46 protein-coding genes and 3 pseudogenes (2 of these 49 only partly in view) are annotated in these 56,159 nt (G+C 69.5%); 28 read left to right on the top strand and 21 right to left on the bottom strand.

What is annotated here, in order from left to right; all coding sequences use genetic code 11:
- From G582_RS0108695 to G582_RS0108680, 4 genes are all read left to right on the top strand, one after another.
- On the top strand, positions 1-507 hold the 3' portion of the coding sequence (locus G582_RS0108695; protein WP_028839503.1) for a ubiquinone biosynthesis accessory factor UbiJ. Its footprint begins 132 nt before the window's first position; the window shows 507 of its 639 coding nt (coding positions 133-639); its start codon lies off the left edge, out of view; its stop codon occupies positions 505-507.
- Positions 504-2,165 carry a ubiquinone biosynthesis regulatory protein kinase UbiB gene (ubiB, locus tag G582_RS0108690; protein ID WP_028839502.1) on the top strand — a complete coding sequence of 554 codons (1,662 nt, stop codon included), beginning with the start codon at positions 504-506 and terminating at the stop codon, positions 2,163-2,165. The genes G582_RS0108695 and ubiB overlap by 4 nt, the downstream gene beginning before the upstream one ends.
- 99 nt (positions 2,166-2,264) lie before the next feature.
- Positions 2,265-3,194 carry a cation diffusion facilitator family transporter gene (locus G582_RS0108685; RefSeq protein WP_028839501.1) on the top strand — a complete coding sequence of 310 codons (930 nt, stop codon included), beginning with the start codon at positions 2,265-2,267 and terminating at the stop codon, positions 3,192-3,194.
- A gap of 76 nt (positions 3,195-3,270) precedes the next feature.
- Positions 3,271-4,605: a ferredoxin reductase family protein gene (locus G582_RS0108680; protein WP_028839500.1), complete on the top strand. Its 1,335-nt coding sequence runs from the start codon at positions 3,271-3,273 to the stop codon at positions 4,603-4,605.
- Positions 4,606-4,686: 81 nt separating this feature from the next.
- Here G582_RS0108680 and G582_RS18450 read toward each other — a convergent pair.
- Positions 4,687-4,893, bottom strand: a pseudogene (locus G582_RS18450) (ATP-binding cassette domain-containing protein); the annotation flags it as partial.
- Between the two features lie 156 nt (positions 4,894-5,049).
- Here G582_RS18450 and G582_RS0108675 point away from each other — a divergent pair.
- Positions 5,050-5,757 (top strand): pseudouridine synthase, encoded by a 708-nt coding sequence (locus G582_RS0108675; protein WP_028839499.1) that lies wholly within the window; start codon positions 5,050-5,052, stop codon positions 5,755-5,757.
- A gap of 3 nt (positions 5,758-5,760) precedes the next feature.
- On the opposite strand, the gene G582_RS0108670 is transcribed toward G582_RS0108675, so the two are convergent.
- Positions 5,761-6,276 carry a DUF2059 domain-containing protein gene (locus G582_RS0108670; protein ID WP_028839498.1) on the bottom strand — a complete coding sequence of 172 codons (516 nt, stop codon included), beginning with the start codon at positions 6,274-6,276 and terminating at the stop codon, positions 5,761-5,763.
- Positions 6,277-6,398: 122 nt separating this feature from the next.
- Between G582_RS0108670 and arfB the strand changes: the two genes are divergently transcribed.
- The 8 genes from arfB (at position 6,399) to G582_RS0108630 (ending at position 15,962) form a co-directional block, all read left to right on the top strand.
- A complete protein-coding gene (arfB, locus tag G582_RS0108665) occupies positions 6,399-6,812 on the top strand; it encodes an alternative ribosome rescue aminoacyl-tRNA hydrolase ArfB (RefSeq protein WP_028839497.1) in 414 nt (137 codons plus the stop codon).
- A 50-nt stretch (positions 6,813-6,862) separates the two neighbouring features.
- Entirely contained in the window at positions 6,863-7,453 is a 591-nt protein-coding gene (locus tag G582_RS16100; RefSeq protein WP_051247069.1) for a lysophospholipid acyltransferase family protein, read from the top strand.
- Positions 7,454-7,710: 257 nt separating this feature from the next.
- A complete protein-coding gene (locus G582_RS0108655; RefSeq protein ID WP_028839496.1) occupies positions 7,711-8,706 on the top strand; it encodes a tetratricopeptide repeat protein in 996 nt (331 codons plus the stop codon).
- Positions 8,707-8,750: 44 nt separating this feature from the next.
- Entirely contained in the window at positions 8,751-9,812 is a 1,062-nt protein-coding gene (locus G582_RS0108650) for a HEAT repeat domain-containing protein (RefSeq protein ID WP_028839495.1), read from the top strand.
- Complete coding sequence (locus G582_RS0108645) at positions 9,809-11,290, top strand: glycosyltransferase family 2 protein (protein WP_211219329.1); 1,482 nt, start codon at positions 9,809-9,811, stop codon at positions 11,288-11,290. Before G582_RS0108650 ends, G582_RS0108645 begins: the two co-directional genes overlap by 4 nt.
- A 30-nt stretch (positions 11,291-11,320) precedes the next feature.
- Positions 11,321-12,607, top strand: coding sequence for a YaiO family outer membrane beta-barrel protein (locus tag G582_RS0108640; protein WP_028839493.1), 1,287 nt, complete (start codon positions 11,321-11,323; stop codon positions 12,605-12,607).
- Positions 12,607-14,997: an LTA synthase family protein gene (locus G582_RS0108635; RefSeq protein ID WP_028839492.1), complete on the top strand. Its 2,391-nt coding sequence runs from the start codon at positions 12,607-12,609 to the stop codon at positions 14,995-14,997. Before G582_RS0108640 ends, G582_RS0108635 begins: the two co-directional genes overlap by 1 nt.
- A complete protein-coding gene (locus tag G582_RS0108630; protein WP_156880377.1) occupies positions 14,994-15,962 on the top strand; it encodes a hypothetical protein in 969 nt (322 codons plus the stop codon). Before G582_RS0108635 ends, G582_RS0108630 begins: the two co-directional genes overlap by 4 nt.
- 60 nt (positions 15,963-16,022) lie before the next feature.
- Here the strand turns inward: G582_RS0108630 and G582_RS0108625 are convergent, their stop codons facing one another.
- The 3 genes from G582_RS0108625 to G582_RS0108615 form a co-directional block, all read right to left on the bottom strand.
- Positions 16,023-19,079, bottom strand: coding sequence for a TonB-dependent receptor (locus tag G582_RS0108625; RefSeq protein WP_028839490.1), 3,057 nt, complete (start codon positions 19,077-19,079; stop codon positions 16,023-16,025).
- A gap of 233 nt (positions 19,080-19,312) precedes the next feature.
- The gene (locus G582_RS0108620) at positions 19,313-20,362 is read right to left on the bottom strand and encodes a FecR family protein (RefSeq protein ID WP_028839489.1); all 1,050 of its coding nucleotides are present in this window, start codon (positions 20,360-20,362) and stop codon (positions 19,313-19,315) included.
- 3 nt (positions 20,363-20,365) lie between these two features.
- The gene (locus tag G582_RS0108615; protein ID WP_028839488.1) at positions 20,366-20,935 is read right to left on the bottom strand and encodes an RNA polymerase sigma factor; all 570 of its coding nucleotides are present in this window, start codon (positions 20,933-20,935) and stop codon (positions 20,366-20,368) included.
- 61 nt (positions 20,936-20,996) lie between these two features.
- Here G582_RS0108615 and G582_RS18675 point away from each other — a divergent pair.
- Positions 20,997-21,554: pseudogene (locus G582_RS18675) on the top strand (cyanophycinase); the annotation flags it as partial.
- Between the two features lie 411 nt (positions 21,555-21,965).
- Complete coding sequence (locus G582_RS18670) at positions 21,966-22,976, top strand: isoaspartyl peptidase/L-asparaginase family protein (protein WP_425476545.1); 1,011 nt, start codon at positions 21,966-21,968, stop codon at positions 22,974-22,976.
- Between the two features lie 104 nt (positions 22,977-23,080).
- On the opposite strand, the gene G582_RS0108605 is transcribed toward G582_RS18670, so the two are convergent.
- The gene (locus tag G582_RS0108605) at positions 23,081-24,049 is read right to left on the bottom strand and encodes a LysR family transcriptional regulator (RefSeq protein ID WP_028839486.1); all 969 of its coding nucleotides are present in this window, start codon (positions 24,047-24,049) and stop codon (positions 23,081-23,083) included.
- 110 nt (positions 24,050-24,159) lie between these two features.
- Between G582_RS0108605 and aceB the strand changes: the two genes are divergently transcribed.
- From aceB to G582_RS16095, 4 genes are all read left to right on the top strand, one after another.
- Complete coding sequence (gene aceB, locus G582_RS0108600; RefSeq protein WP_028839485.1) at positions 24,160-25,776, top strand: malate synthase A; 1,617 nt, start codon at positions 24,160-24,162, stop codon at positions 25,774-25,776.
- A gap of 49 nt (positions 25,777-25,825) precedes the next feature.
- Positions 25,826-27,127: an isocitrate lyase gene (aceA, locus tag G582_RS0108595; RefSeq protein WP_028839484.1), complete on the top strand. Its 1,302-nt coding sequence runs from the start codon at positions 25,826-25,828 to the stop codon at positions 27,125-27,127.
- Between the two features lie 171 nt (positions 27,128-27,298).
- On the top strand, positions 27,299-28,288 hold the full coding sequence (locus tag G582_RS0108590; RefSeq protein WP_051247059.1) for a GGDEF domain-containing protein: 990 nt from the start codon (positions 27,299-27,301) through the stop codon (positions 28,286-28,288).
- 7 nt (positions 28,289-28,295) lie between these two features.
- Positions 28,296-30,806, top strand: a complete 2,511-nt coding sequence (locus G582_RS16095) for a putative peptide modification system cyclase (RefSeq protein WP_051247057.1) — start codon at positions 28,296-28,298, stop codon at positions 30,804-30,806.
- Between the two features lie 222 nt (positions 30,807-31,028).
- On the opposite strand, the gene G582_RS16090 is transcribed toward G582_RS16095, so the two are convergent.
- On the bottom strand, positions 31,029-31,331 hold the full coding sequence (locus G582_RS16090; RefSeq protein ID WP_038053522.1) for an NHLP-related RiPP peptide: 303 nt from the start codon (positions 31,329-31,331) through the stop codon (positions 31,029-31,031).
- Between the two features lie 101 nt (positions 31,332-31,432).
- On the opposite strand from G582_RS16090, the gene G582_RS0108575 reads away from it, so the two are divergent.
- Positions 31,433-32,650: a putative peptide maturation dehydrogenase gene (locus G582_RS0108575; protein WP_028839482.1), complete on the top strand. Its 1,218-nt coding sequence runs from the start codon at positions 31,433-31,435 to the stop codon at positions 32,648-32,650.
- A gap of 9 nt (positions 32,651-32,659) precedes the next feature.
- Here the strand turns inward: G582_RS0108575 and G582_RS0108570 are convergent, their stop codons facing one another.
- Together G582_RS0108570 and ubiK are read right to left on the bottom strand one after the other, a co-directional pair.
- Positions 32,660-34,177 (bottom strand): YifB family Mg chelatase-like AAA ATPase, encoded by a 1,518-nt coding sequence (locus tag G582_RS0108570; protein ID WP_028839481.1) that lies wholly within the window; start codon positions 34,175-34,177, stop codon positions 32,660-32,662.
- Between the two features lie 11 nt (positions 34,178-34,188).
- Positions 34,189-34,455, bottom strand: a complete 267-nt coding sequence (ubiK, locus tag G582_RS16085; protein ID WP_038053519.1) for a ubiquinone biosynthesis accessory factor UbiK — start codon at positions 34,453-34,455, stop codon at positions 34,189-34,191.
- 175 nt (positions 34,456-34,630) lie between these two features.
- On the opposite strand from ubiK, the gene G582_RS0108560 reads away from it, so the two are divergent.
- Positions 34,631-34,969 carry a P-II family nitrogen regulator gene (locus tag G582_RS0108560; protein WP_038053540.1) on the top strand — a complete coding sequence of 113 codons (339 nt, stop codon included), beginning with the start codon at positions 34,631-34,633 and terminating at the stop codon, positions 34,967-34,969.
- Between the two features lie 6 nt (positions 34,970-34,975).
- Here the strand turns inward: G582_RS0108560 and G582_RS0108555 are convergent, their stop codons facing one another.
- Together G582_RS0108555 and speE are read right to left on the bottom strand one after the other, a co-directional pair.
- Positions 34,976-36,895, bottom strand: coding sequence for a tetratricopeptide repeat-containing diguanylate cyclase (locus G582_RS0108555; protein WP_038053516.1), 1,920 nt, complete (start codon positions 36,893-36,895; stop codon positions 34,976-34,978).
- A gap of 95 nt (positions 36,896-36,990) precedes the next feature.
- Positions 36,991-37,845, bottom strand: a complete 855-nt coding sequence (gene speE, locus G582_RS0108550; RefSeq protein WP_028839478.1) for a polyamine aminopropyltransferase — start codon at positions 37,843-37,845, stop codon at positions 36,991-36,993.
- Between the two features lie 168 nt (positions 37,846-38,013).
- Between speE and speA the strand changes: the two genes are divergently transcribed.
- Positions 38,014-39,900 carry an arginine decarboxylase gene (gene speA / locus G582_RS0108545; protein WP_028839477.1) on the top strand — a complete coding sequence of 629 codons (1,887 nt, stop codon included), beginning with the start codon at positions 38,014-38,016 and terminating at the stop codon, positions 39,898-39,900.
- The gene (locus tag G582_RS0108540; protein WP_028839476.1) at positions 39,897-41,027 is read left to right on the top strand and encodes an acyltransferase family protein; all 1,131 of its coding nucleotides are present in this window, start codon (positions 39,897-39,899) and stop codon (positions 41,025-41,027) included. Before speA ends, G582_RS0108540 begins: the two co-directional genes overlap by 4 nt.
- On the opposite strand, the gene G582_RS0108535 is transcribed toward G582_RS0108540, so the two are convergent.
- From G582_RS0108535 to radC, 6 genes are all read right to left on the bottom strand, one after another.
- A complete protein-coding gene (locus G582_RS0108535; RefSeq protein WP_028839475.1) occupies positions 41,024-41,671 on the bottom strand; it encodes an ATPase in 648 nt (215 codons plus the stop codon). The two genes, G582_RS0108540 and G582_RS0108535, sit on opposite strands and share 4 nt — an antisense overlap.
- A 1-nt stretch (position 41,672) precedes the next feature.
- A complete protein-coding gene (locus tag G582_RS17235) occupies positions 41,673-42,026 on the bottom strand; it encodes a type II toxin-antitoxin system prevent-host-death family antitoxin (protein ID WP_051247055.1) in 354 nt (117 codons plus the stop codon).
- A 73-nt stretch (positions 42,027-42,099) separates the two neighbouring features.
- Positions 42,100-42,849, bottom strand: a complete 750-nt coding sequence (locus tag G582_RS0108525) for an SDR family NAD(P)-dependent oxidoreductase (protein ID WP_028839474.1) — start codon at positions 42,847-42,849, stop codon at positions 42,100-42,102.
- Between the two features lie 40 nt (positions 42,850-42,889).
- Positions 42,890-43,636 (bottom strand): SPOR domain-containing protein, encoded by a 747-nt coding sequence (locus tag G582_RS0108520; RefSeq protein WP_028839473.1) that lies wholly within the window; start codon positions 43,634-43,636, stop codon positions 42,890-42,892.
- The gene (gene argS / locus G582_RS0108515) at positions 43,636-45,324 is read right to left on the bottom strand and encodes an arginine--tRNA ligase (protein ID WP_028839472.1); all 1,689 of its coding nucleotides are present in this window, start codon (positions 45,322-45,324) and stop codon (positions 43,636-43,638) included. The genes G582_RS0108520 and argS overlap by 1 nt, the downstream gene beginning before the upstream one ends.
- A 51-nt stretch (positions 45,325-45,375) precedes the next feature.
- On the bottom strand, positions 45,376-46,050 hold the full coding sequence (radC, locus tag G582_RS0108510) for a RadC family protein (RefSeq protein WP_038053513.1): 675 nt from the start codon (positions 46,048-46,050) through the stop codon (positions 45,376-45,378).
- A gap of 95 nt (positions 46,051-46,145) precedes the next feature.
- Between radC and coaBC the strand changes: the two are divergent.
- The 3 genes and pseudogenes from coaBC to G582_RS0108495 all read left to right on the top strand — a co-directional run bounded on the left by coaBC (position 46,146) and on the right by G582_RS0108495 (position 50,208).
- Positions 46,146-47,371, top strand: a pseudogene (coaBC, locus tag G582_RS16075) (bifunctional phosphopantothenoylcysteine decarboxylase/phosphopantothenate--cysteine ligase CoaBC).
- Positions 47,368-47,829: a dUTP diphosphatase gene (dut, locus tag G582_RS0108500; RefSeq protein WP_028839470.1), complete on the top strand. Its 462-nt coding sequence runs from the start codon at positions 47,368-47,370 to the stop codon at positions 47,827-47,829. The pseudogene coaBC and the gene dut overlap by 4 nt, the downstream one beginning before the upstream one ends.
- Positions 47,830-47,841: 12 nt before the next feature.
- A complete protein-coding gene (locus tag G582_RS0108495) occupies positions 47,842-50,208 on the top strand; it encodes a phosphomannomutase/phosphoglucomutase (RefSeq protein WP_083961108.1) in 2,367 nt (788 codons plus the stop codon).
- 10 nt (positions 50,209-50,218) lie between these two features.
- Here G582_RS0108495 and G582_RS0108490 read toward each other — a convergent pair whose 3' ends face one another.
- Together G582_RS0108490 and pyrE are read right to left on the bottom strand one after the other, a co-directional pair.
- Entirely contained in the window at positions 50,219-50,914 is a 696-nt protein-coding gene (locus G582_RS0108490) for a hypothetical protein (RefSeq protein WP_028839468.1), read from the bottom strand.
- A gap of 31 nt (positions 50,915-50,945) precedes the next feature.
- Complete coding sequence (gene pyrE / locus G582_RS0108485) at positions 50,946-51,596, bottom strand: orotate phosphoribosyltransferase (RefSeq protein WP_028839467.1); 651 nt, start codon at positions 51,594-51,596, stop codon at positions 50,946-50,948.
- 147 nt (positions 51,597-51,743) lie between these two features.
- On the opposite strand from pyrE, the gene G582_RS0108480 reads away from it, so the two are divergent.
- Together G582_RS0108480 and G582_RS0108475 are read left to right on the top strand one after the other, a co-directional pair.
- Positions 51,744-52,544, top strand: a complete 801-nt coding sequence (locus G582_RS0108480) for an exodeoxyribonuclease III (protein ID WP_028839466.1) — start codon at positions 51,744-51,746, stop codon at positions 52,542-52,544.
- 66 nt (positions 52,545-52,610) lie between these two features.
- Positions 52,611-53,990 (top strand): AmpG family muropeptide MFS transporter, encoded by a 1,380-nt coding sequence (locus tag G582_RS0108475; protein ID WP_028839465.1) that lies wholly within the window; start codon positions 52,611-52,613, stop codon positions 53,988-53,990.
- On the opposite strand, the gene G582_RS0108470 is transcribed toward G582_RS0108475, so the two are convergent.
- Both G582_RS0108470 and G582_RS0108465 read right to left on the bottom strand, forming a co-directional pair.
- Positions 53,978-55,105: an anhydro-N-acetylmuramic acid kinase gene (locus G582_RS0108470; protein ID WP_028839464.1), complete on the bottom strand. Its 1,128-nt coding sequence runs from the start codon at positions 55,103-55,105 to the stop codon at positions 53,978-53,980. The two genes, G582_RS0108475 and G582_RS0108470, sit on opposite strands and share 13 nt — an antisense overlap.
- 31 nt (positions 55,106-55,136) lie before the next feature.
- Positions 55,137-56,159, bottom strand: the 3' portion of a protein-coding gene (locus tag G582_RS0108465) for a M23 family metallopeptidase (protein WP_051247053.1). 414 nt of this gene lie beyond the right edge of the window; 1,023 of the gene's 1,437 nt are visible here — the last part of the coding sequence; the start codon falls outside the window, past its right edge; it ends in the stop codon at positions 55,137-55,139.

Raw genomic sequence — 56,159 nt, 5'->3', positions numbered from 1 at the left:
ATCCTGGCCTCGCCCCCGCTGGCGCTGCAGGTACGGGTGGAAGACCAGGCCCTGCGGGTGGGCCCGCCGGATGCCGATGTCGAGCCCGACCTGGGCGTGCGCGCCACCCTGGGCGGGCTGATCCAGCAGCTTCCGATGTTCCGCAGCAGCAACGCGCCACCGGTGGGCAAGCTGCGCATCGAGGGCGATGCCGAACTGGCGCGCCGGCTGCAGAAGCTGGCGCAGGGCTTCGATCCCGACTGGCAGCTGCCGTTCGTCCAAGTGTTCGGCGAAGTGCTCGGCGTGCAGATTGCCAAGGCCGTGCGCGTGGCACTGCAGCAGGCGCAAATCGCCGGCCGCAACCTTGCCGGCATGGCGGCCGAATACGTCACCGAGGAAAGCCGCGACGTGGTGCCGCGCGCCGAGCTCGATGCTTTCCACGACGACGTGGATGCGCTGCGTGATGATGTCGAGCGGATCGCCGCCAAGATCGTCCGGCTGCACCGCGAGCGGGGCCTGGCCGCATGAGGTCGGCGCTGCGTGCGTGGAAAATCGGCCGGGTGCTGCTGCGCTACCGGCTGGACGACCTGCTGGATGGCACCCCGGCCGAGCGCTGGCTCAAGCTGATGCGGCCGTTCGTGCCGCGCGCCTCGCGCGAAGTGGCCACCCAGTCGCGCGGCGCGCGGCTGCGGTTGGCGCTGCAGGAACTGGGGCCGATTTTCGTCAAGTTCGGGCAGATCCTCTCGACCCGTCGCGACCTGGTGCCGCCGGACATCGCCGAAGAGCTGACCCAGCTGCAGGACCGGGTGGCGCCGTTCGACGGCGTGCAGGCCCGCGCACTGGTGGAAGCGGCGCTGGGTCGCGGCATCACTGATGCCTATGCGGCGTTCGATACCACCCCGCTGGCCTCCGCCAGCATCGCCCAGGTGCATGCGGCCACGTTGCACGACGGCCGCGAGGTGGTGGTCAAGGTGCTGCGGCCGGACATCGCCAGGCTGATCGCCTCCGATATCGCGCTGCTCAAGAACGTGGCCGGCATCGTCGACCGCACTCACCCGAGCGCCGACAAGATCCGCCCGCGGGAGATCGTCGCCGAGATCGAGAACACCCTGGCCGCCGAGCTCGACCTGCAGCGCGAGGCCGGCAACGCCAGCCTGCTGCGGCGCAACTGGCTGGACTCGCCGGACCTGTACGTGCCGGAAGTGATCTGGAGCCACACCGCCGAGCGCGCGATGACCATGGAGCGGGTGCGCGGCATTCCGTCCGACGACATCGCCGCACTGGATGCCGCCGGGATCGACCGCAAGGCGCTGGCGGCGAAGGGTGTGCGGGTGTTCTACCAGCAGGTATTCCGCGACAACTTCTTCCACGCCGATGCCCACGCCGGCAACATCTGGGTGGACTCCGGGCGCAAGGCCGATCCGCGCTTCATCGCGCTGGACTTCGGGATCATGGGCCAGCTTTCCAGCGACGACCAATACTGGCTCGCCGAGAACTTCATGGCCATCTTCAACCGCGATTACCGGCGTATCGCCGAACTGCACGTGCAGGCGGGCTGGATGCCGCCGCATATCCGCATCGACGAGCTGGAAGCGGCGGTGCGCGCGGTCTGCGAGCCGTACTTCACCCGTCCGCTGAGCGAGATTTCGCTGGCGGAAGTGCTGGTGAAATTGTTCCGCACCGCGCAGCGTTACGAACTCACCCTGCAGCCGCAGCTGATCCTGCTGCAGAAGACCCTGCTCAACATCGAGGGCGTGGGCCGCCAGCTGGATCCGAAGATCGACATCTGGGCGGTGGCAAGGCCGGTGCTGGAGGCGATTCTTGCCGAGCGCTACAGCCCGAAGCGGCTGGCCGGCGAGCTGCGCAAGCGGATGCCGGAGCTGGTCACCCGCGCGCCGGAAATGCCGCGCCTGCTGCACGCCTGGCTGCAGCAGCAGGTGCAGGGCGGGCACGAGCTGAGCATGCGTTCGACCGACCTGCGCGAGATCGCGCAGACGCTGGCGGCGATGCAGCGGCGGGTGGTGGCCTCGATCCTCGGCGTCGGCCTGCTGATCGTGGCGGCGGTGCTGTACGCGCTGGAGGCGGGCGGCCCGAAGCTGCTGGCGCTGCCGATCTCGACCTGGATCGCCGGCATCGGCGGGCTGTGGGCGCTGCTGGCGGCGTGGCCGCGCGTGCGCAAGTCCTGACGCCGCAGGCTCCTGCGGCGCGACGGCAGGCGGTGGAATTGTGTAACCCACGCGCGTCTCGCTAGCGTGCCGCGCATATCAATCTGGCAATCCACGGCGATGGGCGCAGGCCACCCGAATTCTCCGCACGGGCATGACGAACACGGGCACAGCCATGTGCCCGCGCAGATCCGCCACGAGCGGCCGCTCTGGATCGCCTTCGGGCTGACCCTGCTGTTCCTGCTGGTGGAAGTGGTGGGCGGGCTGCTGAGCAACAGCCTGGCGCTGCTGTCGGATGCGGCGCACATGATGACCGACGTGCTGGCGCTGGGGATCGCGCTGTTCGCGGTGCGGATGAGCCGGCGTCCGCCGGATGCGAAGCGCACCTATGGCTATGCGCGGATGGAGGCGATCGGCGCGCTGGTCAACGGTGGGCTGCTGTTCGTGGTGGCCGGTTTCATCCTGTGGGAAGCGCTGGGGCGCTTCCGCGAGCCGCAGCCGGTCGCGTCGAACGCGATGCTGGTGGTGGCCGTGGTCGGGCTGCTGGTCAACCTGGCCTCGATGCGGCTGCTGGCCGCGGGCGCGGGCGAAAGCCTCAACGTGCGCGGCGCCTACATGGAAGTGTGGAGCGACATGCTGGGCTCGCTGGGGGTGATCGCGGGCGCGCTGCTGATCCGCTTCACCGGTTGGACCGTGGTCGACCCGGTGATCGCCGTGCTGATTGGCCTGTGGGTGCTGCCGCGCACCTGGCTGTTGCTGCGCGCGGCCGCGCAGGTGCTGATGCAGGGCGTGCCGGCGGGGCTGGACATCGATGAGGTGCGCGACGCCATGCAGGCGCTGCCGGGCGTGGCCACCGTCCACGACCTGCACGTGTGGGCGCTGGGCTCGCGCGAACCGATCCTCACCGCGCACGTGCTGCTAGCGGACGATGCCGGTGATGCAGATGCGCTACGGGCCGAGCTGGCCGGGATGCTGCATTCGCGCTTCGACATCGACCATGTGACCCTGCAGCTGGAAGCACGGCACTGCGGCGGCGGCGACCACCGCTGAGGCGCCGCTGCGGGCGGGCTGGCGGCCAAAGCGTGGCGTAAGGTTGGCATGCCAACCTCGGGGCAGGAGGAAGATCATGAGACACATCCGCTGGACGTTGTGGGTGCTGCTGGCCGGAACCAGCCTGCTGTTCGCGCTGGCGGTGGTGTCCTGGCCGTCGGGCTGGGGCTGGTTCGCCTGGCGCGGGCTGGTGGTGCAGTACACAGGCGTTGTGGCGATCGTGGGGATGGCCGCGGCAATGGTGCTGGCGCTGCGCGGGCGCTGGCTGGAAACGCGGTTGGACGGCCTGGACAAGATGTATCGCCTGCACAAATGGCTGGGCATCGGCGCGCTGGTGGCCGCGGTGCTGCACTGGTGGTGGGCACTGGGCAGCAAGTGGATGGTCGGCTGGGGCTGGGTGGTGCGGCCCCCGCGCGGACCGCGAGCGGCGCCTGCCGATGCGTTGGAAGCCTGGCTGCGCGGCCAGCGCGGTCTGGCCGAGGAAATCGGCGAGTTCGCCTTCTACGGGCTGCTGATCCTGCTGGTGGTGGCGCTGTGGCGGCGCATTCCCTACCACTGGTTCGCACGCACCCACAGGCTGGTCCCGCTGGCATGGCTGGTGCTGGCCTTCCATACCGTGGTGCTGCTGGATGGCGCGTACTGGTGGCAGCCGGTCGGCTGGCTGGTCGCCCTGTCGCTGCTGGTCGGCAGCTGGGCTGCGCTGGTGTCGCTGACCGGGCGGATCGGCGCTGGCCGCAGGTTGCGCGGTACCGTGCAGGCGATGGAGGTGTTCCCGCCGCCGCTGGACATGCTGAAGGTGGAGATCGGCATGCAGCCGGGATGGGCCGGTCATCAGGCCGGCCAGTTCGCGTTCGTCGCCTCACGGCGGCACGAGGGCGCGCACCCCTACACCATTGCCTCCGACTGGCATCCTGAGAACGGCATGATCCGCTTCGTGACCAAGGCGCTGGGCGACCACACCCGCACCCTGCCGCAGGTGCTGCACGTGGGCGATGCGGTCACCGTCGAGGGGCCCTACGGTTGCTTCGATTTCACCGATGGCAAGCGGCGTCAGATCTGGATTGCCGGCGGCATTGGCATCACCCCGTTCCTAGCACGGATGCAGCAGCTGGAGCACGAGCCCGGCCATGCCGAAGTGGACCTGTTTTACGCAACTGACGTGGACGATCGCCCGACCTTGCACCGGCTGGCGGCGCTGGCGCGTTCGGTCGACGTGCGCCTGCACGTGCGGATCAGCCCGCGCGACGGCTTCCTCGATGGCGCGGCGATCCGCGCAGTGGTGCCGCACTGGCGCGAGGCCGGCGTGTGGTTCTGCGGGCCGGCCGGGTTCGGCGCGGCGGTGCACGCCGACCTGATTGCCAGCGGACTGGAGGCGCGCGCCTTCCGCCAGGAGCTGTTCCGGATGCGCTGAAGGGGCAGCGGGTGGCGCGCGGCGGAGCATGTCCATACCGCTGCCCGCGCAGAGCCGCGATCCCGTGCGCGTATCCACTCCGCCAGGGATGTTGAGCAGGGTGGACTTGCCGCAGCCGGAAGGACCCAGCAGGACCACGAACTCGCCGCTGCGGATGTCCAGGTCGACATCGTGCAGAGCGGTGCCCCGCACCTCGCCCACGCGGTAGACCTTGCCCAGCCCGCGCGCCCGGAATACCGGTTCCGTGCTGGCGGGAGGTAGGGAGTCTGCGGGTGTCTCGGGCGCCATGGCCTGCCTCGTTGGGCGCCAGGCCGGACCTGCGGGGCGCGCGATCCGGCTCTAGCGCCAGCAGCCGGTCGCCGGGAAGCCATCGCCTTGCCTCGGGCATGCGGCGCCGGGCGATTGCCGGGACAATGTGCGTCTTCCCGCCGATGACCGCTGCCAATGTCCGATGTCCCCGCGTTGCCCGTGCTCTACATCGACGACGCGCTGGCCGTGGTCTGCAAGCCAGCCGGGCTGATGGTCCACGACAGCGCGCTGGCGCGCGGCGAAACCGACTTCGCGGCCGACCGCCTGCGTGAGCAGTTCGGTAGGCCGATCTTCCTGGTGCATCGTCTTGATCGCGCCACCAGCGGTTGCCTGCTGCTGGCGTTCGATCGCGACACCGCCTCGGCGCTGGGCAAGACGCTGATGTCGCATGCGGTGGAGAAAGACTACTGGGCGGTCTGCCGCGGTTGGCCGGCGGAAGCCGTCTTCACCGTTGACCATCCGCTCGACGGCGGCCCCGGCAAGCCGCAGAAGAAGCCGGCGATCACCGACTTCGAAGTGCTGGCGACCTGCGAGTTGGCGTTGCCCTCGGCGGGATTTCCGACATCGCGCTATGCATGGCTGCGGGCATCGCCGAAGACCGGCCGCTTCCGCCAGATCCGCCGCCACCTCAAGCACGTGTTCCATCACATGATCGGCGACAGCAGCCATGGCGACGGTCGCCACAACCGCAATTTCCGCATGCTCGGCATCCACCGCATGCTGCTGCACGCGCGCCGGCTGGCATTCACCCATCCGCATACCGGCGCGTGCATCGAAGCACTGGCGCCACCGGATGCGGAGTTCGAAAAGGCGCTGGTGCTGTTCGGTGCGCCAGCGCGGTAGGGCTTACTTCGCGGCAGCCGCCTGCTGCTCGATGGCGGCCTTCACTTCCTGCATCGCCGCCTGCATCGCCGGCTGGATCTCCTGCATGGTCAGGCCCATCGCCTGCGGCGATTTCTTCAGGATCGAGGCGCCTTCCGGGCTGGCGTAGAACGCGGTCATCGCCTGCACCTCGCGCTTGCTGAAGACCTGCGTGTAGACCTTGCGCACCACCGGTTCCAGTGCCTCCCACGACAGGTGCTTCTGGATGATGGTGCTGCTGATCGCCATCGCGTCCTGCATCTTGGCGCGCTTGGCTTCGTCGAGCTCGGCGCCGAACGCATCGGTCAACATCTTTTCCTGCGCGGCCTGCATCTGCCGCATCATCCCGGCCATCATCGTTTTCATGTCCATTGCCTGCAGCAGGCGGTCGACGTCGGCGGCGTTGGCGGATTCCGCGGCCGGCGGCTGCGTGGCGGTCTGGGCGAGCGCGGCGGGCGAGAAGGCGAACAGCAGGACAAGCGACAGGCCGATGCGGCGCATGGAGCGATTCCAGGGAAAGAAAGAGGCGGCATGTTCGCAGCCGCGGCCCGGCCCGGCAATGGCACGTCGATGCGGCGCGCGCACGTTGCGGCTTGCAACGGCGCTGCCATTAGAATCGCCGCATGCAGATCGGCCGGCTTGCCATCGACGATGACGAACTGATCGAACGCTTCGTGCGCGCGTCGGGGCCGGGTGGGCAGAACGTCAACAAGGTCGCCACTGCGGTCGAGCTGCGCTTCGACATTGCGCGCTCGCCGTCGCTGCCGGAGCCGGTGCGGGCGCGTCTGCTGGCCAAGCGCGACCGGCGGGTGACCGGCGACGGCGTGCTGGTGCTGTCGGCGCAGCGCTTCCGCACCCAGGAGCGCAACCGCGAGGATGCACGCACGCGGCTGGCCGCGTTCATCGAAAGCGGGCTGCATGCGCCCACCCCGCGCATCGCCACCAAGCCGACCCGCGGCTCCAAGGAGCGGCGCTTGGGTGAAAAACGCGGACGTGCGAGCATCAAGCAGGGGCGCAGCGGGCGGGGTTGGGATTGAACTGGAATCACGGGGACAGCGTGCTGGCGCTGCCGCAACAGGTGCCGCGGATGCCGTGCAATCGCGGCATGGAGTGGCTGGGGCGCAGCGTGCTGCGGCTGGGCGGCTGGCGCATGGCCGGTGCCCTGCCCGACCTGCCGCGGGCGGTGTTGATCGCGGCGCCGCATTCCTCCAACTGGGACGGGGTCTGGGGCATCGCCGCCAAGCTGGCGATGGGGCTGCGGCTGTCGATCCTGGGCAAGCACAGCCTGTTCCGCATCCCGATGCTGGGCCCGCTGCTGCGCTGGCAGGGGGTGATCCCGGTGAACCGCGCCGCCGCGAACGGCGTGGTCGGGCAGGCGATCGATGCGCTCCGGGATTCGCCGTGCATGTGGTACGCGATCGCCCCCGAGGGCACCCGCCGCCAGGTGGAGCAGTGGAAGCCCGGCTTCTGGCGCATCGCCCACGGCTCCGGAGTGCCGGTGATCGTGGCGGCGTTCGACTATCCCAGCCGCACGCTCACCATCGGCCCGGCCTTCGCGCTGAGCGGCGACATGACGGCGGACATCGCCGCGATCCAGCGCTGGTATGCGCCGTTCCGAGGCCGCAACCATGACGTGTTGCAGTCCGCCAACCAGCCGCCGCCTCGCGTCGAAAACTGACGCAGAACGCCAGCTGGTGATGGCGTCGCGATCCGTCGACGCGCGGCATACCCGCGCCGTGTCCGCTTTGGCATGCGAATTGCGTCACATTTCCTACAGCCGCATGATGCGGCCGCTTCGCGATGCCGGCCGCGTGCATTCCCTGCCCGCGCCGACGCTGGAAGCCAAAGGGGGGGCGCTAGGCGTCGACCACGAATCCTGCGTGCAGGGTCGGTGGTGGCATGCATCCCGGATTCCCGTCAATCGGACCAGAGCGCATGTACAAACCCGGCAAACGCATCGTCATCGTGGTCCTCGTACTCGGCCTGGCCGGGTTCGCCTTCGGCGTGTGGGTGTTGCTGCACCCGGCCAGCGTCTTCGTGCAGCCGTGGCGGGCGGTGCGGGCCGAAGCGCCGGTAAAGGGCGTGCTGCTGGGGCCGTATCCGGTGGAGGAAGACTTCGCCGATCTCAAGAAGCGCGGCGTCACCACCATCATCAGCCTGCTCGAGCCGAACGTGCCTTATGAAAAGGTGCTGCTGGAGCGCGAGCGCGCGCTGGCCGAAAGCCATGGGATGACGGTGAAGAACTTCCCGATGGGCAGCATCCTCGGGCAGAAGTTCGGCGAGAATTATTCGAAGAATTCGAAGGCGGCGGCCGAGGCGGCGCTGTCCGCGGACGGCGTTGCCTACATCCACTGCTACCTCGGCCTGCACCGCGCAAGGAACGTGCAGCGCTATCTGGACGAGCATGCGCAGGTGCAGGCGCAGACCTATGCGACCACCGGCGCGGGAGTCAGCGGCGCCGACATGGAGGCGGAGGATCGCGCCACCCGGCTGTTCGGCGAGGATCGCTTCGAGGAGAGCCTGTCCGCGCTTTCCGCGGTGAAGGACAAGGGGCCGCGCATGCTGCGCCTGGAAGGCTGGAGCCTGTACCGCCTGCATCGCAACGATGAGGCGCACGCCGCGTTCGCGCGCGCGCTGGCGCTGTCCCCGAACGACAAGGATGCGCGGATCGGGATGGCCTACAGCGACCTGGCGAGGAAGCGGCTGGAACAGGCGCAGCAGGACTTCCTGGAACTGCGCCGGCTGTATCCGACCGACGGGATGGTGCTGCAGGGTCTTGGCAATGCGTATTTCCGGCAGGCGCGCTGGAAGGAAGCGGAAGCAGTGTTCGTGGAGACGCTGCGGCACGACCCCGGCAACGGCGAGGTCAAGGACATGCTGGAACGAGTGCGGCGCTTCATGGCGCCCGATTCCGCGCCGGCAGACGCCTGAGTGGACAGGAATGAACAGTCCGCGAGCGCGGACGGGAGTTTGAAATGGATACCCTGATGCATGCCGACTCGCAGATCGCCTTCGCGATCTGGGTCGGTCTGGGCGTGACGGTGACGTCGGTCCTGCTGCTGCTGGCGGTGCTGGTGATTCGCCAGCTGGCCCAGCGGCGCGAACGCAACCACCTGCGCGCGGCGACGCTCTGGCGCGGCGTGCTGGTGGACGCCATGCAGGAGCCGCCCACCCGCGTGCCGGCGCTGCCCGCGCGCGACATGACCGGTTTCGTGGAGGCCTGGAACGAACTGCACGATGCGCCCGGCGGCGCCGACGACCGCGGCCTGCTGGCGGTCGCCGAGCAGGTGGACCTTGCGTCGAAATTGGAGCGCATGGTCGAGCACGGCCGCTTCCATGACCGGGTGATGGCCATCATCGCGATCGGCTACCTGCGCAGCGCGTCGAGCTTCGATCGACTGGCAGCGCTGATCGACGATGCCAGCCCGATCGTGTCGATCAGCGCGGCGCGTGCACTGATGCGGATCGATCCGCAGCGCGCGGTGCAGCAGGTGGTGCCGCAGATCGTGTCGCGCCATGACTGGGTCGACGGCGGCATCGCGCAGATGCTCAACGAGGCCGGCCCCGAGGCGGTCAAGAACGAGCTGGGCGCGGCCGCGTTGCGCGCCAACGACGAAGTGGCCCCGCGGCTGGTGCGCTTCCTTGCTGGGGTCAGCCCGGAAGCGGCCGCCCCGGTGATCGCGCGCATCCTGGCCGAACCGCACGACGAACACCTGGTTTCCACCTGCCTGCAGGTACTGGCCGATGCCGGCGACCTCGACAAGGCGCGGCCGCTGCTCGTCCACGAGCGCTGGCATGTGCGCATGCACGCAGCCGCGGCGATCGGCCGTCTGGGCAGTGCCGCCGACGCTCAAGCGCTGGTGCCGCTGCTGTCGGACCCGCAGTGGTGGGTCCGCTATCGCACCGCGCAGGCGTTGCAGCACCTGCTCGCCGGCGAAGGCCGGCTGGCACAGGTGCGCGACGCGCAGGAAGATCGTTATGCACGCGACATCCTCACCCAGGTGATGGCCGAGCGTGCGCTGGGAGAAACGCAATGAACCTGTCCTGGATCACCCCTGAAATCTCGTCCGCGCTGATCGGCATGCAGTGGACCTTCCTGGCCTATTTCATCTGCATCAACGTGGTCTACCTGGCGCTGAACTTCATCGCCATGTTCGCGATCCTGCGCCATGCGCGCGAACACGGCGCCGGCTTCCGGGTCAAGAACTTCGCCGACTACCAGCCGCCGGTCAGCATCCTGGTGCCGGCCCACAACGAAGAGCGCACCATCGTCAGCACGGTGCGTTCGATGCTGCGCCTGAACTACCCGAACTTCGAGGTGGTGGTGGTCAACGACGGTTCCACCGACGCCACCCTGCAGACCGTGGTCGATGCCTTCGGGTTGGTGGAGTTCCCCGAGGCCTACCGCAGCCGGCTCAAGACCGAACCGGTGCGCCGGATCTTCGCCTCGCCGCAGGGCGGGCGGGTGCGGGTGGTGGACAAGGACAACGGCGGCAAGGCCGATGCGCTGAACGCCGGCATCAATACCGCCCGCTACCCGCTGTTCTGCGTGGTCGATGCCGACTGCATCCTGCAGCAGGACAGCCTGGCGCGGGTGGTGCAGCCGTTCCTGGAAGACGCCAGCATGATCGCCACCGGCGGCGTGATCCGCATCGTCAACGGCTGTAAGGTCAAGGACGGCCTGCTGTCGAAGGTGGAGCTGCCGGACAAGGTGCTGCCGCTGGTGCAGACGGTGGAATACCTGCGCGCGTTCCTGTTCGGCCGGCTGGGCTGGTCGCCGATCAACGCGCTGCTGATCATCTCCGGCGCGTTCGGCGTGTTCTACAAGGAGCGGGTGATCGCCGCAGGTGGCTACAAGGGCGACCTGGTCGGCGAGGACATGGAAATGGTGGTGCGCCTGCACAACCGCATGCTTGAGGAAAAGCGCCCGTACAAGATCGCCTTCGTGCCCGACCCGATCTGCTGGACCGAGGTGCCGTCCGACCTGCGTTCGCTGTACAACCAGCGCGTGCGCTGGCAGCAGGGCCTGGCCGAGAGCCTGTTCGGCAACTGGCGGTTGATGTTCCGGCGCAATGGCGGCACCGTCGGCTGGGTGGCCTATCCGTTCATGCTGGTGTTCGAATGCCTGGGCCCGGTGATCGAGGTGTTCGGCTACCTCTCGGTGATCGCGCTGGGGCTGATGGGCATGCTGTCCACGCAGGCCTTCTTCGCCTTCCTGTTCGCCTCTGTCGGGCTGGGCGTGCTGCTGTCGGTCAACGCGATGATGCTGGAGGAGATTTCCTTCCACCTGTACCCGCGCCCGCGCCAGCAGCTCAAGCTGTTCCTGGTGGCGGTGCTGGAGAACTTCGGCTACCGGCAGATGACGTCGCTGTTCCGGGTGGTCGGCCTGGTGCGCTGGGTGGTCAAGCTGCGTCGCCGTTCCAAGTGGGGCCATATGCACCGCAGCGCCGAATGGCAGGAACACGAGCCCCAGCACGCGACCCGCGTCGCCGCCACCGGCCCCGCCGTTTCCTGATCGCAAGCAGATACCGCAAAGGACATGTCCATGAGCCTGCTGTACCCCGCCGTCCTCCATGTCGCGCTGCTGGCCGGCGGCGCCGATCCTGCCCTGTTGCAGGAACCCGCCGCGGCGCAGGACGCGCCAGTGGAAAGCTACGAGGCGCGCCTGGAGCGCGCCCGCGCGCTGGCCACGGCTGGCGACGCCGCCCAGCGCGAACAGGCGCTGGCGATCTACGCGCAGATGCTGCAGGCCTCGCCCGGCAACAGCGACGTGCTGCTGGCGCGTGGCCGCACCCTGGCCTGGGCCGGCCGCCATGCCGAAGCCGAGGCCGACCTGCTGGCGGTGACCGGCGCCAAGCCCGGCTATGCGGACGCCTGGTCGGCACTGGGCGATATGTACCTGTGGAGCGCGCGTCCGCAGCAGGCAGCGGAGGCCTACGGGCACTGGGTGGAGCTGGCGCCGACCAGCGCGCCCGAGCCGCTGATCGCCCGCGGTCGCGCCTATCGCGCCGCCGGCCGGATGGCGGAGGCGCGCGGCGATTTCGACGCCGCAGGTGCGCGCGGCGCGGATCCTGCGCAGGTTGCCAGCCTCAATGACAGCACCATGCCGCTGCTGGCGGTGCCCGATGCGCTGCTGGCCGACGGCTACACCTGGTCGCTGCGCGCCGGCGTCGACCGCACCGAATTCAACGGCGGGCGCGAAGGCTGGAACGACGCCAACCTGACCCTGCGGCGCAAGTTCGCCCGCGGCTCGCTGGGGCTGGAAGTCCTGCATGCCGACCATTTCGGCCGCCGCGACAGCGCCTGGGCGCTTGACAGTTATGTGTCGCTGTGGGCCCGCGCCTACGCCAATGTGCGCTACCAGCATGGCCCGTCCAGCGGTATCCTGCCGCGCCATTCGTGGCGGACCGAGCTGTTCCAGGGCGTGGGCAGCGGCTGGGAGCTGTCCGCCAGCATCGACCACCTGCGCTTCAGCTCCGACACCGAGTTCTACGGCGTCGGCGTGGGTCGCTACGTCGGCAACTGGTACCTGCGCTACAAACTGCAGCACGTGCCCGGGGTGAGCTCGGGCAGTTGGAGCCACCGGGTGGTGGCGCGCAATTACTACCGCGGCAATGCCGACGACTATTTCGAAGTGAGCGGCAGCAGCGGTCGCAGCAGCGACCTCGACCGCAGCGGCGCGCTGGTGCGCAACAACAACGCCTCGCTGGGCTTTTCGTGGACGCACTACTTCCGCCCGGACTGGGGATTCAAGGTCGGTGTTGGTGCCTCGGATGACGCCGACGGCTTCGACGAGCGCCAGCTGTCGCTGTCGCTGTACCGGCGCTGGTAATGGCCCGAACCACGTCTGCGGCCACCCCCTCGGCGAAGGGGCTGGCGGCATCGCGCCTGTGGGGCTGGCTGCCTGCCCTGCTGGTGGCCCAGCTTGGGTTGGCGCTGTGGGCGGCACTGCGGGCCCAGCCTGACGTTGGCGGCAGCTCCACGCTGGTGGCGCTGGCGGTGGGCAACCAGCTGCTGTTCCTGCTGCGCGCACTGCCGCTGCTGTTGCTGCTGGGCTGGCCGCTCGCCAGCCTGCCCGGCCGGCGCGCGGCGCTGCTGGCGGTCGGTGCGCTGTGGGCGCTGTTCCTGCTGCTGCAGGCCGGACTGGAGCAGTACTACCTGGCGGCGCGGGTGCCGCTGGGCGCCGATCTGTTCGGCTACGGCCTGGCCGAGATCCGCACCACGGTGGGCGGCACGGGTGCCGGGATCGGCATGTTCGGCTGGGCGGGGCTGCTGCTGCCGTTGCTGCTGCTCTGGGCGGCGCTGGTCTGGCGCAGCCGGCAGCCGGCGCGGACACCGGCGGGCCTGTTCGCCGGCGTGCTGTTCGCCGGCCTCGCCGCGTGGCTGCTGCCGCTGGCACCGGGCACGCGCGGTCTGGACAGCGAAGACGCGCGCGCGGCGGCCACCAGCAAGGGCGCCTATTTCGTCGCCGACAGCCTGCGTTGGTGGCGTGCCACTTCGGCGGTGCCTGCCACGGCGGTCGCGGCATCGATCGCTGCGGCGGCGTCGGCAGTCGAGCCGGTAACCGATCCGGCCTGGCCTTTCCTGCATCCGGAGACCACGCCCGACGCGCTGGGCCCGTACTTCGGCCCGACCCGCGACGGCCGGCCGCCGAACCTGGTGGTCATCGTGGTCGAAGGCCTCGGGCGTTCGTTCTCCGGGCCGGACGCGCCGCTCGGCAGTTTCACCCCGTTCCTCGACGAGCTGGCGGGCCGCAGCCTGTACTTCGACAATTTCCTGGCCAACCAGGGCCGCACCTTCGGCGTGCTGCCGTCGCTGTTCGGTTCCCTGCCGCTGGCCGAGCAGGGCTTCGCCGCGCTGGGGCCGAACATGCCTGCCCACGCCGGCCTGTTCAACGTGCTGCACCGCCAGGGCTATCGCAGCGCGTTCTACAACGGGACCGACAGCGACTTCGACAACGAGCGCGGCTACCTGCAGCTGCAGGGCGTGGACGACATCGTCGACCTGCGCAATTTCGGCCCCGGCTACCAGCGCAACCCGTTCAGCGACTGGGGCTATCCGGACCGCGAGCTGGTGTCGCGGGTACTGGCCGACAGCGCGCAGCTGCGCCCGCCGTTCGTGCTGGGCGTGCAGACCATCAGCATGCACACCAGCTACAGCTTCCCGGGGCAGGCTGCCTACAAGGCGCGCATCGAGCCGCGCCTGCAGGCGCTGGGCGTGCCGGAGGCGCGGCGCGCGCCGTATCGCGCGCAGGCCGACATCTACAGCGCCATCCTGTACACCGACGACCAGCTGCGGCGCTACTTCGCGTCCGTGAGCAAGGCGCCGTGGTATGCGGACACGATCTTCGTCGTCACCGGCGACCACCGGCTGGCGGAGATCCCGCAGGACACCCACATCGAGCGCTACCACGTACCGCTGCTGATCCATTCGCCGCTGCTGCGCAGGCCGGCGCGGGTGCGCGCGGTGTCCTCGCACCTGGACGTCACGCCTTCGCTGCTGGCGCTGCTGTCGCACACCTACGGCCTGCAGCGGCCGGCGCAGGCCACCTGGACCGGCCGCGGGTTGGACATGGGCGGCGAGTTCCGCAGCCGGCAGGAGATCGCGCTCAAACAGACCAAGACCAGCGCGCCGGATTTCGTGAGCGGGCGCTGGTTCCTGCACGACGGCCGGCTGTTCGAACTGCAGGACGGCATTCGTGCCTCCGAGGTCGACGATGCCGGCTTGCGCGCGCAGGTGACCGCGCGGTTGCAGGCATACCAGACCGCCAACGCCACGTTCGTGGGCAAGCTCGCGCTTTCCCCGGAAGGCGCCATGCCTGCGCTGGTGGCATACCGCGAGGCGCCGGCCGCAGTCGTGCAGCCGGTGGCGGCGGTGGTGGCGCTGCCGGCGGGGTTGGGCCTGGATGCGGTGCGGCTGGAGAACGACGGCAACGGCGTGCGGGTGGCGGCGACCTTCGTCAATGGCGACGCCCACGATTCGCGCGTGTTCGCGCCGCTGGCGGTGCTGGCCGCGGAAGACGGGCGCGAGCTTGGCGAGGGCTACGGCAGCGCGATCCGCCTGCAGCCGCACGAGCGCCGCGAAGTGATGCTGGCGGTGCCTGCAAAGTTGGGGGCCGGGCACTATTACGTTTCGGTGCTGCCATCCGATCCGGACACCGGCAAACCGCTGGGACGCGGCCGCTACCGGCTGCCGCTGGACATTGCGGGGAATGCGCCATGAATGTCTTCCGGCTGGCCATGCAGCTGGCGCTGTGCACGCTGCTGGCGTTGGCCACCGATGCGTGCGCGCAGGCGCCGCGCACGGCCCCGGCGCCACGCGCGGTGTGGACCTGGGAAGGATCGTCGTACGCGATGCTGGAATCGCCGTCAGCAGCGGACGAGGCGCTGGCGTTCCTGCAGCGCAAGCGGGTCAACGTCGTCTACCTGTATGCCGATGCGTTCGAGCGGCGCAACCTGATCGAACAGCAGCCGCAGCTGTACCGGGCCTTCATCCGCCGCGCGCATGTCCGCGGCATCCGCGTGTATGCGCTGCTGGGCTCGTGGTATCTGCACACCGAGCGTTACGTGCTGCCGCGCCACCAGCGCAAGGCGGTGGCGATGCTGCAGCGGGTGCTGGACTACAACGCCGCGGTGGCGCCGGCCGAGCGCTTCGATGGCGTCAACTACGACATCGAGCCGCACCTGCTGGACGAATGGGAAGACGCCACCCGCCCGCGGCTGCTGCATGGCTTCCTCGACATGACCGCGGCGATGATCGAGGCCAGGCGCAAGTCCGGCCAGACGCTGGAAATAGGCCCGGCGATGCCGTTCTGGTGGGATGGCATTGCGCTGGAATGGCGCGGTGTGCGCAAGCCGGTCAGCGAGCACGTGGCCGACCTCACCGATTACGTGGCGCTGATGGACTACCGCAACCGCGCCGAAGGGCGCGACTCCATCCTCTCCCACGCGCAGGCTGAGATGGACTACGCCGACCGCACCGGCAAGCGCGTGGTCATCGGCCTGGAGTTCAACCCCGCCGAGCCGGCCAAGCTGAGCTTCCACGGCATGGGCGAGCCCGCGTTCGAGCGCGAGGCCGGCAAGGTCGAAGCCGCGTACCGCAAGCGGCCGGCGTTCGACGGCTTCGTGTTCCACCACTACCTGGGCTACCGCCGGTTCGTGGGCGAGCTTCCGCCCGCAGCGGACTGAACCCGCAAGAAGAACGCCCCGGCGGTGCCGGGGCGTTGCGTGTGCAGCAGATGGTTGCGATTACAGCGGCTTGCCGCCGAACTTGTAGGTGAGCTGCAGGTAGAAACTGCGGCCCTGGGTGTCGAACCAGGAGATGTCGTAGTACGGATAGCTGGTGTAGGTCGGGTCCACCGGTGGCTTCTTGTCGAACAGGTTGTTGGCGGTCAGCGAGATCTGCATGCGCTCGCTGAACTTGTATTGCAGGTTGGCGTTGTAGCGGTAGGTCGCTTCGACCCACGGACCCGGGTCGCCGTCCTCCCACACTTCGTCGTAGGACCAGCCGTTCGGCAGGCGGCCCAAGCGACGACCCTGCAGCGACGCCGACCATGCCTCGCGCTCCCACGACAGGCGTGCACTGGCCTTGTTGCGTGGGATGTCGTAGCCGCTGTTGACTGCGAACTTGTCCACCACCGCCTGGTCCGGGTAGTCCTGCACGTCGTGGTGGCGCACCCAAGTGTAGTTGCCGCTGAGAGTGAACTTGCCGACGCGAGTGTCGAAGCGCAGGTTGGCGCTGGCATCGACGCCACTGGTGCTCTCGTTGGCGATGTTGATCGGGTTGACGTGGACGCCGTAGATGCTGCCGTTCTGGCTGCGGGTAATGCGCGCCAGCATGTCCTGGCAGGTGGCAGAGTTGATGGCAGCGCCGTTCACCCCGAGCCGGCAGTCGCGCTCCTGTCGCATCACCTCGTTGGCGCTCATGTCGCGCACTTGGTCCTTCATCACGATGTCGAAATAGTCCACCGACAGATCGAACATGTGCGAAGGCGACCACACGAAGCCCGCGGTCCAGGCTGTGCTGGTTTCCGGATTCAGATCGTGGTTGCCGACGCGGCTGCGGATGATGCCTTCGCCGCCGTAGCTGCAATCATCGTAGCTTTCGTCCGGTTCCTCGGTGTCGCACAGATAGTAATCGGTGACCGAGGTTTCATCGTTGCCGGGACCGGTGAACACGTAATGCAGGTCGGGCACGCGGAACGCGGTGCCGTAGGATCCGCGCACCAGCAGGCTCTCCAGCGGCCGCCACTCCATGCCTGCGCTCCAGGTGGGCTTGCCCACGGTGCGGCCGGCGAAACGGTACTGGTCGTAGCGCCCCGCCACGCTCAGGTTCAAGGCGTCCAGCACCGGCATGCGCAGCTCGCTGGCCAGCGCCCAGCGGTTGCGACTGCCATGGCCATCGGAGTCTTTCCAACTGTAGTAGTAGTACTGGGTGGCCAGCGGATCTGGCTTAAGGTCGTAGCTTTGGTGGCCGACCTCGGCGGTGGCGGCGAAGCCTGCCGCTCCGCCCGGCAACTGGAACAGGTCGGCTTGGGTGACGGAGAACGACAGGGTCTGGTTGGCCGACTGCGGGTGGTAGGTGGTGTAGGCGAAAATGCTGTCGTACTCGGCGCGGGTCAGCGGCGTGTACATGCGTTCGTGCGGGGCGTTGAAGATCGGATATGCGGCGCCGCGGAAGATGTACTCGCCCGGCAATTGCGGGCCCAGGAACAGCGCGTTGGCCTTGGATGCCACGATCTGCGGCCAGCTGGTCCGGGCCGTGTACTGCGAATGGCTGAAGGCCGCTTCGTAGTCCCAGTCGTTGCCGAACACGCCCTTGAAGCCGGTGGTGACGGCAAAGGTATTCTGCACGGTGTTGACGGTGCCGTTGCCCAGGCCGCCCATTTCTTCGATGCTGAACTGGCGCTGCCAGTATTCGATCTGATCCGTGGCCTGGTTGTAGAAATAACCCTCTTCATTGCCGTCCGGCATCATCAGCGACCAGCTGCGTGGAGCCCGGAACAGCGAGACCTCGTGGCGACCGGCCTGGATATCGGCGAACCATTCGCTGCCGTTGTCGAAAGTGTAGTTCAGCGAGGCGTAGGTGTTCACGCCCTGGCGCCTGCTGACCATGGTGCGATAGGCGACCGCGCGGTCGCTGCCGCAGTAGTTGCCGTAGTTGCGCCGGTAGGCGTACTGCATCGTGCCTTCGTTGAGGTCTGACAGGCCGTCACAGGTGGCCTTGCCCGGATCGATGTAGTCGTCCCACCAGTCGGTGATCAGGAAGTTGCGCGACGGATAGCCATAGCGGGCGGGATTGGGCGCATCGAAGCTGGAATCCTGCTGCGCGCGCTGGAAGCCCCACAGCGGCTTCTGGTCACGGTATTCCAGGCCCGCCACCGCGTTGAACGCGCCGCGCGAAAAACCGCTGGAGATATTCAGCACATGCGATTCACCACCGCCGTGTTCGTTCCAGCCGTAGCGATAGTCGATGGTGGTGCCGTCGGCCTGCTTCTTGAGCATGAAGTTGACCACGCCGGAGATCGCGTCCGAGCCGTAGATCGCCGAGGCACTACCGGTTAGGACTTCGATGCGATCGATCATGCCCAGCGGGATGCTGGAGATGTCGGTGAAGTTGCTGCGTCCGCCGAACGGCAGCGGGAAGTCGGCGATGCGGCGACCATTGACCAGTACCAGTGTGTGGTTGGGCCCAAGCCCACGCAGGTCCACCTGCTGCGCGCCGGGGGAGAAATCGGCGCCGCCGGCGGACTGCTGGCTCTGCGTCTCGCCGCCGTTCTGGGTCAGCGACTGCATCACCTCCGGCACGCTGGTGAAGCCGCTGGCGCGGATGTCCTGGGCGGTGATCATGGTGACCGGCGCCGGGCCCTCCACCTGTGTGCGCGGGATGCGCGAGCCGGTCACCTGCACGGCCTGCATATTGGTCACTGGTGCGTCGGCCGCGGCCTGTGCGGGCCGCGCCTGCGGCGCCGGGCGGGCGGGCGCCGCAGGCTTGGCCGCGGCGGCGTCCGGCACGATCAGCATCGCGCCGGAGGCATCGCGCTGGGCGCGGAAGCCGCTGCCCTTGAGCAGCGCGTCGAGCGACTGCGGCGACGCCGCCTGCCCGCGCAGGCCGGCGCTGCGCGCGCCCTTGAGCTGGTCGGCGCGGTACACCAGCTGGGTGCCGGTCTGGCGGGCGTACGCATCCAGCGCGCTGGCGAGGTCGCCGGCGGGGATGTCGAGGCGGGCGGTTTGCGCCTGCGCCGCCAGGGCGGCGGAGCAGGCCAGCGACAGCAGCAGGACGCGGAGCGGGCGAGACGGTTTCATGGTGTGGTTTTCCCCCCGGGGCGCCCGGACTGGACGCCGTTACAAATGCATGACGAACGACCGCAGGAAATCCCCCCGGGCCTTTCGGCACTCCTCGCGGCGACTTCCGGCATGCATCGGCCTGCGATCACGATGGCAGGCGCGCACGGCAGGCAATTGGGTCCCGGTCGCGCCTCGCGATACGGGCCGGTCGTGGGGCTGCGTCAGCAACCGCGTTGCCGGCGCGACTTCGCTCAGCGCGAGTGCAGCACGATGCGTTCCGCGTCGGCTTCCGCGCGCACCGGGAAGCCGGCTTCGAGCAGGCGCACGAAGCCTTCAGTGTTGTCCCAGCGGAAGCTGCCGCCGATCCGCAGGGCGCCGGCCTGCGCGTCGGCCAGCACCAGCTTGCGCGCGTTGTAGCGGTTGAACTCCGCCACCACTTCGCTCAGCGGCGCATCGCGGAAGGCCAGCAGGCCGTCGCGCCAATCCAGCAGCCGCTGCGCATCGGCCAGCGGCAGGCTGCGCACCAGCAGGCCGTTGCCGCGCACCAGCGCCACGCTGCCGGCCGGCAGCACCACCGAGGGCGTGGCGCCGGCGGCGGTCGGCGGTGCGTCCAGCCGCACCGTGCCCTCGGTCACCACCACCCGCAGCGCGGCCACGTCGCGGCGCACCGAGAAGCGCGTGCCCACCGCCACCGCGCGATAGCCGTCAGCGGCCACCGCGAACGGCCGGCGCGGGTCTTTGGCCACTTCGAAGATCGCCTCGCCCGAGGTCAGGGCCACGTCGCGCGCGCGCGCCGAGAGCCGCACCTCGATGCCGGTGGCGCTGGCCAGCGTGGCACGCGAGCCGTCGGCCAGCGGCAGGGTGCGCACCTCGCCCATGGCGGTGCGGTAGGCGGCGGTATCGACGCGGGCCTGGCTGCGCCAGCCCCAGGCCAGCGCCAGCGCGCAGCCGGCCAGGGTGGCCGCCATCGCGAAGCGGGCCAGGCGCCGCTGCCGCGCCGGCCGCGCCGCCGCGGGGCGCTGCGCCATTGCCTGCAGCATCTGTTCGCGGCGGCCCGCGGGCGTGGCTTGCCAGTGGCCGCGCGCGGGCGCGGCGCTGTCCTGCCAGCCGGCGCCCAGCGCCTGCAGCCGCCCGCTTTCCTGCCAGGCCGCCTGCAGCCGCAGGAACGCCACCCGGTGGCCGATGTCTGCCTCCAGCCAGCACTGCAGCGCGGCCTCGTCGTCCGCGTTCCAGCGGTCGCCGTCGCGGCGCGCCAGCCAGCCCGCCGCCGCCTGCTCGATCGCCATGCTGTAGCCGCGCATCGTTCAGTCCGCCTGCCGCCGCGCCGCGGCGTTCGCCGCCCCGGGCTCCGCGCGCGACTGCAGCTCGCCGGTATACAGCGCGTCGGCGAGCAGGCGCATGCCCTTGGCGATGTGCTTTTCCACGGTTTTCTCGCTGATGCCCAAGCGCGATGCCACGTCCTTTTGCGACAACTCCTCCACCCGCCGCAGCCACACCACCTCCCGGCAGCGGTCGGGCAGCCGGTCGAAGGCGTCGGCCAGCCGGCGCAGGGCCTGCCGGCCGCCGCACCAGCGTTCCGGCGAGACCTCATCCACCAAGACGAGCGAGGGCTCGAAATCACCCATCGGCTCGATCGACACCACCTTGCCGCGGCGCAGCCGGTCGGTCATCAGGTGGCGCGCGCTGGCGAACAGGAACGCCCGCGGCTGGGTGGGGCGCGACTTCGCGCCTGCCTCGTAGATGCGCGCGTAGAGCTCCTGGCGCAGGTCGGGCAGCTCGTCGCGGTGCGGCCAGTGCCGCTGCAGGAAGCGCATCAGCGCCTCCTCGTGGACGAGGACTTCGTGGACGAACCAGCGGTCGAGCTCGGTCTGCATCCGCCTACCATAGCGAAAGCCGCTGCCCGCGAGCGGGGGAAAACCGGTGTACGTTCGTCTAATGACGTATCTGCGAATGAAGGGGAAGTGGATGATGAAGCGACGTGCCGGCTGGTCGATGATGCTTGCCGCGGTGCTGGCCGTGGCCCCAATCCTGCCGGCGCTGGCCGCCGACTTCGGCCACTACGTGCTGGGGGACCTGCAGGCGAGGACGCCGGGCAAGGTGCAGCCGGGCCTGCTGCTCATGGGCGGCGGCGACCGCAATTTCGACGCCATGCACTGGTTCATGAAGAAGGCCGGCAACGGCCACATCGTGGTCCTGCGCGCGTCGCAGGGCGGCGAGATCGGCGAGGAATTCTTCAACGAGGTCGGCGGGATCAAGTCGGTCGAAACCTTCGTGTTCAAGGACCGCGAGGCCGCCACCGACCCGAAGATCCTGGCCGCGCTCAAGCGCGCCGACGGCATCTTCCTGGCGGGCGGCGACCAGTCCCGCTACGTCCGCTACTGGCGCGGCACCCCGGTGGGCGCTGCGCTGGATGCGCACGTGAAGGCGGGCAAGCCGCTGGGCGGCACCAGCGCCGGCCTGGCCATGCTCGGCGAATACCTGTACGGGGCGATGGACGGCGGCAGCCAGACCAGCCCGCGCGCGCTGGCCGACCCGCTGGGCGACGGCAACACCATCGAGACGGACTTCCTGCACATCGCGCAGCTCAAGGGCATCGTCACCGACACCCACTTCAGCGAACGCGCCCGGCTGGGCCGCCTGGTTGCCTTCCTCGCCAAGGCCGAGCAGATGGCCGGCAAACCGCTGCTGGGGCTGGGCGTGGACGAGGACGCGGCCGTGGCGGTGGAAGGCGACGGCAGCGCGCGCATCTACGCCACCGCGCCCGGCGCGGGTGCCGTCGTGGTGCGCGGCGGCTTCGCCCGTAAGCAGGCGGAAGATGCGGCGATGAACCTCGATCGCGTCGACACCGTGGTGGCCGGCGCGGATTCGCTGCTGCGCCTGCCCGAGGGCCGGGTGGAGCGGCCGCTGGCGCAGCGCAGTTACGCGGTGCGCGACGGCGTGCTGGTGGCGCTGGACACGCCGACGCTGGTCATCCATGGCGGCGCCGGGGTGGAGCCGGGCGACCTGACCGCCGACGAGGAAGCCGTGGTCAAGCGCGCGCTGGAAGCGGCGCTGCGCGCCGGCCACGCCAAGCTGCAGGCGGGCGCCTCGTCGCTGGACGCGGTCACCGCCGCGATCACCGTGCTGGAGGATGCGCCGCAGTTCAACGCCGGCCGCGGCGCGGTATTCACCCACGACGGCCGCAACGAACTGGACACCTCGATCATGGACGGCGCCAGCGGCAAGGCCGGCGCCGCGGCCGGCCTGCACCGGGTGCGCAACCCGATCACGCTGGCGCGCGCGATCATGGACAAGTCCAACCACGTGATGATGGTCGGCGACGGCGCCGAGATGTTCGCGAAGGAACAGGGCATCGCGCTGGTCGATCCGTCCTATTTCCGCACCGAGAAGCGCTGGAAGGCGCTGCAGAAGGCGTTGCAGGAAGAACAGGCCGCGCGCGCCGCGGATACGCCGCTGGTGCTGCCGGGCAAGGCCTACTTCGGCACCGTCGGCGCGCTGGCGCTGGATGCGCGCGGCAACCTCGCCGCGGGCACCTCCACTGGCGGCATGACCAACAAGCGCTACGGGCGCGTGGGCGATTCGCCGATCATCGGCGCCGGCACCTGGGCCGACGCGCGCTGCGCGGTCTCCGGCACCGGCTGGGGCGAGTTCTACATCCGTTCCGCCGCCGCCCACGAGATCTGCGCGCGGGTGCGCCTGGATGGCCAGCCGCTGGCCCGCGCGGCCGACGGCGTGATCAACCGCGACATCCCCAAGGCCGGCGGCGACGGAGGCGCGATCGCGCTGGGCGCCGATGGCAGCGTCGCCTTCCCGTTCAACACCGGCGGCATGTATCGCGGCTGGATCGGCGCCGACGGCGTGCCGCACGTGGCGATCTACAAGACCGACGCACTGCCCACGCCGCGCACGCACTGAGCCGGAAGGAACTAAGGGGCCGGGATCACTTCCGAAAGGGGGTCAGGTTCACTTCCGCGTGCGGACGTGAACCTGCCCCCCTTTCAACCTTTCGCCTTTCGCCGCTATCGCTCCGAATGCCCGCTCTCGTCGTAGCCGCGCGGCGTGAGCACCTCCGGTTGGATCAGCTCGACGAAGGCGCGGGCCTGCGCTGACAGGAACTTGCCCTTGCGCATCACGATGCCGTAGCTGCGCGACGGGAACCAGCGCGCCAGCGAGCGTGCCGCCAGCCGCTGGCGGTCGGCCTCGGTCAGGCAGATCGCGGTGACAATGCTGATGCCCAGGCCCATCGCCACGTACTGCTTGATGACCTCCCAGCCGCCCACTTCCAGTGCAACCGTGTACGGCACCCGGTTCTGCTGGAACACCAGGTCGACCAGCCGGTAGGTGGTCAGGCGCTTGGGCGGCAGGATCAGCCCGTAAGGCGACAGGTCCTCCAGTGACAACTCGCGCTTGCTTGCCAGCGGGTGGTCGGGCGGGGTGATCAGCATCGGCTCGAAGCGGTACACCGGCGCGTAGGTCAGGTCGGCCGGCACGTCCAGCATCGAGCCCACGGCCAGGTCCACGGCATCGCTGCGCAGCAGGTCCAGGCCGCTGGCGCCGGTGACGTTGTGCAGGCTCAGGCGCACGTCCGGGTGGCGCTGGCGGAACGCATCGACGATGCCCGGCAGCAGGTACAGGATGGTGGAGCTGCCGGCGGCCACGTTCAGCTCGCCGGCGTCCAGTCCGCGCACCTGCTCGCGGAAGCCGGCGGCCAGGTTGTCCAGCCCCTCCACCAGCGGGCGCGCCATCTCGTAGAGCAGATCGCCCTCGCGGGTGGGCACCAGCCGGCGGCCGACCCGCTCCAGCAGCCGCACCCCCAGTTCGCGTTCCAGCGCCTGCAGCTGCAGGGTCACCGCCGGCTGGCTGAGGTACAGCGCCTCGGCGGCGCGCGAGATCGAGCCCAGCCGCGCCACCTGGCAGAACGCCCGCAGTGGCTTCAGGCGCGAGCCCTTGTAGGCGAATCGCAGGGCGCTGGCGGGGCTCTTCGCCATATTCTGATTGCAGTATTTGAAAAATTAATACTAAACATTGACAAATCTGCTTTGTCAAATACAACACGCAGGCGGATGGTTGGCTTCCCACACGTGTCACGGAGCCGCCGATGTCCGCAGTGCTGCAAGACCGCCCCGGCGAGGGCGTGGAGACCACCCAGCGGGTGCCCGGGCAGGACGCCCTGCTGTCGGCTGCCGCGCTGGGCTTCTTGGCTGACCTCCACCGCCGCTTCGAGGGCGAGCGCCAGGCCCGGCTGGCAGCCCGTCGCGCCCGCCAGCAGGCCTTTGACGCCGGCGCGCTGCCGGATTTCCGTGCCGACACCGCGCAGATCCGCCGCGGCGACTGGACCGTGGCGCCGACCCCGGCCGCGCTGCTGGATCGCCGCGTCGAGATCACCGGCCCGGTCGACCCGAAGATGGTCATCAACGCGCTGAACTCCGGCGCCAATTGCTACATGGCCGATTTCGAGGACAGCACCGCCCCGACCTGGTCCAACCTGCTCACCGGCCAGCAGGCGCTGCGCGCGGCGATCAGCGGGGCGCTGGTGCACGAGGCCAACGGCAAGCGCTACGAGCTGCGCCCGCAGGCCGAGCAGGCGGTGCTGATCGTGCGCCCGCGCGGCTGGCACCTGGACGAGAAGCACGTGCTGGTGGACGGCCAGCGGATGTCGGCGTCGCTGTTCGATGCAGGCCTGTTCGCCTTTCACAACGCCCACGTGCTGGCCGGGCGCGACCGCGGCCCCTATCTGTACCTGCCCAAGCTGCAGTCGATGGAAGAAGCCGCGCTGTGGGAGCAGGCGCTGGCGGCCATCGAGGACGGGCTGGGGCTGGCCCACGGCCAGATCAAGGTGACGGTGCTGATCGAGACCCTGCCGGCGGCGTTCGAGATGGACGAGATCCTGTTCGCGCTGAAGGGCCGCATCGTCGGCCTGAACTGCGGGCGCTGGGACTACATCTTCAGCTACATCAAGACCCTGCGTCGGCACCGCGACCGGGTGCTGCCGGAGCGCAGCCAGGTGACCATGGTGCAGCCGTTCCTGCGCAGCTATGCCGAGCTGCTGGTGCAGACCTGCCATCGCCGCGGCGCGCACGCGATGGGCGGAATGGCCGCGCAGATCCCGATCAGTGGCGATGCCGACGCCAATGCCGCCGCGCTCGAGCGCGTGCGCGCCGACAAGCTGCGCGAAGTGAGCGCCGGCCACGACGGCACCTGGGTGGCGCACCCGACGCTGATCCCGATCGCCCGCGAGGTGTTCGACGCGCGCATGCCGGGCCCCCACCAGCGCCACGTCGCCCGCGACGACGTGCACGTCGAGGCCGAGGACCTGCTGCGCCCGTCGCTGGGCACCATCACCCGCGCCGGTTTCGAGAACAACGTCGAAGTGTGCGTGCGCTATCTCGCCGCCTGGCTGGAGGGCAACGGCTGCGTGCCGATCCACCACCTGATGGAGGACGCCGCCACCGCCGAGATCGCCCGCGCCCAGCTGTGGCAGTGGCTGCACTTTGCCGATGCCGGCGGCCAGCCGCTGTCGCTGGATGACGGCACGCCGGTGGATTTCGTGCTGCTGGAACGCGCCCTGATCGGCCTGCCCAGCCGGCTGGGCGATCCCCGCCGCATCCCCGGCGCCGCGCGGGTGTCCGAGGCGATCGGCCTGCTCGACCGCCTGACCCATGCCGACGAACTGGCCGAGTTCCTCACGCTTCCCGCTTACGAACGCATCGATTGATCCACCTGCCGACATTCCTACGCTGCCGCCAACCCCACGAGGTTTCCCCATGAAGAACCATCTGCCGACCGCCGAACAACTGAAGCTGGACTGGGCCAACAACCCGCGCTGGGCCGGCGTCACCCGCAGCTATTCCGCCGAGGACGTGGTGCGCCTGCGCGGCACCGTCCCGGTCGAGCATTCGCTGGCCCGGCTCGGCGCCGAGAAGCTGTGGAAGTCGCTGCACAGCGAACCCTTCGTCAACGCGCTCGGCGCGATGACCGGCAACCAGGCCATGCAGCAGGTCAAGGCCGGCCTCAAGGCCATCTACCTGTCCGGCTGGCAGGTAGCGGCCGATGCCAACCTCGCCGGCGAGATGTACCCCGACCAGTCGCTGTACCCGGCCAACTCGGTGCCGCAGGTGGTCAAGCGCATCAACAACACCCTGCTGCGCGCCGACCAGCTGCACCATGCCGAGGGCGACGACTCCATCGACTTCCTGCAGCCGATCGTGGCCGATGCCGAAGCCGGCTTCGGCGGCGTGCTCAACGCCTTCGAGCTGATGAAGGGCATGATCGAGGCGGGCGCCGCCGGCGTGCACTTCGAAGACCAGCTGGCCAGCGTGAAGAAGTGCGGCCACATGGGCGGCAAGGTGCTGGTGCCCACCCGCGAAGCGGTGGAGAAGCTGACCGCGGCGCGCCTGGCTGCCGACGTGATGGGCGTGCCCACCCTGATCGTGGCCCGCACCGACGCCGAGGCGGCGGACCTGCTGACCTCCGACGTGGATGACAACGACAAGCCGTTCTGCACCGGCGAGCGCACCATCGAAGGCTTCTACAAGACCAGGAACGGCCTGGACCAGGCGATCAGCCGCGGCCTCGCCTACGCGCCGTATGCCGACCTGGTCTGGTGCGAGACCGGCAAGCCGGACCTGGAGTTCGCGCGCAAATTCGCCGAGGCGATCCATGCCAAGTTCCCCGGCAAGCTGCTGGCCTACAACTGCTCGCCGTCGTTCAACTGGAAGAAGAACCTGGACGACGCCACCATCGCCAAGTTCCAGAAGGAAATCGCCAGCTACGGCTACAAGTTCCAGTTCATCACCCTGGCCGGCTTCCACGCGCTCAACTACGGCATGTTCGACCTCGCCCACGGCTATGCCCGCCGGCAGATGAGTGCATTCGTCGAGCTGCAGGAAAAGGAGTTCGCCGCCGCCGAGCGTGGCTTCACCGCGGTCAAGCACCAGCGCGAGGTCGGCACCGGCTATTTCGATGCCATCACCCAGACCATCCAGGGCGGCAAGTCGTCCACAGTGGCGCTGAAGGGCAGCACCGAGGAAGAGCAGTTCCACGCCGGCACCCGCGCCGCGGCCTGAGGCCACCCCGCCATCGCCCGCGCCGGGCGATGGCGGGCACGGGGCGGGATGCCACCGGCGCAACGGCTGCCGGTGCCACTGTCGCAATACGGCGGCGGATGCGATGGTATCCTGCGGCTGGATCGGAGGGGCCGGAGCCGCACAGGGGAACGCGTGGCAGCACTAGCGCACATGATCGATGCCCGGACCGGGGTGGACGCCAGCGCGTCCGCGCTGCATCCAGACGAGTACGCGCTGTTTGCGCAGGTGGCCCGATCGTGCCAGGTGGAAGCCGGGCAGAAGCTGTTCCGGCGCGGCGACCACGGCGCCGCCATGTACGTGGTCGCCAACGGCGCGGTGGAACTGGACTTCGGCGATGACCTGGTCGGCAAGCGGCTGGGCGCGCGCGCCTTTTTCGGCGAACTCGGCCTGCTGATCGGCGACCACGCCCGCAGCGCCGACGCGGTGATGGCCGAGACCGGCGAACTGCTGGAGCTCGGCCGCGACGAATTCGAACTGCTGGCGCAGCGCGACCCCGCGCTGTTGGCGCAGTTCCTGCGCCGCGCGATCATGCGCGTGGTGCTTAACGAACAGGCCCTGATCGCGCGCCTGCGCCGGCGCAACCAGGATCTGCAGGAAGCATTGGACGCGCTGCGTTCGACCACCAGCCGGCTTGACGAGTCCGAGGCACTGACCCGCACCGACGAACTCACCGGGCTAACCAACCGGCGCGGGTTCGCCGCGCACGTTGAGCAGCGCCTGCAGGCCGGCGGCCTGGACGGGCACGTGCTGGTGCTGGTGGACTGCGACCGCTTCAAGTCGATCAACGACACCTACGGCCACTTGGCGGGCGACCGCGTCCTGCAGAGCGTGGCCAACCTGCTGCGCGCCGTCGCCGGCGCCGACGACATCGTCTGCCGGCTGGGCGGCGACGAGTTCTGCCTGATCCTGAGCGGCCACGCCCGCGAAGATGCGGAGCGGATCGCCGGCTACGTCACCGACAGCGCGCGCATGCTCGAGCGCATGCACAACAGCCCGCCGCAGATGACCACGCTCAGCATCGGCGCCTGCCTGATCGGGACCGGCAGCCATGCGGGTTGGGAACACTGGTACGCGCTGGCCGATGACGCCCTGTACCGGGCCAAGCGCAATGGCGGCGACTGTGTCGAGTGGCTGGACTGACGGGCGCATGCAGGACGCCGGCGCGCCGCAGGTTCGCACGCTCCTGCTCACCGATCTGGTGGATTCCACCCATCTGGTGGAGCGGCTGGGCGATGCCCCCGCCGCCGCGCTGTTCCGCGCCCACGATCGCCTGGTACTGGAGCTGCAGCAGCGCTGGCGCGGGCGCCTGATAGACCGCAGCGACGGCCTGTTGCTGCTGTTCGAGCGCCCCATCGACGGACTCGCCTTCGCCCTCGACTACGCCCGCGGCCTGCGCGACCTGGGCCGCGAAATGCAGGTCAAGCAGCCGCTGCAGGCGCGCGCCGGCCTGCACGTGGGCGAAGTGCTGGTGTGGGAGAACAGCGCCGACGCGGTGCGCCTGGGCGCCAAGTCGCTGGAAGTCGAAGGCCTGGCCAAGCCGCTTGCGGGCCGGCTGATGGCGCTGGCGCGGCCGGGCCAGATCCTGCTGTCTGCCACCGCCGAGCCGCTGGCCCACCGCGCCGCCCGCGAACTGGGCGAGCGCGGCGAACTGCTGGTGTGGAAGTCCTACGGGCGCTGGCGCTTCAAGGGCATTCCCGAGGCGCAGGAGGTGTACGAGGTCGGCGAGCCCGGGCTGGCGCCGCTGCGCATGCCCGCGCACACGCCCAAGGCCTGGCGTGACCTGCCGCTGTGGCGGCGCCCGGTGGCGCTGGCGGCAGAAGCATTGCTGGTGGCCGGCATGGCCATTGGCGCGTGGTTCCTGGCCCAGCCGAAGCCGGCGATCGCCTTCGCGGAACGCGACTGGGTGGTGGTCGGCGACCTGCGCAACCTCACCGGCGACCCGCGCCTGGACGAGGCGCTGGAACAGGCGTTCCGGATCAGCCTGGAACAGTCGCGCTACGTCAACGTGCTGGGCGACCTGAAGGTGCGCGACACCCTGCAGCGCATGCAGCGCAAGCCGGATGTAACGGTGGACCGCGCGCTGGGTTCGGAAATCGCCCTGCGCGATGGCGCGCGTGCGCTGCTGCTGCCCACCGTGGCCGAAGTCGGCGGTCGCCTGCGGGTCAGCGCCGAGGTCGTCGATCCGCACACTCAGACCACCGTGTATGCGGTATCCGCCGACGGCAAGGGCATCGAATCGGCGCTGGGCTCCATCGACGACGTCACCGACCAGCTGCGCGGCAAGCTGGGCGAGGCCCTGCAGAACGTGCAGAAGACCTCGGTGCCGCTGCCGAACGTGGCCACCCCCAGCCTGGATGCGCTGAAGGCGTTCGCGGTGGCACGCCGGCTGGCCATGACCACCGGTGATCGCGAACAGGTGCTGGGGCTGTACCGGCGTGCCCTGCAGCTGGACCCGCAGTTCGCGCTGGCCCACGCCGACATGGCGCGCCTGCACGCCTCGTTGGGTGAAGTGGCGGCGGCCCGTGATGAGTGGCGCAGGGCATTGGCATTGCCGCAGCGGCTGTCGCCGCAGGAACGGCAGATGATCGAGCTGATGCTGCTGCAGCACGATGGTCCGCAGAATTATTTCCGCAAGGCCGACGAGTACCTGGCGCTGTATCCCGACGACTACCAGACCATCGGCCGGCTCTCCAGCAACCAGTGGCACCAGCGCAACGATTTCCGTACCGCCGAGGCGTTGGCCCGACGCGCATTGAAGCCGCAGAACGAGCGGTTCGGTTCGGTCCACTACAGCATCGGCATCATGCTCCTCGGGCAGGAGCGTTACGACGCGGCGTTGGCCGAGTTCCGGCTTGCGCGCGAAACGGGCTTCCTCGGCGCGGGCGAGTTCTACGCGTTTGCCCACGAGGCCCGCCACCACTTCGCGGAAGCCGACAAGGTGTTTTTCGCCAGCGCCGTCGGGCGCACCGGCTGGCAGGGCGAGGTGGGCGGCATCGTCTGGATCAACCGCGGCCAGCCGGCGCGTGCGGCCGCTGCCGTGCGGGCATGGTCCGGGGCGGCCGATGCGGGGGACGACGTGCTGGAATCGCTGCGCGCACGGACGGCGCTGGCCAGCATGGCGGTGCTGCATGGACAGGGCGATGCGTCGGAGGCGCAGCAGGCACTGCTGGCGCTGGTCGATGCGAAGGGAGCTGCGGGTGATGCCGTGTACCCACCCATTTCGACCGAGTTGAGGCTCTACGCCGGCTTGCTGTCGGCCTACCGCAACGATCGGTCCGGCGTTGAGGACGCGCTGCGTCGCACGCAGGACAGCGCCGTCGTGCACGAATACCAGACCGTGCGGGAGCTGTACCAGGTCCTGCAGGCGGAGCAGGAACGGCTGGCCGGCCAGCCCCGTCTTGCAATGGCGCGCCTTGAACCGCTGGTGCGTCAGGACACCGCCTTGGTGGCGACGCATTGGGCGCTGATGCGGGCTGCACAGGCCGCGGGCCGGGCGGACGTCGCCAATGCCCAGGCCGAATGGCTGGCCACGCACCGCGGCAGGGTCTTCGCCGAGAGCACGACGTCCGACGTGCTGCGCTTCTTCAATATCTCCGTGTCCGCCGCCGCGCTGCGGTCGCAACAGGCGCGGATGCGGGCGGGAACAGTTACGCCTTGAAAAACGGCATCGCGCAAGGGCATCGGGCCACGTGTCCCGGCCTCTTGTGCCAGTCGCCTTGAGTGGCCAGCGGCTGGTGCCCCCAGCCTGGAGTACGGGTGCCGGATCCGCTCTGCAATGAACTCCGGGACACGCTCCCGGCGTTGCCGGGAGGTGTAATAGTCCGCTTAAGCATGTATTGCGTGCCTCCGCCCGGCAATCCGGCGCGGTTTTCCGGTGCCGTCAGTCCGCGCTGAACTGCTTCGCACACAGGAAGCTGACTGGCACGTTCAACGCGCTTTCCAGTTTGGCCCGGTCCCGCGCGATCTTGGCCTTGGGGGCGATGCGGTCGGTCGGTGCCAACTGCATGCACCCGCCCGCGGAGCTCGCTCCTGCCTCCACCTTGTATCCCACCTGCGCCAGAGCCGCATGGGCATCCTTCTTGAACAGACGGCGGAAATCATTGTCGGTAGCCAATTTTTCCAGCAGCTTCCTGGTGACTTTCGGATCAAGCGGTGCGGGCTTGGCGCCCTTCTTGGTAGCCATCGTGGGTTCCCCTGTGGTGGTAGGACGTGCGTGCCGGCGACGCTACCCTTGTCGCTGCTTGGCAGCAAGCGGCAAGATCGTGTTTTCAACCGGATGGACGCATGCGGATCAGGCGATGTGCGCTGCTGCGAATCGAGTCCCGCGAAGAGACCCGTTTCGATCTGGAGGCGCTGCTGGCGGGGGGAACGGGAGTGGTCAGCCGCATGCGCTGGCTTGCCCATGCGCCGGCACTGCAGGGCGAGTTCGAGTTGGATGCCGCGGAAGTCGTGCTGCTCGGAGAAACCAGCCCCAGCGACTGGGTGGATGCGGCGCCCGTGCGGATGCGCCATGGCGCGTCGCGCGTGCGGCGCCTGCTTCGCTCGGGACTGCTGGTGGGCAGCACCGGACCATGGGCGCACCGGCGCAGGGAAGACGAGCGCGTGCGTGCCCTGCATTGGCATGGGATTGCCGCGGACTATCATCGCGCCTCGCGCTGGGGTGGCATCGATGCCGCAGGCGAGGTTGAAGATGCCGGCCTGCACAATGCCGAAGGCCTGCGTCGTGCCTACGGCGTGCCGCCGCCCATGCTGCATGAGCGCGCCGACGGCGGCGCGATCACCGTCCTGCCATCCGCCCCTCGCGCTGCCTATGACGAACTTCTGGATGCGCGTACCAGTTGCCGCAATTTCGACGTCGGGCGGATGCTGCCATTGACGGGCCTGGCACAGGTCCTTAAGCGGACCTTCGCGGAGCGCGGGCGCGTCCGGGGCGCGGACGACTTCGATGTCCTCAAGCGCACCAGTCCCTCGGGCGGCGCCCTCCATCCCACCGAGTGCTACGTCATCGCCCGTCGGGTCGATGGTCTTGCGCCCGGGCTTTACCACTATCTGCCGGCCCGGCACGCGCTGCAGGCCCTGCCGATGGATGCCGCCGGGATCCTCGCGGATGCGGGGAGGCATCCCGTGGCACAGGGGAAGGGGGCGCTCGACTATCTGGCGTGGATCGCCGTCGGCGGCCAGCCGTATTTCGCGGAGGCCCATGCGCTCTGTGTTCTGGCGCCACGCTTCTACCGGAATTTCTGGAAGTACCGGCACCACCCGAAGGCTTATCGCGTCTGCATCCTCGACGTCGGCCACCTGTCGCAGACCTTGTTGCTCAGTGCCACCGAAGCCGGGCTGGGAAGCTTCGTGACAGCCGCAATCAACGAAGTCGACATCGAGCGCGCTTTTGGCTTGGAGCCGTGGTCCGAAAGCCCGCTTGCGGTTTGCGGCATCGGTCCGCGCGCGGACCGGATGGAGACATATGAGCTGGATCCCAACCGGCGTGCCTGGCCACGCTAGTCGAAGCCATCATGCCGCCGCGCGTTCACGCCCGCGTTCCAGCTTGCGGTAGCCGATCGCTTCGGTCAGGTGCGCGGTTTCGATGGTGTCGCTGCCGGCCAGGTCGGCGATGGTGCGGGCCACGCGCAGGATCCGGTGCAGCGAGCGCGCAGACAGCTGCAGGCCGTCGACCGCGCGTTCCAGCAGGGCGGTGTCGCGCGGGGACAGGCGGCAGAAGGCATTGGTCTGGGCCTGGTCGAGACGGGCGTTGGCCTGCCCACAGCGGTTGTACTGGCGAGCGCGTGCCGCGATCACGCGCGCGCGCACCAGGGCGCTGGCTTCGCCTGGCGGGCCGTCGGTGCGCAGCGCGGTGGGCGGTAGCCGCGGCACCTCGATATGCAGGTCGATGCGCTCCAGCAGCGGGCCGGAAATGCGGCCGCGGTAGCGGCGGATCGCCTCGTCGCTGCACAGGCAGCGTCCGGACGGATCGCCGGCCCAGCCGCACGGACACGGATTCATCGCTGCCACCAGCTGGAAGCGCGCCGGGAACTCGCACTGCCTGGCGGCGCGCGAAATGCTCACGCTGCCGGACTCCAGCGGTTCGCGCAGGACCTCCAGCGCGTGCCGGCTCCATTCGGGCAGCTCATCGAGGAACAGGGTGCCGTGATGGGCCAGCGAGATTTCTCCGGGCCGTGGGTCGCTGCCGCCACCGACCAGCGCCGCTGCGCTGGCGGTGTGGTGCGGGGCGCGGAACGGCCGCTGCCGCCAGCGCGTCAGGTCCAGCCCGCGGCCGCTGGCGGAAGCAATACTGGCGGCTTCCAGCGCCTCGGCATCGCTGGGTTCCGGCAGGATGCCGCCCAGCCGCGAAGCCAGCAGGGTCTTGCCGCTGCCGGGTGGCCCCACCAGCAACAGGTGGTGGGCGCCGGCCGCCGCGATTTCCAGTGCGCGCCGCGCCTGGGCCTGTCCGCGCACGTCGGCCAAGTCCGGCATCGGGGTTTCCGCGCAGGCGCGCGGAATGGCCAGTGGCAGTGTCTTGCGGCCGTCCAGCGCCGCGCAGACTTCCAGCAACGTGCGCGCGGTGCGCACTTCCACGCTGGCGGCTGCCAATGCGGCCTCTTCGCCGTTGCCCGGGGCCACCAGCAGGCGCCGCCCGCTGTTGCCGGTGGCCATCGCGGCGGCGAGCGCGCCATCCACTGCGCGCAGCTCGCCGGTCAGGGCCAGCTCGGCGATGAACTCCCAGCCGTCCAGCGCTTCCACCGACAGCTGGCCGCTGGCGGCAAGGATGCCCAGCGCGATGGCCAGGTCGTAGCGGCCGCCGTCCTTGGGCAGGTCGGCGGGGGCGAGGTTGACGGTGATGCGGCGGGCGGGGAATTCGAACTGCCCGCACTGGATCGCCGCGCGCACCCGATCCTTGGCTTCGCGCACCGCCGCTTCCGGCAGGCCGACGATGGACATCGACGGCAAGCCGCCGGCCAGATGCACCTCCACCCGCACTTCGGGCGCACGCACGCCCACCCGCGCACGGCTGTGCACGATCGCAAGGCTCATGGTGGCAGCCCTCAGTGGCGCGCGGCGTCGGTGCGGTCGCTGGCCTCGGCCAGTTCGGCCAGCTGGCGCTCCAGCGCTTCCAGCTTGTCGCGCGTGCGCGCCAGCACCGCGCGCTGCACGTCGAATTCCTCGCGGGTCACCAGGTCCAGCTTGCCCAGCCCGGCCTGCAGCACCGATTTGAAATTCTGCTGCAGCTCCTCGCGGCCATCGCGCAGGCCCGGCGGGACCAGGCTGCTGAGGCGGCGGGCAAGTTCGTCGAGTTGGGTCAGGTCGATCATGCGTGCGGATGTCATCGGAGGGGCCTCCTGCAGGGTGTCGCCAGCATGCGCGGGAGGATGTGCGCGCGCCGTCGGTGCGGGGCCCGGAGCGGGGTGGGGAAAGTCCGATCCTGCGGGTGCAAGTATGCCCGCATCGCCCGCGATATGCTCACCACATCAGGCAGGAGAGTCGATGATGAAAATGGTGATGGCGGTGATCAAGCCGTTCAAGCTCGACGATGTGCGCGAAGCGCTGGCGGAGGTCGGCGTGGCCGGCATCACTGCCACCGAGGTGAAGGGGTTCGGGCGCCAGAAGGGCCATACCGAGCTGTATCGCGGCGCCGAATACGTGGTGGATTTCCTGCCCAAGATCAAGCTGGAAATCGCCGTCACCGACGACCGCGTGGAAGCGGTGGCCGAAGCGATCATCAAGACGGCCGGCACCGGCAAGATCGGCGACGGCAAGATCTTCGTCTGGGATCTGGAGCAGGTGGTGCGCATCCGCACCGGTGAACTGGACGGCGACGCGCTGTAGCCGACGCTACTCTTCCACCCGGTCGCGGCCTTCGTGCTTGGCGCGATAGAGCGCCGCATCGGCGCGCGCAAACAGGGATTCGCGGGTGTCGTCGGGGAGCGCTTCGGCAACGCCGATACTGGTGCGGACGTGCAGCGCCGGGTCGATGTCCGGCAGCTGCAGGGTACGGGTGGCATCCAGCAGGCGGTCAGCGATCATCAGCGCCTGCTCGCGGTTGGCGTCCACGCAGACCACCACGAATTCCTCGCCGCCGATCCGTCCCAGCAGGTCGCGCCCGCGCAGCTGCGCCTGCCAGGCCACGGTGGTGGCGCGCAGCACGGCATCGCCCGCGGCATGGCCGTAGCGGTCGTTGATCGTCTTGAAATGATCCAGGTCCAACAGCAGCACCGTGAGCGGCTTCTGCGTCCGCGCAGCTTCTGCCAGCGCCTGCTCGACGTTCTTCTCGATGGCGCGGCGGCTGGCCACCTCGGTCAGCGGGTCGGTCATCGCCAGCGTGCGCAGGCGGAGCGTGCGCTGGCGCTGGCGCAGCGCCAGTGCCGTCAGCACCGCCAGCAGCAGCACGCCCAGCAGCAGGGCCAGGGTCTGCCAGCCGCGCACCCGTTCGAGCGCCTTCAGCTGCGCCTTGCGGGTGCTGGCCTCGGCGCGCAGCCGGTGGTTCTCGAACTCGCGCTTGCGGATCTCGTATTCGTATTCCAGCAGCCGGCTCTGCTCCAGCCGCATCTTGCCTTGCAGGGAGGTCTGCAGCGTCGAGTAGCGCTTGTAGTCGGCCAGCGCCTGCCCGGCGTTCCCCAGCGCCTCCTGGCTGGCGGCGCGCGCCTGGTAGAGCAGGGCAAGGTAGCGCTGGTTGCCGTCCTTCTCGATCAACGGCAGCGCCTGCGCGTAGCGGTCCATCGCCTCCAGGTGCCGGCCCTTGCCGGCAAGCGCCTGACCGGTCAGCAGCAGCAGCATGTCGTCGTTGCCATGGCGACTTTCCGCCTCGAAGGCAGCACGTGCCTGCGCCAGGCTGGCCAGGGCGGCGTCGTGCTCGCCGAGTGACACCTGCGCGGCGGCCAGGCCTACGCGTGCATTGGCGGCGCTCAGGGGTTCCTTGTGGGCAAGGGCAACCTCGATCGCGCGCGCAAAAGAAGCCTTCGCCTTCTGGGGATTGCCCGACTCGTCGTACAGGTAGCCGAGCTGCACCAGGTCGGTGATCACCCGATCCCAGTCCTGCTTGTCCTGCATCCTCTCCACAGAGTGGGTGAAATAGCGTTCGGCCTGCGTCCAGTCGCCAATGCGGCGATAGGTGATCGCGATCCACAGCATCAGCGAGTCGATCTCGTGGTCGATCCCGGCTTGGCGGAAGCTGGCGCGGGCGCGCTGGAAATCCAGCAGGGCCTTGGCCTGCTCGCCCTGCTGCGAAAGCAGCGAGCCGCGTTCGGTCAATGCCTCACCGAGCAGCTGCGACTCCGATGAATTCTCCAGCATGCTTACCATGCGGTCGGCTTCGAGCAAGGCCTGCCCGGCACCTTCAAGCTCCTGCACATAGCCGATCCGGCAGTACTGCGCGCGTCCCCTTGAGGCCAGGTCGCCCGCCGCCTGGGCGCGGCGCTGGGCCTCGTCGGCATAGGCCAGCCCCTGCTTCGGGTCCTTCCAGCGCTCGCTGGTGCAGTAGACCGAACGGAATTGCACCTCGCGCTTGCGATCCCCCTGCGGCAGCAGCACGCGCAGTTGCTGCAGGCGGGCCTCGTAGTCCTCCCAGGTCATGTCCATCGAGCCCGGACCGATGACCTCGGCAAAGATTGCATCGAAGCGACTTGCCGACGGCTGGGCCGACGCCGTCGCGACGCTCGGGGCGGTGGATTGGGTGGCGGGTTCGGCGGCCACACCCGAGCTGGCCGCCAGCACGAGTGCCAGCAGCAGGCTTGTCTTTCGCAGCAACCGGGTCATTTCCATCCGGGCTCCTGCACGCCAGCGCCGCCGTGTTGCGACAGTTCGATGGTATGCGGTTTTCCGGCGGCAGTGGGGGGGCTGCCCCCGGCGGGTCAGGCTTTCAGGGCGGCCGTCACAAATGGCGGCAGACTCTGCGCGCCCTTGTGGATGTCGGCGGTGTAATAGAGCGTGGCGAAGCCCTTGCCGCGGGCGTCGGCCTCACGGAAACCGAAATCGGCGCCGGCGGCCTTCTTCGCCATGGTGCAGCTCCACCAGCCGGTGGGATAGCAGGGCTGCGGGAATGGCAGGGTCTGGAAGCTGGCGAAGCCGGCCTTGCCCATCTCCGTGCGCATCTCGCGGATGAGGTCCAGCAGCACCAGCGGCGATTCGCTCTGCTGCACCAGGATGCCGTCATCCTTGAGGGCGCGGTGGCAGCTCTCGAAGAAGGCCTGGTTGAACAGGCCTTCGGCCGGGCCGACCGGATCGGTGGAATCCACGATCACGATGTCCACGCTGCCGGGCGCGCAGTTGGCCATGTAGGCGATGCCGTCGTCGAACAGCAGCTCGGCGCGCGGATCATTGTTGGATTCGCACAGCTCGGGGAAGTACTTCTCCGCCATGCGCGTGACCTGCTCGTCGATGTCGCACTGCACGGCCTTTTCCACGCCCGGATGGCGCAGCACCTCGCGCAGCGTGCCGCAATCGCCGCCGCCGATGATGACCACGCGCTTCGGGCCGGCGTGGGTGAACAGCGCCGGGTGCGACATCATCTCGTGGTAGAGGAAGTTGTCGCGGCTGGTCAGCATCATCGCGCCGTCGATCAGCATGACGTTGCCCCAGTCGGTCGATTCAAAGATCTCGATCTTCTGGAACGGCGACTGCACTTCGTCCAGTTTGCCGGTGATGCGGAAGCCGATGGACGAGCCGGCCTTGTCGAAGTTCTCGTACAGCCAGTTGGAGTCGGTCATGGCGCGGGGTTCCGGGGAATCGTGGTAACCGCGCATTGTAGCGAAAGGAGTTTCCTGCGATGTCGTGGCGGCCTGCCGGGCGCGCCCGGGCGGCGGCAGGCCGGCGGTGTCACCGCAGCAGGACGGGCGCGGCCCTACAATGCGCGCCTGTTTTCCGGAGTTGCCGCGATGTCCCACTGGTCCACCGACCTTGCCCGCAAGACCTATTCGATCCCGCATTGGGCCGACGGCTATTTCGACGTCGATGCGCAGGGCCGGGTGATCGTGCGTCCGCAGGGCGCGTCCGGCCCAGCGATCGCGCTGCCCGAGGTCATCGATGCCTCGCTCGCGGACGGCGGCAACCTGCCGGTGCTGGTGCGCTTCCCGGACATCCTTGGTCACCGCCTGCACAAGCTGCAGGCCGCGTTCGCGCAGGCACGGCAGGACTGGGACTACAGCGGCGGCTACACCGCGGTCTATCCGATCAAGGTCAACCAGCACGCCGGGGTGGCCGGCACGCTGGCCACGCACCATGGTGAGGGCTTCGGCCTGGAAGCGGGCAGCAAGCCGGAACTGATGGCGGTGCTGGCGCTGTCGCGCGCCGGCGGCACCATCATCTGCAATGGCTACAAGGACCGTGAGTACATCCGGCTCGCGCTGATCGGGCGCAAGCTTGGCCTGCAGACGTTCATCGTCATCGAAAAGCCCTCCGAGCTGAAGATCGCGCTGGAGGAAGCGGCGGCGCTTGGGGTCAAGCCGGGCCTGGGCGTGCGCATGCGGCTGGCCTCGCTGGGCGCCGGCAAGTGGCAGAACAGCGGTGGCGACAAGGCCAAGTTCGGTCTCGATCCGCGCCAGCTGCTGACACTGTGGAAGGAACTGCGCGATGCCGGCATGGGCGATTGCCTGCAGCTGCTGCACTTCCACATGGGCAGCCAGATTTCCAATGTGCGCGACATCGCCGCCGGCATGCGCGAGGCCACCCGCTATTTCGTCGAGCTGTCGCGGCTGGGTGCCCACATCACCCATATCGACGTCGGCGGCGGGCTGGGCATCGACTACGAAGGCACGCGCAGCCGCAGCTACAACTCGGTCAACTACGGCATCCACCACTACGCCTCCAGTATTGTTCAACCGCTGGCCGAAGCTTGTCGCGAGGAAGGGCTGGTGCCGCCGCGCCTGCTGACTGAAAGCGGGCGCGCAATGACCGCCCACCACGCGGTGCTGGTGACCAACGTCAGCGAGGTCGAGCGCGCGCCGGAAGGCCGGGTGCCGGAATCGCACAGCGACGAGTCCACGCCGGTGCGCCAGCTGCGCGAGCTGCACGAGGAGATGGCGCAGCGGCCGGCGGTGGAGGTTTTCCACGAGGCCACCCAGGCGCATGCGGAAGGCCTGAGCCTGTACGCGCTGGGCCAGCTGGACCTGGTGCAGCGCGCGCGCATCGACGACCTGTTCTACGCGATTGCCCACGCGGTGAAGGCGCGGCTGACCTACGACGAGAAAAGCCACCGTGACCTGCTCGATGAACTCAACGAGCGGCTGGTCGACAAGTACTTCGTCAACTTCAGCGTGTTCGAGTCGATGCCGGACGTGTGGGCGATCGACCAGGTGTTTCCGATCGTGCCGATCGAGCGTCTCGACGAAGCGCCGACCCGGCGCGGCATCATCGCCGACCTGACCTGCGACTCCGACGGCAAGATCGACACCTACGTGGAGAACGAGGACCTCGACTCCTCGCTGCCGCTGCACGAGCTGCGCAAAGGCGAGAACTACCGCCTTGGCTTCTTCCTCGTCGGCGCCTATCAGGAAATCCTCGGCGACATCCACAACCTGTTCGGCGACACCGATGCCATCGAGGTGAAGGTCAGTGGCGAGGGCTTCGCCATCGTCCAGCAGCGCCGCGGCGACACCACCGACGTGATGCTGGACTACGTCGGCTACAAGCTGGCCGACCTGCGCCGCGAATACGCCGCCAAGGTCGATGCCGCCCATCTGCCCGCCGACGAGAGCGAGCGCCTGAAGGCCGCGCTGGAAGCGGGCCTGACCGCCTACACCTATCTCGACGACACGCCGCAGTGAGCGGCGTTGCTGCGCCGGCAGCGCGGCTACCCGGCCTGGATCTGCTGCGCGCCGTGGCGGTGCTGTGGACGCTGCAGTTCCACAGCTTCATCGTCGGCGGGCTGGGGCCGGACTGGTCGTGGCTTTCGCGCTACGGCTGGATGGGCGTGGACCTGTTCTTCGTGCTCAGCGGCTACCTGATCGGCGGCCAGCTGCTGCGTCCGCTGGCGCGCGGGGAATCGCCGTCGCTGCGCGCGTTCTACCTCAAGCGCGCGTTCCGCATCCTGCCGGCGTTCTGGGCAGTACTGGCGGTCTACCTGCTGTGGCCGGGCTTCCGCGAGGCGCCGGGGATGGAGCCGTGGTGGAAGTTCGCGCTGTTTTTCGTCAACCTCGACATCGACTACGCCGCCAACGCCGCGTTCTCGCACGCGTGGTCGCTGTGCGTGGAAGAGCACTTCTACCTGCTGTTCCCGGCGCTGGCGCTGCTGCTGGCGCGCAAGCCGTCGCCGGCGAAGTTCTGGGCGGTGTGCACGGCGGTGCTGGTGGGCGGCATCGCCCTGCGCGGCGGCATCTGGCTGCACGATGACGCCACCCAGCCACAGCGCCCGTGGTTTGTCGAAGACATCTACTACCCCACCTGGAACCGCCTCGACGGCCTGCTGATGGGGGTGATGCTGGCGGCGTGGCAGGCGTATCGCCCCGCTTCGTGGGCGCGCGCCGCGCAGCACGCCAACCTGTTCGCGCTGGCCGGCGTGGTGGTGATGGCGCTGGCGTTCTGGCTGTTCCGCGACCGCGTTGGCCTGCTTGGCAACAGCATCGGCTGGCCGGTGCTGTCGCTGGGGCTGGCGCTGCTGGTGTTTGCGGGTGCGCAGACGCGCGGCGTACTGGGCGCGCGTGCGCTCCCGGGCGCCGGCTGGATCGCGGCGATCTCCTACAGCCTCTACCTGGTCCACAAGCCGATGTACGCGGTGGTGCAGGCGCATTGGGGCAGCTGGTTGGAAGGCCGCGGCGTCGTTGCGTGGTTGCTCTATGGCGCAGCGTCTCTGGCCGCGGCGGCACTGCTGTACTACGCGGTGGAGCGGCCGTTTTTGCGGCTGCGTGGCGTGGTGTTGGCGCGGGGGAGTTCGGCCCTGCCTGCGATGGCTTAAGGCTGCCGCGTCTGCAGCCGCAGCGCCGCCTCCACGATCGGTTTGGCCCAGTCGGGCGTCTGCCTGAGGATGCCGGCATCGGCAGGCCAGGTGATCCGCGCGGCTTCCATCTGCAACAGCAGGCGCGGGTCGCCGAGCGGGGCGCCGGCCGCGGCATCAAGGCTGTTGTCGTAGACCTGAAGCTGCGCAAGGTACGGCAACAGCGCGACGAGGTTGGCCAGCGATGCGATGTAGCGTTCGTGGATCTTCGCTTCGGGAATGTCGTGCCCGCCCCGGCTGACGCGATAGCGTACGCGGGCGACATGGTGCTCGGGCGAATCCAGTCCGCAGAACCACATGGCGACATCATGGGTCTGCACGGCTTCGCGCAGTTTTGCGGCGATGGTATTGCCGCCCAGCGTAGTTTCGAAAGCGTAGTCGCGGCCATCGGCGATGGCGGCTTCCAGCCTGCGCAGCCCTTCCTGCCACGCCGCCGCATTGGCATCGGCCAGCGGGCTGCCGGTGGCCTCCATCAGCTGGCGGGTGAAGGTATCCGGATTGAACCAGTCCATGCCGGCATGCCTCAGCGCTGCGCCGCCGATCGAGCTCTTGCCGGCGCCGTTGACCCCGGCAAGCACGAACAACAGCGGACGCGCCGCCGGCATGTCAGCAGGTTTCACCGGCGATGACGCGGCCTTCCAGCTTCACCGGCTTGCGCAGGATGCCGCGCAGCGTGTCGCCCGCCCCCGGCGCATCGAGGCAGGCCAGGCGCTCGTCGAACCTGCGCCGCAGGTCTTCCAGCAGCAGGCGGTCTTTCTCGCCGGCTTCGCGCAGCAGCGCCAGCAGGCGGTTGTATTCCTCCACCGGCAGGATCACCGCTTCCGGCTTGTTGTGGTTGGTCACCACCATCCTGCCGTTGCGGGCCACCACCTGCATCACCCCGCGCCAGCCCAGCTTCTTCACGTCGGAAGCGGGGGTGTGCGGCAGGTCATCCATCGGCTTCAGGATGGTTGCGGCCATGGTGCTGTCTCCAAGGGTGCTTGGAGGAAATATACCCTTTTTGGGAAAAATAGCCTGAATAGCCAAATTCGGGTCAGGTGTCGCGATGCACCTGGAAACCGGCGAACGACTGCGAGGTCGGCATCAGCTCGATCCGATTGATGTTCAGGTGCGGCGGCTGGCTGGCGACCCAGAAGATGGTGTCGGCGATGTCCTCGGCGGTCATCGGGTTGGCGCCGCCGTAGAGCTTGTCGGAGGCGGCTTGGTCGCCGTGGGTGCGGACCACGGTGAATTCGGTTTCGGCCATGCCCGGCTCGATCGCGGTGACGCGCACGCCGGTGCCGTGCAGGTCGGCGCGCAGGCCCAGCGAGAACTGGCTGACGAAGGCCTTGGTGCCGCCGTAGGCATTGCCGCCGGTGTAGGGGTAGGTGGCGGCGGTGGAGCTGATGTTGACGACGGCGCCCTTGCGCGCGATCAGCGTGGGCAGCAGGGCGTGGGTCAGCGTCACCAGCGCGGTGACGTTGGTGTCGATCATGGTCTTCCAGTCCGACAGCTGCGCGTCCTGCGCCGGCTTGGTGCCCTGCGCCAAGCCGGCGTTGTTGACCAGCAGGTCGATGCCGCGGAAGCGCTCCGGCAGCGCGTCCAGCGCGGCGCGCATGGCGGCTTCGTCGCGGATGTCGAAGCAGGCGCGGTGCAGGGCGTCGCCGAGTTCGGCGCGCAGGGCGTCAAGGCGGTCGCTGCGACGGCCGGTGGCGATGACCTGCCAGCCGGCGGCGATGAATTTCCGCGCGGCGGCGCGGCCGAAGCCGGCGGTGGCGCCGGTGATGAGGGCGGTGCGGGGCATGGTTTCCATCCCCGCATTCTAAGGCCGCAGGCGGCGCGACTCAGTGGGTCTTGACCGCCATCGCCGGCAGGCCGCCACTGGCCAGCTTGGCTTTGGCGTCGGCCAATTCGGAAGCGCTGCCATATGGCCCCATGCGCACCCGGTAGACGGTCTTGCCGTTGATCTGGGCGGACTCCACGCGGGCGTTCAGGCCCAGCAGGGCGATCTTGGCCTTTACCGCCTCGGCGTCGCCGGATCCGCCGAAGGCACCGGCCTGCAGGAGGTAGCGGGTGGCGGCGGCGCTGGCTGCAGCCTCCGCACCGGCAGCCGGCGCAGCGCTGGGGGCAGGCGTGGCCGCGACCGGGGTTTCGCCCAGCGGCGCGGGCAGTGCATCGCTGCCGCTGCCCGCCGCAGCTGCGGCTGCCTGCCTGGCGGCATTGGCCTGCGCCTCGGCTTCGGCCTTGGCGCTGGCGGCCAGCTCGGCATCGCTGACCGCCACTTCCTGGCCCGGCAGCAGGGTGTAGAAGTCGTATTGGGTGGGCTTGGGTTTGTCGGCATCGGCCTTCGCCTCGCCGGCGGGGGCGGTGTCCGGGGCGATCGCTTCGCCTTCGTCGCTGACCGTGGCCGGCAGGGCGTCGGGGTTGGGCTTGGGCCGGAAGAACCCGTCGCCGCCGTCGGACTTGAGGTAGCGCGGCAGCAGCAGCACCGCCAGCAGCGTCAGCAGTACGCCGATCACCAGCCAGGCCCAGCCGGGCAGGCCGCCGGAAGAATTGCGCTTCGCCTGCGATTTGCCGCGTCGTGCCGCCATCACATGCTCTCCGGGGCAGACACGCCCAGCAGGTCAAGGCCGTTGCCCAGCACCTGGCGGGTGGCCAGCGCCAGGGTCAGCCGCGCATCGCGCAGCACGGCATCGTCCACCAGCACCGGGCTGGCGTGGTACCAGCCGTGGAAGGCGTTGGCCAGTTCGCGCAGGTATTGCGCAACCAGATGCGCCTCCAGCGTTGCGCCGGCGGTTTCCACCACCTCGGGGAAGCGCGACAGCTCGCGCATCAGTTCCTGCGCCGGCGCGTCGTCCAGCACCTGCAGCGAGGCGGCGCCGTTTGCCGCGTCGTACGTGTAGCCCTTCTCCTTGGCCTGGCGCAGCAGGCTGCACACGCGGGCGTGCGCGTACTGCACGTAGAACACCGGGTTGTCGTTGGACTGCGAGCGCGCCAGGTCGATGTCGAAGGTCAGCTGCGAATCCGGCTTGCGCGCGATCAGGAACCAGCGCACCGCGTCGGCACTGGTTTCCTCGATCAGGTCGCGCAGGGTCAGGTAGCTGCCGGCGCGCTTGGACAGCTTCACTTCCTCGCCGCCGCGCATCACCGTGACCATCTGGTGCAGCACATAGTCCGGGTAGCCGGCGGGGATGCCGCAGTCCAGCGCCTGCAGGCCGGCGCGCACGCGCGCCAGCGAACCGTGGTGGTCGGCGCCCAGCTCTGTCACCGCGCGCTGATAGCCGCGTTGCCATTTGCTGAGGTGGTAGGCGACGTCCGGCACGAAGTAGGTGTAGGTGCCGTCGGACTTGCGCATCACCCGGTCCTTGTCGTCGCCGAAGTCGGTGGTGCGCAGCCACAGCGCGCCGCCCTCCTCGTAGGTATGGCCCTTGGCGACGAGTTCGCGCACGGTTTCCTCGACCTTGCCGTCGGTGTACAGCGAGGACTCGAGGAAGTAGCGGTCGAACGACACGCCGAAGGCCTGCAGGTCGGCGTTCTGCTCGCGGCGCAGGTACGCCACCGCGAAGGCGCGGATGGCGTCGAGGTCGTCGGCATCGTTCTTGCCCGTAACGACGTGGCCGTCCACTTCCACGCTGTCGCCGCGCAGGTAGGCGGCGGCGACATCCATGATGTAGTCGCCGTTGTAGGCGTCGGCCGGCCACTGCGCGTCGCCCGGCTTGAAGCCCTTGGCGCGCGCCTGCGTGGAGATGGCGAGATTGTTGATCTGCACGCCGGCGTCGTTGTAGTAGAACTCGCGCTTCACGTTCCAGCCGTTGGCGGCCATCACGCGGGCGATGCAGTCGCCGATCACGCCGGCGCGGCCGTGGCCCACGTGCAGCGGGCCGGTCGGGTTGGCGGACACGTATTCCACCCCCACGGTCTTGCCGCCGCCGCTGGCGTTGCAGCCGAAGCCCGTGCCGGCGGCGTGGATGTCGCGCACCTGCTGCTGCCAGGCGCCCGGCGCCAGGTGGAAATTGATGAAGCCGGGGCCGGCAATCTCGACCCTGGCGATCGCATCCGAAGCCGGCAGCGCGTTCAGCAGCTGCTGCGCCAATGCGCGCGGATTGCCGCGCGCGGCCTTGGCCAGCAGCATCGCCGCATTGGTGGAGAAGTCCCCGTGCGCGCGCTCCTTCGGCCGCTCGATCACGAACTCGGGCGAGGCAAGGTCGGCGGGCAGGAGGCCTGCGTTGCGCAGGGCGGACAGTCCCTGTTCGATCAGGGCGCGGAGCTGGGTTTTCACGTGCGGGAATGCTGCGGTTGAAGCGACCCGCCATTGTACGCGAGGCCGCCTTCACACCAGCCCGCGCTGCGCCATCGAGGTGGGCGGGCCGTCGCCGATCACGAAGTGGTCGAGCAGACGCACGTCCACCAGCGCCAGCGCCTGCTTGATGCGCGCGGTGACCGCGCGGTCGGCGGCGCTGGGTTCCGGGCTGCCGCTGGGATGGTTGTGGCCGATGATTGCCGCCGCCGCGCCGTGCGCCAGCGCGCGCTGCACGAGGATGCGCGGATGCACCTCGGCGCCGTCGATGCCGCCGCGGAACAGTTCCTCGAAACCCAGTGCGCGGTGGCGGGTGTCCAGATACAGCACCGCGAACACCTCGTGCTGCAAGCTGCGCAGGCGCTGGGCGAAGTAGCGGCCGGCGCAGGCGGGGTCGCCCAGCGCTTCGCCGCGTTCCAGCTGCGCGGCCAGATGGCGCTGACCCAGTTCCAGTGCCGCCGCCAGCAGGCAGGCGCGGGCCGGGCCGATGCCGCGCAGGCGCGTGAGCGCCTTGGCATCCCGATCCAGCAGCCGGCGCAGGCCGCCCTGACCGGCCAGCAGGCCGCGCGCGCTGGCGACGGCGTCGCTGCCGGCGATCCCGGAGCCGAGGAACAGTGCCAGCAGCTCGGCGTCCGACAGGCTGCCGGGGCCGCGGGCCAACAGCTTTTCGCGGGGACGTTCGGTTTCGGGCCAGTCGCGGATGTGCATGCGGCCAGCGTGCGTCCGCAATCGCCGCCGGGCAACGGAAGCCGCCCCGGCATCGGGTAAGCTGCGGCTTCTCCAAGTGGTCAGGGAATGGCCCGATGCAGGCTATGTTTTCCCCCGCCGGCGGCGTTCGCGTGCTGCTGTGCGTCTGTGGCGGCATCGCCGCGTACAAGTCCGCCGAACTGGTGCGGCGGTTGCGCGACGCCGGCGCCGAGGTGCAAGTGGCCATGACCGACAGCGCGCAGCGCTTCGTCGGCGCGCAGACCTTCCAGGCGCTGTCGCACCGGCCCGTGCGCACCTCCCTGTGGGATGCACAGGCCGAGGCGGCGATGGGTCATCTGGAACTGGCCGGCTGGGCGCAGCGGGTGGTGGTGGCGCCGGCCACCGCCAACACGCTGGCGAAGCTGGCGCACGGACTGGCCGACGACCTGGTGTCCACCCTGTGCCTGGCAACCGACGCGCCGCTGCTCATCGCCCCGGCCATGAACCACCGGATGTGGCGGCACCCGGCCACCCAGGCGAACATCGCCACCCTGCTGGCGCGCGGCGCGCGCATGGTCGGCCCCAACGACGGCCCGCTGGCCGAAGGCGAGTCCGGCCCCGGTCGGATGGCCGAGCCGGCGGAAATCGTGGCCGCGCTGGCGGTGGTCGCATGAGCGCATCGCTGGCGGGCATGCGCCTCGTGGTCAGTGCGGGCCCGACCTTCGAGGACATCGATCCGGTGCGTTTCCTCGGCAACCGCAGCAGCGGCAAGATGGGCTTCGCCATTGCCGCCGCCGCCGCGCAGCGCGGCGCCGAGGTGTTGCTGGTGGCCGGCCCGGTGCAGCTGCCGACGCCGCCGGGCATCGCCCGCGTCGACGTGCGCAGCGCCGCGCAGATGTTCGATGCGGTGATGGCCGCGCTGCCCTGCGATGCCTACATCGGCGCGGCGGCGGTGGCGGACTTCACCCCGCGCGCGATCGCCGCCAGCAAGCTGAAGAAGCAGCCGGGCCAGGACACGCTGGTGCTGGAACTGGTCAAGACCCGCGACGTGCTGGCAGAAGTGGCCGTGCACCCGCAGCGGCCGCGGCTGGTGGTGGGGTTCGCGGCGGAAACCGACGACGTGGCCCGCTACGCGCGCGGCAAGCTGGAACGCAAGCGGCTGGACATGATCTGCGCCAACCGGGTCGGGCTGGCGGGCAGCGGCTTCGAGAGCGACGACAACGCGCTGCTGGTCATCGATGCCGGGGGCGAGCGTGCGCTCGGCCCCGCGCCCAAGGCCGAACTGGCGGCAGTGCTGCTGGATATCATCGGCGAACGCCTGCAATCCGAGGGAGTTGCATGAGTCAACGCACGCTGCAGGTGAGGGTGCTGGATGCGCGCATCGGCGACGAATGGCCGCTGCCCGATTACGCCACCGCGCACAGCGCCGGGCTGGACCTGCGCGCCGCGCTGGACGCGCCGCTGGAGCTGGCGCCCGGGCAGGCGGTACTGGTGCCGTCGGGGCTGGCCATCCACATCGGTGATCCGGGCCTGTGCGCGATGATCCTGCCGCGCTCGGGGCTGGGCCACAAACATGGCATCGTGCTGGGCAACGGCACCGGCTTGATCGATGCCGATTACCAGGGGCCGCTGATGGTCAGCCTGTGGAACCGCAGCGCCACCGCCTTCACCGTCGAGCCGGGCGACCGCATCGCCCAGCTGGTGCTGATGCCGGTGGTGCGCGCCGCGCTGCAGGTGGTGGATACTTTCGAGGAGAGCGCACGCGGACAGGGCGGCTTCGGCCACACCGGCGTGCGCTGACAGGGGAACGCGATGGCTTTGTTCGGATTGGGTGGCAAGAAGGGTGGCGCGGGCGCGGAAGCGGACGCTGACAAGAAGCTGGCATACGACCCGCTGCAGGCGGCGCGCGCGCTGCCTTGGCTGGTTGCGCTGCTGGGCCTGCTGGGCTTGTGGTGCCTGATCGCCGGCGGCCTGCGCCAGCGCGACGACAGCCGCCAGAACGCGCTGGAGTTCGCCCGCGATGACGTGGTGGTGGCGGTGCGACGCACCCTCAGCGAACACCGGCAGAAGATGGGTGCGCGGCTGGCCTCGAAGGAGTTCACCGCCGCCCTGGCCGCGGGCGACGCCGCCGCTGCCGCCGCGTCCCTGAAGCAGGGCTGGAGCGAGATCCGCCGCGCCGAACTGTGGCCCGCGGACCTGGATGCGCGCTACCAGCAGCTGCCGCGCAGCGGCTTCGGCAGCCTGGCCGCGGCCGAGGATGCGCTGGTCACCGGCAAGCTGGCGGTGCGGATCGTGCGCGCCGCGGATGGGGCAAGGGTGGCGCTGGCCGCGCCCGTCAAGGGCGCCACCGAGATGGTGGCCTATGTCGAGCTGCCGCTGGCGCGGCTGGAGAGCGCGGTGACCAGCCCGGCGTTGCCGAGCGGTACCTACCTGGCGCTGCGCCAGGGCCAGCGCAGCGTGGTCGAGCGTGGTGAAATCGAACTGGCCGCGGCCGCCGAGGCGATGGGCGCCAGGGTGCCCGACAGCGAGCTGCGGGTGGCCGCGGCGGCACCGGACAGCATGGCCGCGCCGTTCGGGCTGAGCGGCTGGATCTCGCTGGTGTTGGGTGTCGTGCTGCTGCTGCTGTGCGGCGGGCTGTGGTTCGTGCTGCGCCCGCGCCTGCTGGCGATGGGCGGCGCCGGCGAAGTCGAGTCCGGCCCGACGTTGTCTGACCTGCAGCAGACCCTGCCACCGGTCGCGCCGGTCGCGCGCGCCAAGTCCAGCGAACCGGATGCCGCCAAGGCAGCGCGCAAGAGCTCGGTGGTGATCGACCACCGCATCTTCCGCGCCTACGACATCCGCGGCGTCGTCGGCCAGTCGCTGGACGCCGGCGTGGCCGAACTGATCGGCCAGGCGATCGGCTCGGTGATGGCCGAACAGGGGCTGGATTCCATCGTGGTCGGCCGCGATGGCCGGCTGTCCGGGCCGGAGCTGTCGCAGGGCCTGATCGACGGCCTGCGCACCGCCGGCCGCCACGTCATCGACATCGGCATGGCGCCGACCCCGGTGGTCTATTTCGGTGGCTTCCACCTGCGCACCGGTTGCGGCGTGGCCATCACCGGCAGCCACAATCCGCCGGACTACAACGGTTTCAAGATCGTGATCGGTGGCGAGACCCTGTCCGGCGATGCGATCAAGGATCTGCACGCCCGCATCGCCGAGGATCGCCTGCTCACGGCGGAGGTGCGCGGCAACCTGGACGAACGCGACATTGGCGAGGACTACGTCCAGCGCATCGCCGGCGACATCCAGATCGGCCAGCGCCTGAAGGTGGTGGTGGATGCCGGCAACGGCGTCGCCGGCGTGCTGGGCCCGCGCGTGCTGGAAGCCATCGGTGCCGACGTCACCCCGCTGTTCTGCGATATCGACGGCACCTTCCCCAACCACCATCCCGATCCCAGCGAGCCGCACAACCTGGAGGCGCTGGTGCAGATGGTGCAACGGCTGGACGCCGACCTCGGCATCGCTTTCGACGGCGACGGCGACCGCCTCGGCGTGGTGACGAAGGCGGGCAAGAACATCTTCCCCGACCGCCTGCTGATGCTGTTCGCCGCCGACGTGCTGGAGCGCAACCCCGGCGCGGTGATCGTCTACGACGTCAAGTGCACCGGCCGCCTGCCGACCCAGATCCTGCGCCATGGCGGCAGCCCGCTGATGTGGAAGACCGGCCATTCGCTGATCAAGTCGAAGATGCGCGAGGTCGACGCCGCGCTGGCTGGCGAGATGAGCGGCCACTTCTTCTTCGCCGAGCGCTGGTTCGGTTTCGACGACGGCATCTACGCAGCGGCGCGGTTGCTGGAAATCCTCGACACCCGCGAGGAGTCGCCGGACGCGGTGTTCGACGCGCTGCCCGACGGCGTCTCCACCGCCGAGATCAAGGTCGAGGCGCCGGATGGCGACCCGCATGCGTTCGTGGAGCGCTTCCGCCTGACCGCGACGTTCGAGGGCGCGCGGCAGACCACGCTGGACGGCGTGCGGGTGGACTGGTCGGATGGCTGGGGACTGGTGCGCGCGTCCAACACCACGCCGGTGCTGGTGATGCGCTTCGATGCCGACAGCAGCCAGGCGATGGCACGCATCCAGCAGGCGTTCCGCGACAACCTGCTGCGGCTGGAACCGGACCTCAAGCTGCCGTTCTGACGGCGGCGGTTTAGCCCGCCGGCGTCGGTGCAGTCGCGGCCGGCGCGGCTGCGGGTGCGCCGGAGTCCTGCCGCATCGCGCGGTAGCGCTGCACCGAGTCGGCCAATTCGCGTTCGAGCTCGGCGCGGTCGGCCTCCTGCGCCAGCAGGATCTGTTGCTGGCGCAGCAGCTCGCCGTGCTGGCGGCGGATCGAATCGATCAGCTTGCGCGGTACCGGGCTCTCGGCCAGCTCCAGGTCGCCGGCCTGGCGCAGCAGCGACAGCAGGCTCAGGCGCAGGTTGGACAGGCCCAGCCGGCTGGCCTTGAGGGTTTCGTCCAGCAGCGCGGTGCGCTCGCCGTAGGCGCGGCGCAGGTCGGCTTCGGTCAGGTAGGACTCCACCATCGCCAGGTCGCGGCGCTTTTGCAGCGCCTCTGCCTCGGCCTGCCGGCGCGCTGTTTCGGCCGCGACCTCCGCGACGCTGCGTTCGGCTTCGGTCAGAGCGCGATCCACCTGCTTGGTGGGGATGCCGCTTCTGACGTTGATTTCGGTGCGCGCGCGGTCCACCGCCGAGGCCGGCAGCGCATCGCCGCAGACCCGGCGGCCGCCTTCGTCCCAGCAATAGATCTTCTTCTGCGTGGGTGCTGCGGTCTGCGCCGCGGCGGCGCCCGCGCCGGCCAGCGCAAGCGCGGCGACAGCGGTGCGAAAGATATGGCGATGGTGCGGCATGACGGCCCCCTGTGGCAGTCGGATGAGCGTATCAGGCGACGCCATAGCGCGCGCGGTAGGCGAGCAGCGCATCGCGATGGGCGGCCAGTTCGGGGCCTTCGCCGGCAAACGCCAGCAGGTCGTCCAGCGCGGCCACCGCGACCACCGGGATGGCGTGCTCGGCCGCCACTGCCTGCGCCGCGGATTCGGCGGTATCCTCGCGCACGCGTTCCTGCCGGTCCAGCGCGATGACGATCCCGGCCGGCGTGCCGCCGGCTTCGCGGATGATCGCCAACGCCTCGCGGATGGCGGTGCCGGCGGTGATCACGTCGTCCACGATCAGCACCCTGCGGCCAGCCAGCTTTGCTCCGATCAGGCTGCCGCCCTCACCGTGCGCCTTGGCTTCCTTGCGATTGAACGCCAGCGGCAGGTCGCGGCCGCGGCGGGCATATTCGCAGGCCAGCGCGGTGGCCAGCGGGATGCCCTTGTAGGCGGGGCCGAACAGCAGGTCGAAGTCCAGCGCCGCCGCGTCCACCGCGTCGGCGTAGCACTGCGCCAGCGCGGCCAGCGCGGCGCCGGAGTCGAAGCGCCCGGCATTGAAGAAATACGGGCTGCTGCGGCCGGACTTGAGGGTGAACTCGCCGAAGCGCAGCGCGTCGGCGCGCAGGGCAAGCTGCAGGAAGCGGTGGCGGTGATCGGGCACGAGGGTTCGGATCAGGGTCGGGTCGGGGATGGAAAGCGTACCGCATGCGCCCGAGCCTCCGGCGTCGGACAGGTATGCTTGCGTGCTTGGGGCGCATCCCGCGCCCACCGGCAGCAAGCCCCGACTTCGAGCAACACGATCCCATCCATGCGCATCCTCACCTTCAATGCCAACGGCCTGCGCTCGGCCACCTCCAAGGGCTTCTTCGACTGGTTCGCCGCGCGCGACGTCGACGTGCTCTGCCTGCAGGAAACCAAGGCGCAGGAACACCAGCTGGCCGATGCCGCGTTCCGGCCGGAAGGCTACAAGGCGTGGTTCAAGGACGCGCAGAAGAAGGGCTACAGCGGCGTGGCGATCTACAGCCGGCGCGAGCCCGACGAGGTGCGCACCGCGTTGGGCTGGGCGCCGTTCGACGACGAGGGCCGCTACATCGAGGCGCGCTTCGGCAACCTGTCGGTGGTCAGCTTCTACATCCCCTCCGGCAGCTCCGGCGAGCTGCGCCAGGGCTTCAAGGAAGAGGTGATGGCCTGGCTCAAGCCGATCATGGACGGCTGGCTGGCCAGCGGACGGGAATATGTCCTGTGCGGCGACTGGAACATCGTCCGCGCGCGCAACGACATCAAGAACTGGACCGGCAACCAGAAGAACTCCGGCTGCCTGCCGCACGAGCGCGCCTGGCTCAGCGGGATGATCGCCGACGACTGCCACGACGGCCTGGTCGCGCCGCCCGCGCAGGGCTGGAAGGATGCCTTCCGGGTGGCCAAGCCCGGGGTGGTGGAGTATTCGTGGTGGTCGCAGCGCGGCGCGGCGCGCGCCAACAACGTCGGTTGGCGCATCGACTACCAGATCTGCACGCCGGGCATCGCCAGTTCGATCCGCGCCGCCGAGATCTTCCCCGAGCCGAAGTTCTCCGACCACGCGCCGGTGCTGGTCGACTACGCCGCATAGGCCAGCCCGGTACGATCGCCTCCCGTAAACGCCGTCGCGCCGGCAGGCGCTGCCACAGGAATCCCGATGTCCGAAAGCGCCGCCCCCCGCAACAAGACCAGCCGCGACGTCCTGCGCGCGCTGCGCCGGCCCAAGGTGCTGGCGATGCTGCTGCTGGGCTTCTCATCCGGCCTGCCGCTGTACCTGGTCGGCAACACCATGGGTTACTGGATGCGCGAGAACGGCAGCGAGCTGTCGGCGATCGGCTTCCTGTCGTGGGTGGGCCTGGCCTACACGCTGAAGTTCCTGTGGGCGCCGGTGATCGACAAGACCAACGTGCCGCTGCTGGGCCGGCTTGGCCACCGCCGCGGCTGGATGGTGTTGTCGCAGATCGTGGTGGCGCTGGGCCTGGCCGGGATGGCGGTGGTGCAGCCGCAGGGCGGCCTGTTCCAGCTCGCCGGCTTCGCCATCGAACACCTGCTGGTGTTCGGCGCGCTGGCGCTGGTGGCGGCATTCGCCTCGGCGACGCAGGACATCGTGGTGGACGCCTGGCGCATCGAGATCGCCGACGACCCCGAAGAGCTCGGCCTGCTCACTTCCGGCACCCAGTTCGGCTACCGCACCGCGCTGCTGGTGACCGATGCGCTGATCCTGATCCTGGCCACCTATGTCGGCTGGTCGCTGTCGTACTGGGCGATGGCGGCGCTGATGGGCGTGGGCCTGTGCGCCGCGCTGTTTGTTGCGCGCGAACCCGCCGCCTCGCAGCGCCCGGAGGTCACCACGCACGCGCCGATGTGGACCGTCTCCGGGCTGTGGGACGCCATCGCCGGGCCGTTCATCGCGTTCTTCAAGACCCACGGCCAGTGGGCACTGCTGATGCTGGCGGCGATCAGCCTGTACCGGCTGCCCGATTTCGTGATGGGGCCGATGAACAACCCGTTCTACGCCGACATCGGCATCAGCAAGGAATTCGTTGGCGAGGTGCGCGCCTCGATCGGGCTGGCCACCTCGCTGTTGGGCATCGCCGCGGCCGGCATCAGCGCCGTGCGCTTCGGCTTCGTCCCCACGCTGCTGGCTGGCGCCATCCTCGGCCCCGGCTCGAACGCCGCGTTCACCTGGGTGGCCTACGCCGGCGGCGACCACGCGGTGTTCGTGGCGGCGATGGCGATCGACGGCTTCTCCACCGGTTTTGCCGGCACCGCGCTGGTGGCCTACATGTCCAGCCTCACCAGCATCGGCTACACCGCCACCCAGTACGCCCTGCTCAGCTCGTTCTACGCGCTGCTGGGCAAGCTGCTGAAGGGCTTCTCCGGGGTCGCGGTGGAACAGCTCGCCGTCGGCCGCACGCTGCTGGACGGCTATGCGCTGTTCTTCCTCGGCACCGCGCTGGCCGGGTTGCCGGCGCTGCTGTTGTGCCTGTGGCTGGCGCGGCGGATGCGCGCCGCCGCCCCTGCTCAGGCGGGGTAGAGCGCGCCCAGCACGCGCGGCCCGGCCGCGCCGGTGACCGCGGGCAGGTTGCCGGGCCGACCGGCCAGGTGCTGGCGCGCCAGCCAGGCGAACGCCATCGCTTCGACGAAATCCGGGTCCAATCCATGTACCGCGCTGGACTCGATCGCTGCGTCGGGCATCGCTTCGGCCAGCGCCGCCATCAGCAGCGGGTTGTGCACGCCGCCGCCGCAGGCGATGACCCGGCGGGTGCCCGGCTGGGTGGCGCGCAAGGCTTCGCCGACGCTGCGCGCGGTCAGCGCCAGCAGCGTGGCCTGCACGTCGGCGGGCGCTTCGATGCCGGCCAGCGCGGCGTCCACCCAATCGAGGTGGAAGCGGTCGCGACCGGTCGACTTCGGCGGCGCCGCGGCGAACCACGGTTCGGCCATCAGGCGCGCCAGCAGCGGGCCATCGACCCGGCCCTGCGCGGCGAATCCGCCGTCCGCGTCATAGGCCATGCCGGTGTGCCGCTGGCACCACGCATCCATCAACCCGTTGGCCGGGCCGGTATCGAAACCACGCACCGTGCCGCGGGCCGGCAGCAGGGTGAGATTGGCGATCCCGCCCAGGTTCAGCACCGCGCGGTCCTCGCCGGGGGCGTGCAGGGTGGCCGCGTGGAAGGCCGGCACCAGCGGCGCGCCGTGGCCGCCGGCGGCGACGTCGCGGCGGCGGAAGTCCGCCACCACCGGGATGCCGCAGCGCTCCGCGATCACGTGGGCATCGCCCAGCTGCAGGGTGAAAGGCGCGTCGCCGTGCGGATGGTGGCGCAGGGTCTGCCCGTGCGAGCCGATCGCGGCGACATCGCGCGCGCTCAGGCCGGCTTCGCGCAGCGTCGCCAGCGCGGCGGCGGCAAAGGCGTGGCCAATGCGCACGTCCAGTTCGCCCACTTCATCCAGGGTCAGCGCCTGCGCCTGCTGGCCCAGGGTCACCAGACGCTCGCGCAACGCCGGTTGCCAGGCATGGGTACGGCCATGCAGCAGGGTGGGGCGCGCGTGCGCGTGGTCGTCGTCGAACCGCACCAGCGCGGCATCGATGCCGTCGGCGCTGGTGCCGGAAATCAGGCCGAGGAAGCAGCGGCCGGGAGGGAAGTCGCTCATGCGATGCAGTATCGCATCGCCGCGCGCAGGTTCAGCCCTTCTTGCGCGCGGGTGCCGGCTTGGCGGCGGCGCTGGCGACGCGGCTGCCGTCATCGAGCTGGAACACCACGTCCTCGACCTCGCGGATCTTTTCCAGCGCGCGGTGGGTCTCGCTCTTGAACGCCACCAGCGCGGTGCCGGACAGCGGCGTCGGTGGCGGCAGAGTCATCTTCAGCGGGTTCATGTGCACGCCATTCACCCGGAATTCGTAGTGCAGGTGCGGGCCGGTGGCCAGGCCGGTGCTGCCGACGTAGCCGATCACCGTGCCCTGCGCCACGCGCTGGCCGGGGCGCAGCTTGGCGAAGCGCGACATGTGCCCGTACAGGGTGGTCTTGCCGCCGCCATGGTTGAGAATCACGGTGTTGCCGTAACCGCCCTTGCGGCCCATGAACTCCACCCGCGCATCACCGGCGGCCTGGATCGGGGTGCCGGTGCCGGCGGCGTAATCCACGCCCTTGTGCAGGCGGAAACGCCCCAGTACCGGATGCTTGCGACCGCCGAAGCCGGAGCTCAGGCGTGCGTAGGGAATCGGCATGCGGATGAAGGGGCGACGCAGCGAACGGCCGTCCGGGGTGAAGTATTCCGGTTTGCCGTCGCGCATGTAGCGGAACGCGCTCTTGAGCTTGCCGTCGACGGTGAAGGTGGCGGCCAGCACCGGGCCGGTGTTGGCCAGCTGGCCGTTCTTCCAGGTCTGGTCGACGACCACGCTGAAGCGGTCGTCCTCGCCCAGGTCCGAATCGAAGTCGATGTCGTACTTGAACATCTCGTCGGTCAGCTGGTTGAGCTGGGCGCTGCCCAGGCCCAGCTTGCGCGCCGAGGCGAACAGCGACTTGCCCACTTCGCCGGTCAGCACCACCGTGCGGGTGGTGATCTCCACCGGCACCGCGCGCTCGCGCAGGGTGTCACCGCTGAACTCCAGCTCGATGGGGGTATCGCCGATGCCGGGGCCGGCTTCCAGACGCATCGCCCGCACACTGCCATCGGCCGGCAGGTTGAAGCTCAGCTCGGTGCCCGG

The sequence above is a fragment of the Thermomonas fusca DSM 15424 genome, assembly GCF_000423885.1.
Lineage (GTDB): Bacteria > Pseudomonadota > Gammaproteobacteria > Xanthomonadales > Xanthomonadaceae > Thermomonas > Thermomonas fusca.
This window is presented reverse-complemented; position numbering and strand designations above follow the sequence as displayed.

Excerpts from the sequence above, each read along its gene's own strand:
- G582_RS0108615 (WP_028839488.1), bottom strand. The coding sequence starts at position 20,935 with ATGCAGACCGAGCTCGACCGCTGGTTCGTCCACGAAGTCCTCGTCCAC.
- G582_RS0108630 (WP_156880377.1), top strand. The coding sequence starts at position 14,994 with ATGAATGTCTTCCGGCTGGCCATGCAGCTGGCGCTGTGCACGCTGCTG.
- G582_RS0108475 (WP_028839465.1), top strand. The coding sequence starts at position 52,611 with ATGTCCGAAAGCGCCGCCCCCCGCAACAAGACCAGCCGCGACGTCCTG.
- G582_RS0108655 (WP_028839496.1), top strand. The coding sequence starts at position 7,711 with ATGTACAAACCCGGCAAACGCATCGTCATCGTGGTCCTCGTACTCGGC.
- G582_RS16095 (WP_051247057.1), top strand. The coding sequence starts at position 28,296 with ATGCAGGACGCCGGCGCGCCGCAGGTTCGCACGCTCCTGCTCACCGAT.
- arfB (WP_028839497.1), top strand. The coding sequence starts at position 6,399 with ATGCAGATCGGCCGGCTTGCCATCGACGATGACGAACTGATCGAACGC.
- speA (WP_028839477.1), top strand. The coding sequence starts at position 38,014 with ATGTCCCACTGGTCCACCGACCTTGCCCGCAAGACCTATTCGATCCCG.
- G582_RS0108645 (WP_211219329.1), top strand. The coding sequence starts at position 9,809 with ATGAACCTGTCCTGGATCACCCCTGAAATCTCGTCCGCGCTGATCGGC.
- aceB (WP_028839485.1), top strand. The coding sequence starts at position 24,160 with ATGTCCGCAGTGCTGCAAGACCGCCCCGGCGAGGGCGTGGAGACCACC.
- G582_RS0108535 (WP_028839475.1), bottom strand. The coding sequence starts at position 41,671 with ATGCCGGCGGCGCGTCCGCTGTTGTTCGTGCTTGCCGGGGTCAACGGC.
- radC (WP_038053513.1), bottom strand. The coding sequence starts at position 46,050 with ATGCACATCCGCGACTGGCCCGAAACCGAACGTCCCCGCGAAAAGCTG.
- G582_RS0108605 (WP_028839486.1), bottom strand. The coding sequence starts at position 24,049 with ATGGCGAAGAGCCCCGCCAGCGCCCTGCGATTCGCCTACAAGGGCTCG.
- G582_RS0108560 (WP_038053540.1), top strand. The coding sequence starts at position 34,631 with ATGAAAATGGTGATGGCGGTGATCAAGCCGTTCAAGCTCGACGATGTG.
- G582_RS0108675 (WP_028839499.1), top strand. The coding sequence starts at position 5,050 with ATGTCCGATGTCCCCGCGTTGCCCGTGCTCTACATCGACGACGCGCTG.
- G582_RS0108495 (WP_083961108.1), top strand. The coding sequence starts at position 47,842 with ATGGCTTTGTTCGGATTGGGTGGCAAGAAGGGTGGCGCGGGCGCGGAA.
- G582_RS0108570 (WP_028839481.1), bottom strand. The coding sequence starts at position 34,177 with ATGAGCCTTGCGATCGTGCACAGCCGTGCGCGGGTGGGCGTGCGTGCG.
- speE (WP_028839478.1), bottom strand. The coding sequence starts at position 37,845 with ATGACCGACTCCAACTGGCTGTACGAGAACTTCGACAAGGCCGGCTCG.
- G582_RS0108620 (WP_028839489.1), bottom strand. The coding sequence starts at position 20,362 with ATGCGCGGCTACAGCATGGCGATCGAGCAGGCGGCGGCGGGCTGGCTG.
- G582_RS0108480 (WP_028839466.1), top strand. The coding sequence starts at position 51,744 with ATGCGCATCCTCACCTTCAATGCCAACGGCCTGCGCTCGGCCACCTCC.
- G582_RS0108640 (WP_028839493.1), top strand. The coding sequence starts at position 11,321 with ATGAGCCTGCTGTACCCCGCCGTCCTCCATGTCGCGCTGCTGGCCGGC.
- G582_RS17235 (WP_051247055.1), bottom strand. The coding sequence starts at position 42,026 with ATGGCCGCAACCATCCTGAAGCCGATGGATGACCTGCCGCACACCCCC.
- G582_RS0108625 (WP_028839490.1), bottom strand. The coding sequence starts at position 19,079 with ATGAAACCGTCTCGCCCGCTCCGCGTCCTGCTGCTGTCGCTGGCCTGC.
- G582_RS0108590 (WP_051247059.1), top strand. The coding sequence starts at position 27,299 with ATGATCGATGCCCGGACCGGGGTGGACGCCAGCGCGTCCGCGCTGCAT.
- ubiB (WP_028839502.1), top strand. The coding sequence starts at position 504 with ATGAGGTCGGCGCTGCGTGCGTGGAAAATCGGCCGGGTGCTGCTGCGC.
- G582_RS0108525 (WP_028839474.1), bottom strand. The coding sequence starts at position 42,849 with ATGCCCCGCACCGCCCTCATCACCGGCGCCACCGCCGGCTTCGGCCGC.
- G582_RS0108670 (WP_028839498.1), bottom strand. The coding sequence starts at position 6,276 with ATGCGCCGCATCGGCCTGTCGCTTGTCCTGCTGTTCGCCTTCTCGCCC.
- G582_RS0108490 (WP_028839468.1), bottom strand. The coding sequence starts at position 50,914 with ATGCCGCACCATCGCCATATCTTTCGCACCGCTGTCGCCGCGCTTGCG.
- dut (WP_028839470.1), top strand. The coding sequence starts at position 47,368 with ATGAGTCAACGCACGCTGCAGGTGAGGGTGCTGGATGCGCGCATCGGC.
- G582_RS0108575 (WP_028839482.1), top strand. The coding sequence starts at position 31,433 with ATGCGGATCAGGCGATGTGCGCTGCTGCGAATCGAGTCCCGCGAAGAG.
- G582_RS0108685 (WP_028839501.1), top strand. The coding sequence starts at position 2,265 with ATGGGCGCAGGCCACCCGAATTCTCCGCACGGGCATGACGAACACGGG.
- G582_RS0108470 (WP_028839464.1), bottom strand. The coding sequence starts at position 55,105 with ATGAGCGACTTCCCTCCCGGCCGCTGCTTCCTCGGCCTGATTTCCGGC.
- G582_RS0108635 (WP_028839492.1), top strand. The coding sequence starts at position 12,607 with ATGGCCCGAACCACGTCTGCGGCCACCCCCTCGGCGAAGGGGCTGGCG.
- G582_RS0108680 (WP_028839500.1), top strand. The coding sequence starts at position 3,271 with ATGAGACACATCCGCTGGACGTTGTGGGTGCTGCTGGCCGGAACCAGC.
- ubiK (WP_038053519.1), bottom strand. The coding sequence starts at position 34,455 with ATGATCGACCTGACCCAACTCGACGAACTTGCCCGCCGCCTCAGCAGC.
- G582_RS0108650 (WP_028839495.1), top strand. The coding sequence starts at position 8,751 with ATGGATACCCTGATGCATGCCGACTCGCAGATCGCCTTCGCGATCTGG.
- G582_RS16100 (WP_051247069.1), top strand. The coding sequence starts at position 6,863 with ATGCCGTGCAATCGCGGCATGGAGTGGCTGGGGCGCAGCGTGCTGCGG.
- aceA (WP_028839484.1), top strand. The coding sequence starts at position 25,826 with ATGAAGAACCATCTGCCGACCGCCGAACAACTGAAGCTGGACTGGGCC.
- G582_RS16090 (WP_038053522.1), bottom strand. The coding sequence starts at position 31,331 with ATGGCTACCAAGAAGGGCGCCAAGCCCGCACCGCTTGATCCGAAAGTC.
- G582_RS0108520 (WP_028839473.1), bottom strand. The coding sequence starts at position 43,636 with ATGGCGGCACGACGCGGCAAATCGCAGGCGAAGCGCAATTCTTCCGGC.
- G582_RS0108555 (WP_038053516.1), bottom strand. The coding sequence starts at position 36,895 with ATGACCCGGTTGCTGCGAAAGACAAGCCTGCTGCTGGCACTCGTGCTG.